Here is a 57,455-nt window from a genome sequence, read left to right as displayed (position 1 = left end):
TCCCGCCCAAAAAAGTTTTCTTAACGCCAGAGCGGTTGAGAGTCGCGTTGTCCGCATAGAGCGGGTGTTGCGAGCCGCAGATCTGGGACGGGGGTTGTCTTATGCAGAATATCAGAAATTTCTTGAGCGCTGCAGGCGTGGCGGCAGTCGCTGCGCTGGGCATGTCGACGGCAGCGCTCGCCGATGACGAAAACAAGTTCGGTTACTCAATCACGATCTCGGGCACGTCGGACTACGTCTTCCGCGGTCTTTCCTACACGAACTCCGATCCGGCGTTCCAGCCCTTCATCGAATTCACCTACGGCAAGCCTGACTTGACGTGGTACCTCGATTTCTGGGGTTCGAACATCGCCGATCCGTACGGCCCGTTCGAGCTGGATATGTATGCCGGTGTCCGCCCTGTCTTTGGGCCGCTCGCGTTCGATCTCGGCATCCTGTACTACACATACCCAAACAACTCGATTCCGGGTAAGAGCAACGGCGATTACATCGAGCTCAAGTTGGCGGCCACCTATACGACGCCAATCCCCAATTTGGTCGTCGGTGCAACCGGTTACTTCACGCCGGATCAGGGCATTAACTGGGGCCAGACTGAGACGATCGAAGGCAACGCCGCTTATACGCTGCCGACAGTCGCGTCGTTTACACCGGTTGTCAGTGGCGTCGTTGGCTACACTCAGGGTGACGACGGCTTCTCTCCCTACGGCGGCAACACCGATAGCTATGTGTACTGGAACGCGGGCTTGAAGCTGACAGTAGACAAGTACTTCATGGACTTCCGCTACTGGGATACGAACCTCAGCAAAGCTGATACCGCCGGCGCTGTGCAGCCTTTCGACACCGTCGACTCGCGCTTCGTCTTCACGGCTGGTGTGAACCTCCCGTAATCACGTAAGTACAGACAGACCCATAATCCCGTCGCAGATGACCGGAGCCTTCCTCAGGGCTCCGGTTCACTTTTGTGGCGGGATTTCTCATTGTGCGGACGATAGTTTTCACCAAGCGATTTGCGTATCGAGCTTGAGAATTGCTGCAACTCAGCTCAGAAATTGACGATTGGGTTCTGGCATCGTGCGGCTTCTCCAGTGCTTACATCGGTCGTTGTTCTCGTTCTTCTGACCATTGTCGTCGCCGCGACGATCGTCGTGCCGCGGCTTGTGCCGCATCATATCCGCCTCGCCGACAATCCTGACCGGCCCCGCTCGTTCGGGCGCGACATGGCTTGGCTCGCCGTTCGGACGGAAGACACCACGGCTGTCGCCGCCGCGCTCGGACTTTCCAGGCTGCGGGCCGCCAATTGGAGTTCCGGCGTCGGGGCGATCTACGACCGGGAAATTTCGAATTCGCTGGTCTTCATCGCGCCGCCCGTAAAGGGCTGGACTCTGGTTGCCGCCGAGTCGCTGCCGATTCCCGCCGGCTCGGCGTTCATAGACAAGATGACGCCGCTCATGCGCCATCTGGCGATTGAGTTTCCCGCCGTCCAGTACTTCGCATCCTTCCCGATCATCGATTTCTACGCTTGGACGCGGTTCGAGCGTGGGCGCCGCTCCAGAGCATTCGCAGTCGGCGACGACGGTGTGATCTGGAACGCCGGTAAGCCTTCTCCGGAAGAGCGGCAACTGGGCTTGTCCCTCATCGAAATCCGAGGCATCCGCGAACGTCACGGAGACCTGGGCGGGGAACTGCAACTCTATCCGACAGAGGAGCACGTCTTTGCCATTGCGGGCGGTTGGAGCGTCAATCCGATGGCGATTGAAATGCTGCGAGCGCCTTTCGGAGTTGGCTGGATTGCGGATGCTCCGCGCTCATGGCGTCCGGAGAGAATCCGGAAAGTCGCCTGACACACCCACTGACGGTGTATCGCCGCAACTCGTCGTGCTTGCCGCCAAGAAAGGTTTCACCTACGCGCGCCATCCAGCAATGACGTTCATTGCGGGCCGGGGAGGTGATCGGCGCCGCGGGAATTCGTGTACGGTAACGTCGGTAGCTGCACCGGCTGCTCGTTCAGCTGGTTTCGCGCCGTCGAACGCGACGGCGGCACGAACACCTGATTGGCGCTGCAGAGATTACGCCGGTTTTCGTTCTGACCGCAGTTGCGTGGAGCGCCGTCCTTCGACAAGCAAAGCCGCACCTCCCGCAGCATGCCGCCCGCACCACCGCAAACGACGGTCATCATATCCGGCCCGAACTGTCGGTTGGCCTGAAGAAATGCGCGTTTGACGTCGGCGGCCGATACGATCTGGGACTCGAACGGGTTTTGGAACCGCTCCGGAATATTGATTCCGTCGAAAAGCCGATGCGCCAACGCGAAATACCCCCCCGGGTCCATTCCCGAGCATGTGCCGTGTGTCCGGTATTCGTGAATGACCAAGCCGCGGCTCGGCATGATGTCGAGCATGTTGTTGATGACAGTGTCAGGCACGAAAGGCCGCCGCGGTGTTCTGCAGTTTGACGGATAGCCGTTGTCGTATTGCGGCCAGAGACCATGCAACACGAAGGAATAGCGTCGGCCGTCGCGGCGATTGCACTGCGTGTCGTCGTCCTGGCCTTTGTCGGAGCAGTAGGTCGGGCTCCACGATAGCACCAGCGCGTAATAGTCGAATTGGCCTGGAACGTCTCGCTGTCCGCTTTGATCGTCGTTGGCGCTGCCGCCCCAGTTCCGATCGTCGTCGTTATATGCCTGCTTGTCCGGGCGGGAACTATTTCCTCCGCCGCCATTTGCGCGATTGGAATTTGCTGTTCCGATCGTGCCCGCACTCGACCCTGTGGTTCCGTTGCCACCGCTGACGGTGCTGCCCGGCAACGGCTGCAATGTCCGTTGCTCGCTCATAAAGTGGGCAACGTAGGCGCCGAGCGCGACGAACACCAAGATCGTCAGAAGAAGGTGAGGTCTGAGCATGTCTTCGTCTCGGGCTGCGGCCTTGGGAATGCAACGTACGCTGAACAGTCGTTTCGATCTAAGCCTGTGGCTTGGCGAGCGCCGCGAGGATGCGCGCCCAGCTGCGTGCGCCTTTCTCGAAGCTTCGAATATTGTACTTCTCATTGGGCGAGTGGATGCGATCGTCGTCCAATCCGAAGCCGACCATCAGGCTGTTCATGCCGAGCGCATCGCGGAACGATGACACGATGGGTATCGATGCGCCGCTTCCCATCAGGACGGTGGGCTTTCCCCATTCCTCTTCGAGCGCCTTCGCTGCAGCGCGCATCGAAGGATCGTTCGTATCGAACATGATCGCGCCGGAGCCATGATGGCCAAGCCAGGTGGCTTTGCAATCGGCGGGGATGAGCGTCGCGACGTAATCGCGAATGGATGCCATGACATGCTCGGGATCTTGGCCCGAAACCAGCCGGCACGTGATCTTGACCGACGCCTTCGCCGGAATCACCGTCTTCGATCCGATGCCCTGATAACCGCCCGTTACGCCGTTGAATTCGAGTGTCGGCCGCGACCATAGCTGTTCGATGACCGAGCGGCCCTTCTCGCCCGCTGGCGCCGACAGGCCGACCGAGCCAAGGAACGATTGCGCCCTGACCCCGAGCGATTGCCATTGCGCGAGTTGGTCGGCGGTCGGCTCTTGGACCCCGTCATAAAAGCCTGGAGCCGCGATTTTTCCGGTGTCGTCGTGCAGCGCCGCCATGACTTTCGCCAGCACGCGAATGGGGTTCGCGACGGGGCCACCGTAAATGCCGGAATGAAGGTCGCGCGTCGGCCCGGTAATGACGAGTTCGTCGCCCACGAGCCCACGCAGCATCGTCGTGATGGCGGGCGTGTCCTTGTCCCATTGCCCGGTATCGCACACCAGCACCAGATCGGCCTTGAGCTCGTCGCCATGAGACGCGAGGAACGCGGGAAGCGACGGCGAACCGCATTCTTCCTCGCCCTCGATCAACACCGAGACCGCGATGGGCAATTCGCCCGCGACTTTTTTCCAAGCGCGCGCCGCTTCGAAGAAGGTCATCAGCTGACCTTTGTTGTCTTCCGCACCCCGCGCCACGATGACTTCGCCGTTCGCCGGATCGTTCTCGATGCGCGGTTCGAACGGCGCGGTTTTCCAAAGGTCGAGGGGATCCGGCGGCTGCACGTCATAATGGCCGTAGAACAGGACATGCGGTAGGTTCGGGTCACGTTTGACGCGGTCGTGCGCCACCACCATGGGGTGACCGCTTGTTGGCACAACCTTAGCTTCCACGAAACCGATGTCTTTGAGTGTCGCCGCACACCACTCCGCCGCCTTCAGGCAACTTGCCTTATATTTCGGGTCAGTCGAGACGCTGTCGATGCGCAAAAGCTCGAATAAGCGGTCAAGTCCTGCTGGCTTCGATTGGCCCAGCGTATCGAGAACGGTTTCGAGCTTGCTCATCCTGGTAGACTTTCCGACTTGTTGCCAGCTTCGGCGGATCAGGCGGCGCTAGGAATGCCGAGCCTCATTTGCTATGGCACCTCTCCCTGATACCGATCACTCCTTGGCGGGAATGATGGGCAGCATGAAGACCGCATCGGAGGTCTGATGGCACAGCCGCACGCCGACGGCAAAAGGAAATGGGTTTACGCGTTCGTGCCCGGCAACGCCGAAGGCAGCGCGCAAATGTCCGAGCTTCTAGGCGGCAAGGGAGCCAATCTCGCCGAGATGGCGACGCTTGCCCTCCCGGTGCCGCCGGGTTTCACCATTACGACTGAGGTTTGCGAGGCCTTCTTTGCCGCAGGGCACAAGTTGCCCGAGGAACTGAAAGGCGAGGTGATGCAGGCCCTCGACGTCGTCGGCAACACGGTGTCGGCCAAGTTCGGCGACGAATCGCGGCCGCTGCTGGTCTCCGTAAGGTCCGGCTCGCGGGCGTCGATGCCCGGCATGATGGACACGATTCTGAACCTCGGTCTCAACGACAAGACGGTCGAGGGCCTTGCCGCGCTGACCGGCGATTCCCGCTTTGCCTTCGACAGCTACCGCCGCTTCATCCAGATGTACGGCGACGTCGTCCTCGGTGTCGATCACGGCGCGTTCGAGGATATTCTTGAGAATTTTAAGAACCTGAACGGATTTTCCGCCGACACCGACCTCGATGCGGAGGCCTGGCACGAAATCATCGCCGACTATAAGGCCGCAATCGAGCGCGAGCACGGCGCTCCGTTTCCGCAGGACACCAACGAACAGTTGTGGGGCGCGATCGCGGCCGTTTTCGACTCCTGGCATAACCCGCGCGCCGAGACATATCGCAGGCTCCATGACATCCCTGAAGACTGGGGCACCGCCGTCACCGTCCAGGCGATGGTCTTCGGCAACCTCGGAGACAACTCCGCGACGGGCGTTGCCTTCACGCGCAACCCGTCGACGGGCGAAAGGGAAATCTTCGGCGAATATCTTCCGAATGCGCAGGGCGAGGATGTCGTCGCCGGCATTCGTACGCCGCACGCGCTGACGAAGGATGGCGCGTCGGGAAGGCCCGAGACGTCGCTCGAAATCGCGTTGCCCGACGTCTTTGCTGCGTTGAAGCAGATCTTCGACCGTCTTGAACGCCACTATCGCGACATGCAGGACGTCGAATTTACCGTGCAGAACGGCAAGCTCTGGATCCTGCAGACGCGCTCCGGCAAGCGCACCACCGAAGCGGCGCTCCGTGTCGCGGTCGATCTGGCGGCGGAAGGGTTGATCTCGCAGGAGGAAGCCGTTCTGCGGGTCGAACCGGCGCAGCTCGATCAGTTGCTGCATCCCGCCATCGACCCAGCTGCCGAGCACGACCTGATCGCGAAAGGCTTGCCCGCGTCGCCGGGCGCCGCCTCCGGCGAGATCGTCTTTCATTCGGAAATGGCGGAAGCCCTGAAGGCCAAGGGCCGGGAGGTCATCCTTGTCCGCTCAGAGACGAGCCCGGAGGACGTTCACGGAATGCACGCGGCCGTCGGCGTTCTGACGGCCCGTGGCGGCATGACGAGCCATGCGGCGGTCGTCGCTCGCGGCATGGGACGGCCGTGCGTGTCGGGCGCGGGCACGCTTCGCATCGATGCCAATACGGGAACCATGCGTGCCGGCGCTCGCACCTTCAAATCCGGCGACATCATCTCGATCGACGGCAGCACCGGCCGAGTTTACGCGGGTAAGACCAAGATGCTGCCGCCGCAGCTTTCGGGCGCGTTCGCGACTGTCATGGAATGGGCGGACAAGACGCGCCGCATGAAGGTGCGTACCAACGCCGACACCCCCCGTGACGCCCGCCAGGCGCGATCCTTCGGCGCCGAAGGCATCGGCCTTTGCCGCACCGAGCATATGTTCTTCGAGGAAAAACGCATTCTCGCCGTCCGCGAGATGATCTGCGCCGAAGACGAGGAAGGCCGCCAGCAGGCGCTCGACAAGCTCTTGCCCGTTCAGCGCGCCGACTTCGAAGAGCTGTTCGAGATCATGGCCGGTTTGCCGGTGACGATCCGGCTTCTCGATCCACCTCTGCATGAATTCCTGCCGCACGAGGATCGCGAAGCGGCGCAAGTCGCGGCGGCGCTGGGCATGGACCTGATGCGCCTCAAAGCCCGCGTCGCCGAGCTTCAGGAATTCAATCCGATGCTCGGCTTCCGTGGTTGCCGCCTCGGGATCAAGTTTCCGGAAATCACGCGCATGCAGACTCGCGCCATCTTCGAAGCCGCGATCAATGCGCAAAAGAAAACCGGCGAAGCCGTGCATCCGGAAATCATGATTCCGTTCATCGCCTATCGCCGCGAGTTCGATCTGCTGCGCGACGTCATCGAGTCGACGGCGAAGACAATCGAAGCGGAAACGGGCGTCGTCATCGCTTATGATATCGGCGCCATGATCGAGCTGCCACGCTCAGCCCTGCGCGCTGCAGATATCGCAGCCGGACCCAAGGGCGCCGACTTCTTCTCGTTCGGCACCAACGACTTGACGCAGACGGTGTTGGGTCTATCGCGCGACGACGCCGCGCCGATCCTGTCGAACTACCTCGAGCACGAGGTGATCACGACCGATCCCTTCGTATCGATCGATCAGGCCGGTGTCGGAGAGTTGGTGAAGATCGGCGTCGAACGAGGACGCTCGGCCAAGCCGGGGTTAAAGACCGGAATATGCGGCGAACACGGCGGCGACCCGCGCTCGATCTTTTTCTTCGAAACCGTCGATCTCGATTACGTGTCGTGTTCGCCCTTTCGCGTGCCGATAGCGCGCTTGTCAGCGGCGCAAGCGGTCATCCGACGTAAGCGGCGGGAGCAGGCCGCGTCTTAAAGCGGCCCGTTTTCGTGACGGTCGATCTCGTCAAGCGTCGGCCGGCGCGGGCGCGGACCTTTGTTACGCGGCAGCAGCAGCAGCCACAGCACGACCGGCGGCACGAGAAAGCCCCATGCGATCCAATGGGACGTGTCGCGATTTTTGATGCTCGCGAAAATGCCGCCCAAAATCGAAGCCGTGATGGCGGTGACGCCCCAGAGCACGATCCATTGCATTGCGACGGACATTTCCCGATCCTCCCCAACCGCGCGAGAGATTCGCTTCTACCACGATCAGCCAGATGCGAGCCGACTATGGCGAATTCAAGCAGCGCCGCCCAAACTCTTTTTTGAAGGCGTCACGAAATCGAGCCCCAGATCGAGAACGGGCGCCGAATGGGTCAGCGCGCCGACCGAGATCAAATCAACGCCGGTCGCGGCGATTTCCTTGACGGTATCGAGGTTAACGCCACCCGAAGCTTCCGTTAGGCAGCGCCCGGCGACCATCGTCACGGCTTTGCGCAACTCCGCCGGATTCATGTTGTCGAGCAGCACGCAGTCGACTTTTTCCCGCATGACGACATCGAGCTGGCTGAGCGTATCGACCTCGACCTCGATTTTCGTCATGTGCCCGGCGGCGTCTCGCGCGGCCTTGACCGCCTCCGCAACCCCTCCGGCGGCGACGATGTGATTATCCTTGATGAGGATGGCGTCGAACAGCCCGAAACGATGATTGTGGCCGCCGCCGCAGCGCACCGCGTATTTCTCGAACACGCGTAGCCCCGGCGTCGTCTTGCGGGTATCGACGATTTTCGCCCGTGTGCCCGCGATCGCCTCGACGTAGCGCCGGGTTAGCGTCGCGATCCCGCACATCCGGCCCATGAAATTGAGAGCCACGCGCTCGGCCGTCAGAATGGCGCGGGCATTGCCGCTGATGCGCGCAATCGTATCGTCCGCCGTAATGCTTTGCCCCTCGTCGATAGTCACTTCGAAGACGCACTCGGGATCGAGTTCCCGGAATGCGGCTTCGGCAAGCGCGAGACCCGATACGACGCCTGGCTTTCGCGCCACCAGCAGCGCATCCGCGCGCACGTCGGCCCCGACCGTTGCGTTGGTCGTGATATCGCCGCTAAGCCCAAGGTCTTCGTCGAGCGCGCTGCGGACGGCCGAAAGCACGAGATTGTGTGAAAGCATCATGTGGAAAAATCTATCGTCGCTGTCATGAACCGACCGCGGTGAGCGGCCGTGCGGCCGAACGAAGCTTCGGCGGTTCCTCCAGCGCGTCGATATCCGCGAGCATAACGAATGACCGGTGCGCGAGTGCGGCGTTCGTGCGCGGATAGTCGGTGCGGTAATGACCGCCGCGGCTTTCCTTACGCAACAGCGCGGACGTTGCGATCAGTCGAGCCGCCAGCAGCATGTTCGAGAGCACGCGGTCATTGGCGCTGATTGCGGTCAGAGCCTTTAACTCAACGAGCGCGGCCTTCAGCCCTTTTCCTGAGCGTTGAACACCGACGTACTTCGTCATGATCGACCGCAGCGACGTCATCGCCTCCTGCCGCGATGCCGTATCGGCGGCTCGGCCGCTGCCGGGAATGCGATGCGGCACGACGAAGTGTCCGATGCGGTCGTGCGGGAGAAGCGCGCGAATGTCGTCTGCGGCGCGCGCGCCGAAAACAACGGCTTCAAGCAATGAATTCGACGCGAGGCGGTTGGCGCCGTGCAGGCCGGTCGATGCAACTTCGCCGACGGCCCAGAGCCCCGTGAGGCTGGTGCGACCGTGCTTGTCGGCGGCGATCCCACCCATGTGATAATGCTCGGCGGGCGCGACCGGGATCAAATCCTTCGACGGATCGATGCCCGCGCGCTGGCAATGTCCCCAGACCGTCGGAAATTCTTTTTCGAAGTGCGCTCCGATCGCCGCGCGGCAATCGAGATAGACCCGGCGACCGGCATTAATCTCATTGTAGACGCCACGCGCGACGACATCGCGAGGAGCAAGCTCGCCCCTGGGATCGATCGCCAGCATGAAGCGCTCGCCGTCTGAATTGATAAGCGTAGCGCCTTCGCCGCGCAGCGCTTCCGTCGCCAATGGCGCTGGGTCGATCCCGGCGTCGATGGCTGTCGGATGGAATTGCACGAACTCGAGATCGGCGATCACCGCGCCGGCGCGCGCCGCCATCGCCAGGGCTTCGCCCTTTGCGTAGGATGGGTTCGTCGTCAACGCGAACAACGCGCCAACGCCGCCCGTCGCGAGCACGACAGCCGATGCCGGAACGAACGCATAGCGGCCATTGCCGAGCGTCGTAGGGCGGATCAGCCGAACGCCTTCGACGCGGTCGTTCGCGACGATGAGATCGTCGGCCTCGTAGCCTTCGAGCACACGGATCGACGGTGTTGCGCGCACAGCCGCGATAAGCGCCTGCATGATGGCCGCGCCGGCTTTGTCGCCCGAAACGCGGACGACACGCTTTTCCGAATGCGCCGCTTCTTTCGAAAGCATGTAATGGCCTTCAAGGTCGCGATCGAACGGCACGCCGTATCCCAAGAGATCGCGAATGCGATCGGGGCCTTCCTCCGCCACGAGACGCGCGACGCCGGCATCGACGATGCCAGCGCCGGCTTCGATCGTATCCGCCGCGTGCTTCGCCGTGCTGTCGCCTTCGCCCACCGCCGCCGCGATGCCGCCCTGCGCCCACATGCTCGAAGCGCCTTCGCCGAGTGGCGCCGCGGCGATCACCGTCACCGGCAGCGGCGCGAGCTTCAGCGCCGTGAAGAGCCCCGCGAGTCCGGCGCCGATGATTGCGACATCGCCGGGTCCGGGTTCTCCAGTGAAACCTTTGAAGTCCGCTGTGGCGGGTAGCGTTTTCGATGCGGCCATGAGCTTGCCCTCCTGGGCGGAAGTGAACCCCAAGCGCTTAGTTCGTCAGATTGACCATGCGCTCGACGGCACGACGCGCACGCACGGCGACATCGGCGTCGACGGTCACCTCGTGACGCATATGCACGAGGCTGTCGTAGATGTTTTCCAGGCTGATGCGCTTCATGTGCGGGCAGAGATTGCACGGCCGGATGAACTCGACGTCGGGCGCTTCGACGGCAACGTTCGACGCCATCGAGCATTCCGTGACGAGCATCACCTTCAGAGGCTGCTTGTCCTTCACCCACTTGATCATGCCGGACGTCGATCCCGTGAAGTCTGCCGCTGCGATCACGTCGGGCGGGCATTCCGGATGCGCGATGATTTTAAGTCCCGGTTCATCGGCGCGCATACGTTCGAGTTCTTCGCCCGTGAAGCGCTCATGGACCTCGCACGCGCCTTTCCAGGCGATCACTTCGACTTTCGTCTGAGACTGCACCCACTTCGCGAGATACTGGTCTGGTATGCACAAAACGCGTGGCGCGCCGAGGCTTTCCACAACCTTCACGGCGTTGGCCGAGGTGCAGGTGATATCGCATTCGGCTTTCACCGCCGCCGAGGTGTTCACGTAGGTCACGATCGGCACGCCAGGAAACGCCTCGCGAAGCATGCGAACGTCTTCCGGCGTGATCGATGACGCGAGCGAGCAACCCGCGCGCATATCAGGTATGAGAACGGTTTTTTCTGGGGAAAGCAGCTTCGAGGTTTCCGCCATGAAGTGCACGCCAGCCTGAACGATAACCTTGGCGTCGGTGCGTGCCGCTTCTTTCGCGAGTTGTAGCGAGTCGCCGCGGAAGTCCGAGACACAGTGGAAGATCTCGGGCGTCATGTAATTGTGCGCCAAGATGACGGCGTTGCGCTGCTCCTTGACCGCATTGATCGATTTGATCAGCGGCGCGTAGTGCGGCCACTCCATCGGTGTAATGACGTGCTGAACCCGCGCATAAAGCGGCGCCATCTCCTTTTCGAGGGCAGGAGACCACGAATAGGCAACAGGCGCCTTGCCGCCGGTTCGCGTTTCGGAACCACGAGCCAATGCTGAAACCGCAGAAACCATCGCCCTTGCCCTCCACATATGCTCCAAGAGAGCATATTTAGTTTGTGAAGCACGCCGGCAAACCCGCCGCACACGCCCCGTCTGGAATGCTCAATACGAGCACTCTAGTCCGCTTTAAAATAGTAGATTTGAGAACGAATTTCCAGGGCGGTGGTTCCGCCCCGGATATTTAAGGCCCGGATTTTAGACGCCAGGTATTAAACGAACGTCGTATCAGCTCCGGCTCGGCGGCGCGGAGACCCTGACGCCAGGAGCAGGCCGCTCAAGAAGCACCTCGCGGCGGAACCGGAAAAGCTTGGCCGGTCGGCCGCCAGTGCGCGTTTTCACGTCTCCAGTCGGCTCTACGAGGCCCGCGCCTTCGACGAGTCGACGGAAGTTCTGTTTGTGAAGGTGCGGGCCGAGAATGGCTTCCACGGTCTTCTGCAGCTCGTACAGCGTGAATTCGTCCGGCATCAGCTCGAATACGACCGGGCGATATTTGATCTTGGCGCGCGTCCGGCTGATCGCGGTTGCTAGGATCCGCCGATGATCCGCCTGCATCGGAAGGCCGAGCTTCGGCCGGTCGGTCCATTCCCGCGCTGCCGGGCGCCCGTCCCGCGCAGCCTCTTCTGCGAGGCCGGCTTCGTAGAGCAGTTCGAACCGCTCGAGAACTTTTTCTTCGTCCCAGGCGGTGCCGTCCAGGCCGAAGCAAATGCGGGCGCGATCGGCACGCGCAGTGGGTGTCTGCGCGGCTGACGTCGACGCAGACTTCTCCGCCCAAGCTTTCAGGCGTGGCTCGATATCCCGCGCAATGATCTCGGGCCGTCCGCGGCGCCAGTCTTCCCATGGGAAATACTGATACCAGCTACGCCAAAGGCCATTTGTCAGCCCATGGTGTCCAACAGCCGTTGTGAGGGCGAGATAACCGATCGAAACGACATGCGGCGCCGCATCGTCCGCATCCGCCTGTCGGCCACGATCGGCAAACGTATAGAGCTGCTCGGCATAACCGAGTTCTAGACCCGTTTGGTCTTGAACCCATGATCTCAGGCCGCCTTCGAGCGTGCGATGCTCGCGCGGATTGAACGGCCCGTATGGCAACATATCGGTAGCACCGATGCTGTCAGGCTCACCCCGGACGACCAGCGCTACCGGTTCGTTATCGGATACGGCGACGATCGCCGCGTTGAGGCCAATACCGACGGAAGGCTCGTGATCTTGCTCATCATCAGGAGCTCGCTGAGACTTGTCGGGCGTCGGCTTTCTCCGGCCAGAAAGTTCCATGTTCATCTGTATCTTCCCCGTGCTCCCCATGAGGCGAGCTAGTCGTCGATCATGGCGATTTTCAGATAGGCCTGCGAAACGAAAACCGTGAAACAGCCCCAAAAACGCCAGATTGTCAGTGCGGCAACAATTCCGCGAACTTGGCAAGGAAGCGTGTTTGGGCATCAGTCGCCGATACGGCTTTCAATACGTTCAGGCCGCCATGAAGTTCCGATGGTAAATTCGGAATTCCAAAAAAAAGTTCGGCCTCAGACCGTTCGAAGCCCGCAAGACGAGTTGCTTCGTAGTACGCCGCGATCGTATCGGCTTGTTTAATCGCAGCCGCCGCCTCAAGGCTTAGATCCGGAATTTCGAACCGTATATAGATCGCTTGGAGGAGGTTGAGTTCGAACGATTTATAGTCCAGCCCGATCGCCGTTTTGAAAGGGCTTATGAGATCGCCGATGACGTATTCGGGCGCATCGTGCAGAAGCGCCGCAAGCAGCTCCTTCGAAGAAAACCCCGGCACTAGCGCATGAGCGATATCCGTTACGACGAGACTGTGTTGCGCGACGGAAAAGGCATGCGCGCCTTTTGTCTGGCCGTTCCACCGCGCGACGCGCGCCAGCCCATGCGCGATGTCTTCGATCTCGATGTCTTTTGGATCGGGAGAAAGGAGATCGAGCCGTCGGCCGGAGAGCATTCGCTGCCAAGCCCTCGGCGGATTGCGCGACGACGTCATAGCCCGGCGATCTTCAATTTCTTCTGAAGCTTCGCGCACGGAGCATGGCGAAAGCACGTGACGAGGTGGTCGTTGACCATGCCCGTCGATTGCATGAAGGCATAGAGCGTCGTCGATCCGACAAAGCGGAAGCCATCGGCCTTGAGCGTCTTGCTCATCTTCTTGGAGATGTCGCTCTCGGCCTGAATCTCCTTCGATGATGTTATCTCGTTGATGATAGGGCGACCATCAACAAAGCCCCATAAATACTGCGAAAACGGCATGCGTTCGGAAATCGCGAGAAAAGTCTTCGCGTTCGAGATTGAAGCTTCGATTTTTGCGCGATTGCGAATGATGCCTTCGTTTTTCATCAGGCGTTCGATGTCTCGCGCCGTGTAGCGCGCAATACGCTCGGCATCAAAGTTATGGAACGCCGCGCGGAAATTCTCACGCTTGCGCAAAATGGTGATCCACGACAGGCCGGCTTGAAATCCTTCCAGCGTCAGCTTCTCGAAGAGCGCGCGCTCGTCGGTCATCGGCACGCCCCACTCTTCGTCGTGGTAGTGGATGTAGTCGGCATCGGCGCCGGTCCAGGTGCAGCGTTTTATCTCTTTCGATTTCATCATCATGATGTCTAAAGCGCGGTTGAAGTTCGTGCCGCCGCGGAGGCGCGATATCGCCCGACCGCGACGTCGTCCGGCGTGACGATGACGCCGCCTGCGGTCAACGGCTGATCCTTATTCTCGGCTTCGATAACACGGTCGAGCCGAAGCATAGCGATGGCATCTGTTCCATCCACAGTACCGATCCGCCCGACCGGGATGTCGCCGAGAAGAATATCGGTATGAGGGGAGAGCGGAGCGCTGCCGGAAACCTTAACGGCGCGCTTGCGGACGACAGTCTTGTTTTGCATCCGCGCGACGACTTCCTGCCCGACGTAACAGCCTTTGGTGAAGGAAACGCCATTTAGCAAATCGAAATCGGCTTCATGCGGATAGGCGTCGCCGAATTCGTAATCTTTGCCGCCTTCCGGAATACCGGATTGAACGCGAAGCGCATCGTAGTCGCGGCGCGAATCGCCACCCTGTTCGCCCCCGCCGGGCGTCGCCGCGATCTCGTCACTATTGGACAAAAGTCTTAGGCCGATTGTCGGGTGCCGCGGGTCTTTGAACGAAATGCCGCGCCCGTCGACGAGCTTTTTCGAATCAGTCCCCCACGCTGCGTAGACGTTGAAAGATTCGGTAACGTCCGTGATCGCGACATCGGCGCGGAGCTTGTACAGCGACAGCCGCTTGGCGAGATCCCCGGCCTTGGCGCGGGCCACGTCGAGCAGGTATCCGTCGTTGTGCCGCACGACGAAGAAGTCGAACAGGATCTTTCCCTGCGGCGAGAGGAGGCCGGTGTGGCGCGCTTCGCCCTCCGCAAGGTCTTCGAGATCGTTGGTTACGAGACCCTGCAACAGCTTTTCGCCGTCGGCGCCCGTCACGCTGACGACGCCGCGGTCGGCAAGTCGCGCTATCTTTGCGGCAGACATTGGCTCACGCCTCGGTTGCAAACGGGGAGAGAGTTACGTATGCGGGGTTCCTCTCGATAGCAAGACCGGGGAGTTCCACGAAATGGCTGAGACGTTCGACCTCGTGATTCGCGGTGCGACCGTCGTCAACCATGACGGTGAGGCGGTCCGCGATATTGCCGTCTCCGCCGGGCGAATTGCTGCGATCGGCGACCTTCGGGCCGCGTCCGCACCCGAGATCATCGAAGCGGACGGCCTCCACGTTTTACCTGGCGTCATCGACACGCAGGTTCACTTCCGCGAGCCCGGCCTCGAACACAAGGAAGATCTGGCGACCGGAAGTCGCGCCGCCGTCGCTGGGGGTGTAACGGCGGTTTTCGAGATGCCGAACACCAAGCCGCTGACGACCAGCGCCGAAGCCCTGGCAGACAAGGTCCGCCGCGCGCGTCATCGCATGTTCTGCGACTTTGCATTTTTCGTCGGCGGCACCCGCGACAACATCGCCGACATTCCGCACTTCGAGAAACTCGAAGGCTCGGCGGGCATGAAAGTCTTCATGGGCTCCTCGACCGGCGATCTCCTCGTCGATGACGGCGTTTCGCTCGACAAGATCATTGCCAAGATTTCGCGCCGCGCCTCGTTTCACGCCGAGGACGAAGCGCGTTTGAAGGCGCGAATGCATTTGCGCCGCAAGGGCGATCCGTCATCGCATCCCGAGTGGCGCGACCCCGAAGCGGCGCTGATCGCAACGAAGAAACTCGTCGGCCTTGCCGAGAAGCACGGCAAGCGCGTCCATGTGCTGCACGTCTCGACTGCGGATGAGATGGAATTCGTCCGGGACCATAAGAATTACGCGACAGTTGAAGTCACGCCTCATCATCTGACGCTCGAAGGGCCGGAATGCTACGAGCGTCTCGGCGCCTATGTTCAGATGAACCCGCCCGTTCGTGACGCGCGCCATCGTGCGGCGATCTGGGCCGCGTTGGAATCCGGCGTCGTCGATGTTCTCGGCTCCGATCACGCGCCGCATACCCGTGAGGAGAAAGACCACGTCTATCCCGACACCCATTCCGGCATGACCGGCGTGCAGACGCTGGTGCCGATCATGCTCGATCATGTCAACGCCGGACGCTTGTCATTGCAGCGCTTCGTTGACCTCACGAGCCACGGACCCCAACGCCTGTTCGGCATTCGTGGCAAAGGCCGCATCGCTGTCGGCTACGACGCCGATCTTACCGTGGTTGACTTGAAGCGCACCGAGACGATCACCGATCGCTGGATCGAGAGCCGTGCTGCCTGGACGCCCTACGACGGCGTGAAAGTGAAGGGGTGGCCGGTCGGGACGTTCGTCCGCGGCCGGAAAGTGATGTGGGAGGGCGAGATCATCGCCCCCGCTGGCGGGGAGCCCGTCGGTTTCCTCGAAGGCTACCCCGGCTGAAGTCTCAGCCGTCGCGATCCGCCATGCGCGACAGGTTTGGCGGCAGCCGCTTCAACACGTAGACGGTGGTGCCGACATCCACGAGGCCCGCGAGATGCGTGACGTTGCCGTTGGTCATGCGGATGCAGCCCGACGATGACGCCGTGCCGATCGACGACGCCTCATTCGTCCCATGGATCCGATAGAGCGTGTTGCCGAGATAAAGCGCCATCGCGCCGAGCGGGTTTCGAACGCCGCCGGACATCCGCACGGGAAGGCCAGGCTTACGGGCGCGCATTTCCGCTGGCGGGATCCAATCGGGCCACGCAACTTTCCTTGAGATTTTTTCGGTGCCGGACCAGGCGAAGCCCTGCTTGCCGACGGCAATCGGATACCGGTACGCCGTCGTCGATGAGAGCACGTAGTAGAGTTGACGGCCCGCGGTATCGATAACGATCGAACCGGCGCCATAGCCGCTGCGGAATGACACTTTCGGCGGAGCCTTCGCCGAGATGTGCGGCTGGCCGCCGCCGGTCAGGGTCTGCTTGTTGTCCGCGCGCTCGTCGTCGTCCTTGTCGTCGCGCTTTTTTTGCGGGCTGCCCCAATCCCATCCCATGCCGAACAGCGCCGCGTCGTCGGTCTGCGCCGTTGGGTGCTCCTTATGATTGAATTTCTTCGGCGCGACGTAGCCATACGTTTCGTCTGCGGGATGAAAGGCGTAAGCCGGAGCGGCAATGCTGCAACTCAAAATAACGGCCGCAAGAAGCGACAAATTCTTCATTGAACTAACCCTCGCTCTTCAAGTGAAGTATGATGAGCGGGATACAGTCAAGCTGCGGGGCTGACCACCCCACTGCGGCAATTGGCGGATATGCAAGTCGAACGTCACCGAAAAAGTGAGGACTTTCAATTCCCCTTCTTGAACATCGTCCATGTTCCGTCTGCAGCGATCACCAGACGCCACCACAGCCAGCGCTTCTTTTCCCGCATTTCCGCTGCCTGCGCCGGAGTGACGAGGCGATAGAGATCGACCTGCTCGGATGGCGTCAACTTGTCGAGCGAGCGCATCGAGAGATAGGGCCAGACGTAGATCAGATTGTTCTCGATGTCGTTGCCGAGTGGCAGGGCGACAGGCGGCATTTCCAGAATTGCGACCATGGCCGCGAGCGTATCTCGCCCTTGCGGATCTTCCGATCGGTCCTTCAACGCCTTGATCGGGTCCGAGCGGGGCGAAACGCCGAGATCTGGAACGGCGCCGCTGACATCGAACGCCGAATTCAAATCCTCGATGTTGCCCGAACGCGCCGCGCTTAGAATCGCGTCGCGAAGATCCGCGACGTGTGCGGGTAGCTTCGGGCCGTCGGCAGCTTCGGCGGCGCGCGCCCGCGAGACATGGACAAGCGCGGAAGCCGCCAGTACGACTAGGATCAGATGTGCTGTTTTTATCAAGGACACGGGCTGGACCAACTGTTGATGTCTTTTCCACGTCACTCGGGAAGTCGCCTGGGGAACCGCTCGCCGTTGCTGTTGCGCCTTTCGGCGATCCATGTCGTCGTGGACGATGTGTGCGAGCCGCGCCCCACCGGCGACATCCATGTCCCACATCGAGCATTTTTCCCTTGCTGAGTTACATCCCCAATCCACTCATCATTCCAATCGGCCTCGTGGTGGGGATGCTCATTGCGGCCCCGGTTGGCCCTGTCAATGTTCTATGCATTCAACGCGCCATTGAGCGCGGATTTTGGGGCGGCGTCGCGGCGGGCATTGGCTCGGTGGCGGGCGATGCTCTGATCGCCCTTTGTGCCGGCCTGGGTGTCGGCACGGTCTCGGGCGTGGTCGAGACCCATCGCGCATTCATTCAGGTCATCGGCGGCATCGCACTGGTCGGGTTTGGATTGCGCCTCTATTTCAGCGCCCCGCGGCTAAAGCTCGAAGCCGATGGTTCAACGGCCCGCCTCAAGGATTTCGTCTGGGACATTCCACAGACGTTCTTCCTGACGATCACCAATCCCGGCGCCGTTCTCGGACTTTTCGCGGTCTTCGGTGGCGTCAGCACCTTCGTCGAGGTGCATTCGACGATCGACGTGCTTCTTCTGGTTGCCGCGATTGCCGGCGGCAGCATGCTGTGGTGGGTCGCCCTCTCGAACTTGATCGGGCGCTACCGGCATCGCATCGACCTGCGCGTGCTCAACATCATCAACCGGATCGCGGGCAGTCTGCTCGCGATCTTCGGTTTTGTTTTGATCGCCGAAGTGATCTGGAAGGCCGGGCATTTCTGACAAGCGTCGAACAGCGAAGGTGCCGAAGTCGCTTCCGATTGCACCTACCCGTTATTGGTCGCGGCGCGTCAGCGTGAATTCCCCTTCGTTGACGCGCTTTTCCAGCCCCCGCGTCAGGTGAATGACGGCATCTTCCCCATAGATCGCGACGAGGTCCGTGAGCGCGGTGAACAGGGCCGCATAGGCCATCTGTTGCGGCTCGACGCCGGTATCGACGCCCTCGTCCCAGGCAGCGAGGATAAGATCGAGCGCCTTTAGCGTCGGATTTTTAGTATCGATATCCTCGAAACACTCCATGCCGTCTACGATCCTTCCCTCAACTCTCAACCGCCGAACATGGGCGGCCCCCCCTTCATTGTCACCTAGCATGGCCTTTTGCGATAGGTCGTAGCTGCCACTATTCACAGTAAACTGGGAAGAAACGATATTTAGCTCGGTAAACAGCGGTTGCTCCGAGGATCGAGCCACACGCTTCAGTTCGGGAATGCTTTGAGCATGCTGTCCGAGAGATCGGAACCTTCAGAAAGGAACCGGGTGATCGCCGTTTGCGCGGACGGACTACAGGTATTGTAAGTACGGCTGTAGCTCCGATACCCCTGGTTGAATGCACGCGTGAGTTTCGCCCGGCGAAGCGCGGTCGAGCCCTCCGCATCCATGAGTTCGCGCATTCTCTCCCGCCAGTATTGGCCCTCGTTGGCGCTGCAAAGCTCGCGGAGGTAGTGGATGGCGCCGAGAATTTCCGACAGGCGCAGCAGTCGGTCATCGTAGGGCTTGCTGTCGGACGCCGCGCTTGCCGAGCCGCACGCCGTCCCCAATGCCAGGGTAAGCACAAGAAGTCGTTGGCAAACCTTGTGGCGGTGACGTCTCACATTTCCGTCCTGCGCATTGAGTGTCGTTTCGCCGAGCACATCCTGGCGGCGAATCCGCCAACGCTTATATTCCGGATTCATTCGGCATCAAAAGGACAGGCCTGGGGTGTGTTCGCGGTATAGTCTGACATCTCCACCGGAAGCGGTGCGTGACCTCTTCGATACGCCGGGCGTCGATGCTTTCCCGCCCCGCTACAACATCGCGCCGTCGCAGCCCGTTTTGATTGCGAGAAGCGACATCAAGGGCCGCCCCGAGCTTCAACTCGTGCGCTGGGGGCTTATTCCGTCTTGGGTGCGCGATCCCACGGTGCTGCGCTCGCCGTTGATCAACGCCCGCGCCGAGACGGCAGCCGAGAAACCGGCGTTTCGCGGTGCTCTGCGGCACCGGCGCTGTCTCATTCCGGCAACCGGATTCTACGAATGGACCGGCAAGCGTTCAGCCCGGACGCCGCATCTCATTACTTTGAAAAACCGAGAACTTTTTGCGCTTGCTGGCCTCTGGGAAGGGTGGCTCGGCGCCGACGGCAGCGAGATCGAGACGATGGCGATCCTGACGACCGCGCCAAACGCCGAAATGGCCCGTCTCCACGACCGCATGCCGCTGATCCTCGACCCGGAAAACTTTGAGCGTTGGCTCGATTGCCGCTCGGGAACGGCCGAGCACGTGCTCAATCTCCTGAAACCCTCCGCCGACGGCCGCCTGACCGTCACAGCCGTCAGTTCCCGCCTCAACGATGCCCGCGCCGAAGGGCCGGACCTCCACGAGCCGGCGTCGTCAGGCCTCCTGCTGTAGTCCCTTATTGTTTCGCAGTGGCGGCATTGGTCACCTCTGCCGCACGCTACCAAGGAAATATAGCGAAGGCGTCCTTGCGACTCGCAGACGAAATGAATCGGGGCTAACCTAAATGCCAACTTAAAAGTCAAGACCTTGCCGATATCGGCGTGTAAATAGCTGAGGGGTGGCTGCGGTTCTTTGGCTTGCGGGAGTCGGTGCCCGACGGGGCGCCGCGGAGAAGAGGGGAGACGGTTACATGGCGTACCACGGCGAGGATCTTGATCTCAGGACACCGCAAACCTGGGCCTCCGCGCCGGCCGACGTGATCCCTCCGGGTGAAACGGCTTTTGCGAACGGCAAGCGTGGAACCTTTGTTACAGGCCCTGTGCTCGTCGACGAGACGGTGCTCGCCTGTTTCAACCAAGCTTACGACATCGCATCCGCCCATCGTGCCGGCGAAGTTCGCGTCGAGCATCTTCTCAATGCCATGACGCGTCTCGATGCGGCCGCCGCCGCGCTCGAAATGCATGCTGTCCGCGTCATCGCCCTGAAGCGCGAGACGGCGACGATCATCGCCGGCGACATTCCCGCCGTCCCCGGCAATGGAGCGGTTTCTCCGCGCCGCTCCGAAGAACTCGCTGACGTTCTGAAATTCGCGACCGCATTCGCCGCCCGCCGCAACGCAGCGGTGACGATCGACGACATCCTTCAAGTGCTGTTCGATCACAGGCAGGATTTCACCGCCTCCGAACTGCTTCTGCGTTTCGCCTCCCGCGTCGCCGAGCCATTGCCGCCCTTGACCCGCGCCGAACCGCGTTACGCCCCCGCCGCCGCACCACGCTATTCCGTCGACTATGCGCGGCCGGCGTATCGAACCGAATACCTCAATACCCCGACCGACTCCCTGCAGAATTCACGTATCGAAGCTCTTGAGCAGTCGGTGCGCGCGCTCGGTCACGATCTCTCGAATGAACGTCACGCGATTGCCGGCATCGTGCGCGACTTGGCGCGCGATACCGTCGCCCACCAGGACGATCAGGGCCGAACGCATTCAATTTTGATCGATCGACTTGGCTCGCTTGAATCAGCGTTCCGCGACGGCGGTGTTCCAAGCTCCGGCGAGCCGTCGGCGCTCATCGCCAAGCTTGGAGATATCGAGGCCGGGCTCGAACTTCGCCTCCAGGAGATGTCTCAGTCGTGGTTGGTGCTCTCCGCTCGCCTGCAGGAACTTGAAGCATCGATACGGGAACGACCTGTTCCAATGGAAGGCGGCGCCGCGCTCGACGATATCCGGCAAGCCGTCGATCTGAAGCCGATCGCCGATCGCCTGGACGTTATCGAAGAGGCGGTGCTTGGCGGCGATCAACGCGGATTTGTCGAACTCGGCGATCGTCTGGCGCGCCTTGAAGACGGCATCGGCCTTGTGCTGGCGTCCCCGGCCGGTGACGGCCGTCGCGACGACACCATCGGCGGCTTCGACAAGATCGAAGGCTTATCGGGAAGCCTTGATGGCCTCTCCGGCAAGTTCGACACGCATTATGGTTCGCTGTCCGAGTTGGTCATTAATCTTGCGGAACGCGTGAGCGGCGCCGAGCGTGCCATAACCGCCGAGATCGAAACCGCAGCCGCGAAGCATCAGGCCTACACGCAAGACCTCACCGAAGTCCACGAGGCGCTCCTCAAGGTCAATCAGAACCAGCACACGCTCGCCGGTTCGATGGATCAGGCGCGCACGGATTCGGCGAACGATGTCGCCTCGATCATCAACCGTCTCGCCGCTCTCGATCGCGACACCGCGCTCCCCGCCGAGACGCTCGGCGCGCTTAACACCCACATGGATGCGATGAACCGCTTCATCATTGAGCGTTATCACCGCCGCCACCGCTTCATGTATTGGCTGTTCGGCACCGACGACTGGATGAGTGCCAGTTGGCCGTCGACCCGCGCCACGATCGAGACGGATCAGCATCGCCTCAAGGTCGTCGGGCAAACGGAAAGCTGACGGCCGCATTTCGTCCCAATTCGGCACACGCGTTCACCATTCGTCGAGGAAATGTCTTGAGCGCCACTCCGCGTCCGTGCTTACTCTTAACAGAGTGTAAACGCGCGTGGTGTTGGGGGCGGGGATGTTGCGTCGGTACCTGATTGTCAATGGAACTTCGACGGCGTTGCTTTACGGCGCCATCTACGCAGCGCTTCCGTCATCGCTCCACCTTCTCGAAACGGTCCGCGAAACGTTCGACGGCTACGTGATGCAAAGCCCTATCCTGGGACCGATCATCAATAAGGTCGTTCTCGTGGTCAGCTGCTTTTAAGTCGCGCATCGCCGGATTACGCAGCGTCACAACTGATCCCGTGGAGCCGCCGCTCTACGCAACCGGTCGTTGATCGCCTCGCCCAATCCGTTTGGCGGAATGGGCGTCGCCGCAATCGACATCGCGCCGGAAGCATCCAATGCGCGAAGCGCCGCAAAAAGATTTGCCGCCGCTTCGACCAGATCCCCACTCTCGCTAAGATTGATGAAGGCGTGCGCAGGCCGCTGGGGGATCGCTCCAAACGCGAGGATCGCTTCATCCGGCTGCCAGTCGTAAGCGTTGAGGCGCAAATGCGCGCGCGGCGCGTAGTGGCTTGCAAGCTGCCCCGGTGAGGTGAGGCGTTTGCCGGTTTCCTCATGTCGCGCCAGCCGCCCGCCGATCACCTCTTCGATCGCTTCCGCCGTCACCGCGCCGGGCCGCAGCAATACCGGAACGTCGCCGACGAGACTTACGACCGTCGACTCGAGGCCGAGAAAAGTCTGCCCGCCGTCGAGAATGAGAGCAGCTTTGTCGCCGATATCTTCTCCGACATGCTCGGCCCGTGTCGCGCTGACATGCCCCGAGCGGTTGGCCGACGGCGCCGCGAGAGGGCGATGCGCTTCCGCGAGAAGAGCCCGTGCAACGGGATGGTCCGGCGACCGCAGTGCAATGGTCGTAAGACCCGCCGAAACGAGATCGCTCACATCGGACGTTGCAACACGTGACACGACGAGCGTCAGCGGTCCCGGCCAGAATGCTTCCGTCAACTGCCGGGCAATCGGTGAAAACACGCCGATGATGAGCGCCTGCTCCAATCCCAGCACATGCACGATGAGCGGATTGAATGTCGGCCGTCCTTTGGCGTCAAAGATGCGCGCGACAGCCTCACCGTTCGTCGCGTCGGCGCCGAGCCCGTAAACCGTTTCGGTCGGAAATGCGACGAGCGCACCCGCCCGGATCATCTGTCCGGCTTCGGCAATCCATTCCTTGTTGGCGGGAACGATCCGGCCCTTCATTTTGTGCGCCACCTGGTTTGCTTGTGCTTCCGTTCGGCTTAGTGTCCAGATGCGAAAAAGAGAGACACCGAGAGACGATCCATGACCTATCAGGCTCCAATAGACGATATTGTCTTTGCCCTTGAGACGGTGGCGGGCCTCGATGACATAGGCGCTCGCGGGCTTTATCCGGGTCTCGACCCTGAAACGATTGTCGCGGTGATTCAGGAGGCAGGTAACTTCGGCGCCGAGGTCCTAGCACCTTTGAACGCAATAGGCGACCGAGTTGGTTCCAGGCTCTTTGACGGAAAAGTGACAACGCCTCCGGGCTTCCGCGAGGCCTATCAGGCCTTCGTTGCCGGCGGCTGGAGCACGCTGCCATGCTCTGAGGCTTACGGTGGCCAGGGGCTTCCCGAAATTGCAGCGACCCCCGTCGGCGAAATCTGGAATGCCGCGAACGTCTCGTTCGGCCTTTGCCCGTTGCTGACACAAGGCGCCATTCACGCCATCGAGGCGGGCGGCAGCGAGGCACTGAAGGCGAAATATCTCCCGAAAATGGTCGCCGGTGAGTGGACCGGCACGATGAACCTGACGGAGCCGCACGCCGGTTCCGATCTCAGCCCGCTTTCGACGCGAGCCGAGCCGCATGGCGACGGCACCTATTGCATCACAGGTACAAAGATTTTTATCACCTGGGGTGAGCATGAGATGGCGGAGAACATCATCCATCTCGTCCTCGCCCGGCTACCCGGCGCGCCACCGGGGACGCGCGGCATCTCGCTGTTTCTCGTTCCGAAATTTCTCGTCGGCGACGATGGTTCGCTCGGCGACCGCAATGATGTCGTCTGCGCCGGTGTCGAACACAAGCTCGGCATCATGGCGAGCCCGACGTGTGTGATGAAATTCGGCGAGAAAGGCGGGGCCATCGGCTATCTCGTCGGCGAAGAAAATCGTGGCCTCGCGACCATGTTCGTGATGATGAACGCAGCGCGCCTCGGTGTGGGTGCACAAGGCGTCGGCGTTGCCGAGCGTGCGACGCAGCACGCCGTCGCTTATGCCAAAGACCGTCGCCAGGGCAAGAGCTTCGCGGCCGGTAAAGGCGCTGCCGGCATGAGCCCCATCATCGAGCATGCGGACGTGCGCCGCATGCTTCTGACGATGAAGGCGCTCACTCAAGCCGCACGTATGATCTGTTATGCGACCGCGAAAGAACTCGACGTCGCCCACCGCGCCACCGACGACAAAGAGCGCAAGGCCGCGCGCGATCGCGCTGCCCTGCTGACGCCGCTCGCGAAAGCGTTCTCGACCGACATCGCCAATGAGGTTGCTTCCCTCGGTGTCCAGGTGCATGGCGGCATGGGCTTCGTCGAAGAAACGGGTGCCGCACAGTTCCTGCGCGATGCCCGCATTCTGCCGATCTATGAAGGCACTAACGGGATACAGGCGATCGATCTCGTTACGCGAAAGCTGACGCTCGACGGCGGTGCTCCCGTGACAAGCTTCTTCGCCGAACTCGGCGCCATCATCGCGGACGTGCGTGCCGCAAGACGCAGCGAATTCGGCCACTCCGCCGAGCGCTTGATGGAAGGCCTGAGCGCCCTGCAAACCGCAACATTATGGATGGCGCAGGTGCTGCCCGGCAATTCGGAAAAGGCGCTCGCGTCCGCCACGCCGTATCTGCGGCTGATGAGCCTCGTGGCCGGTGCCACGTATCTCGCGAAAGGCGCGCTGACGAAGGATGCGGCGTCGCCTCATGTCGCCATTGCCAGGTTTTTTGCGGAAAATCTTTTGACGGAAGCGCGAGGTCTGTCCGATGCCATACAATACGGTGCGGATGCCGTGCTGGTCGATGCCCATGGAGCGGCGTTTGCATGACGTCTGAAATTGCAATCTGGCGCGATGGCCCAATTCAAGTTCTCCGCATCGCGCGGCGCGAAAAGAAAAATGCACTGACCGGCGCGATGTACCGTGCCTTGGTGGACGCCATCGAGGCGGGCGACGCCGACGATACGATCGGCGCGCATATCATCACCGGATCGGACGGTGTGTTCACCGCCGGTAACGACATCGGTGATTTTCTCAGCACCGCGCGCGGCACCGGCGATCTCGGCAAGGATGTGCTGAGGTTCATCCGTCTGCTGCCCGTCATCAAGAAGCCGTTGATCGCGGCGGTCGACGGCAATGCGATCGGCATCGGCACGACGATGCTTTTTCATTGCGATCTCGTTTATGCTGCCCCCGACGCGACATTCGCGACGCCGTTCCTCGATCTTGGCGTTGTTCCGGAAGCTGCATCCAGCCTGCTGATGCCGCGGCGCATGGGGTATGCGCGCGCCTTCGCGATGCTCGCGCTCGGCGATCCGCTTTCCGCCGATGACGCGGTCGCTGCCGGGTTCGTGAATGCCATTGTTCCCGCCAGCGACATCGAGGCAACTGCAATCGCGGCCGCGAAGCGGCTGGCGAGCAAGCCGCCGGAAGCTTTGGCGATCGCCCGCCGGATGATGCGCGGCGACCCTGCCGAAATTCTTTCGCGCACGGACGAGGAAGTCGCGGCCTTCCGCGCACGCCTCCGTTCACCGGAAGCCATCGAAGCTTTCACCGCATTTTTCGAGAAGCGCCCGCCGAATTTCCGCAAATCCGCCTAGCTCGTAGGCTCATTCGAAGGCGAACGGCGAGAGGGGAAAGCGGTCGTGCATGGAATGGGGCGGACACAGCTGGCAAGTGCGCTCATCCTGGCGCTCGCCGTGTGGAGCGCTGGCGAGAATTCCGCGCGCGCCGGCTGGTTCACGTCCCTCGTGCGCGAGACGGCGGAAGTCGGCAGCGAAGCGGCCGGACGCGCCGGTCGATCCGTTGAACTCGCCCCGCTGAAATCCGCGGCCAGCTACCTCGATAACCTCAACACCGCTCCGAAGGACGCGCTCGCGGCCCACGCCACGCTTGAGGGTCATTGGCAATTCGTCAATCGCGAGGGCCAGACCTTCACCGTCGGAACGCCCGACGAAATGAAGCGCGTTCTTCCGACGCTCATGCCCGATGCGTCCGCGACCGGCGACAAAAGAATGACGCTCTATCTCTCGGAGGACAGCGTCTTTGCTAACAAGGCGGCGCTGACTGAACTTCCTAGCGACGCGAACTTGAACGTCGTCATCGACAAAGTGGCCTATCCCATCGCTCGATCGGGGAAGGGGGCGGACATTGTCGTGAAAGCCAAACTCACCCCAAATCTCACGATGGAACTGCGCGATCAGGCGGCGTTCGAGGAAACGGCTTTTCTGCTGAGCCGTCCGCTCAACAAATCGAATATCCGCACCGTAGCATTCGACACCGGGGCAACGGCGTCCATGTCATCGGCACCGAAGCTCGATTCCGTCACGAAGGTGCCCCTTGTCGATCAACTCGATCCCGCACAGATTGGCACTGGCCTTCGCCCGCTGCGCGGCCAGACCGTGCTCGTGACGGGACGAGTGGAGGGCGGCAATCTGATCGTCGCGCCCGCAAGCGGCGGCGAAATGGGCGTGCCGATCGATCGCATTCTCGCCGCGGCCCGCGATAACGACGTCAATCTCGTCATTCTGCAGTCCGACTCGAGCCGCCAGGCCGGGGGCCGAAATTGGCTCTGGCAGAAAATCAAGATCGGCGGCCTCGACGCCGCGACCGACACGGCGACGTTTGGCGATTTTCTCGATGCGCTGGCCGACCGGCGCGGCGGCTTTCTTTTGAACGCCAACAGTGACGGCGCCAGCCGAGTGCGCATCGCCGCTATTCCGGATGTCGGCAGCGCCGGACTGTCGAACGACACTTCGAACGTCATCGTGGAATTGGTTAGCCACGTGACCGGCGAGGTCGTGACGAATGCCGTCAGCATCGAAGCGCGCGATCGTAATACTCAGACTGAGAGAGACATCCGTCTCATCCCGTGGTTACCGGCGAGCGTGCAAATCATTTATCTCGCCGGGGTCGTGTGCGGCATTGCAGGGCTGGCAACCGCCAGAAAATGGTGGTCGGCGTTGTTGCGTGCCGTCGGCCTTCGCAAGTCAACGGCAACGCCCCGCATTCACTGGCGGATAGCCTCCGGGACAATCTTTGTTTTGGTCTTCCTCCCGGTCGTCGGTTTTCTCGCCTTTACCGTCCAGGCCATTCACCAGTTGATCCTGCTCGTCCTCGCGCCTTTCCGGTGGATCAGGCGCCGGGTCCTGCTGAAGCAGGTCTAGACACCCCTTACCTTATCGCTGCCAAGCGATTAGTCTGCTCTCGTCGTTGACTTGGAATGAGAGCAGTGGAATGGCGGCACTCAAGGGCAAGACCCTTTTCATAACGGGCGCCAGTCGCGGAATAGGATTGGCCATCGCCAAGCGGGCTGCCCAAGACGGCGCCAACATCGCGATTGCCGCCAAGACCGTCGATCCCAATCCCAAGCTCGAAGGCACCATTCATTCCGCCGCCAAGGAGATCGAGGCCGCAGGCGGAAGCGCCCTCGCAGTTGAATGCGATGTCCGCGTCGAGGAAGACGTCCAACGCGCCGTCGAGCAAACGGTGGCGCGCTTCGGCGGCATCGACATTTGCGTCAACAATGCCAGCGCGCTCTCACTCACGCCCATCGAGAAGACAGATCTCAAGCGCTTCGATTTGATGTTCGCGGTCAACACGCGCGGCACGTTTTTAGCTTCGAAGGCCTGCTTGCCATACCTCAAGCGCGCCGAAAATCCGCATATCTTGATGCTATCGCCGCCGCTCGATATGCATGCCAAGTGGTTTTCCGGTCATGTCGCATATTCGATTGCGAAATACGGCATGAGCCTTTGCGTGCTGGGCCTAGCCGACGAGTTGAAGAAGGACGGCGTCGCCGTCAACGCGCTCTGGCCACGGACAACCATCGCGACGGCCGCCGTAAAGAACATTCTTGGCGGCGATAAGCTCATGCGCATGAGCCGGACGCCGGATATCGTCGCCGCCGCGGCCCACCTCGTCTTTAACCAACCCGCGAAATCCTTCACCGGCCACTTCCTGATCGACGATACCTTCCTTCATGAAACCGGTGGCATTCAAGATTTCGAGATTTACCGGGTGGATAAGTCGATGCCTCTCGCACCCGATTTCTTCGTTCCATCCGAAAGCAAGCCGCCGCCCGGCGTTCAAATCGCGCGCCTGTCGGAATTGTCCCCATGATGCCCGGGAGCCGTGCGCGGAATAAATGACGACCGTCCTGATCACGCATCCAGCTTTTCTCAATCACGATACCGGTGAGCACCATCCTGAGCGGCCGGACCGGATGCGTGCCATCGACAAGGCGCTGTCCGCCGATACGTTTGCCGAACTCTTTCATCGCGAGGCGCCCCTTCGCGACGACGACAAAACCTACATCGAGCTGACGCACGGGCCGCAGCATCTCGCGAATGTCACGGCCGCCATCGAGAACATGGCGAGCGGCCATAGGCAGGTGGACTCCGATACCGTCGCCTCGCCCGGGTCATGGGAGGCGGCGCGGCGCGGCGTCGGCGCGGGCCTCGATGCCGTCGATCTTGTCATGACCGGCAAAGTCACGAATGCGTTCTGTCAGGTTCGCCCGCCCGGACATCACGCAGAGAGCAATCGCGCGATGGGTTTTTGCTTTTTCAACAACATCGCGATCGCCGCCCATTATGCTCGCGAGAAGTATGGCGCCGAACGAGTCGCCGTCGTCGACTTCGACGTTCACCACGGCAACGGCACGCAGGAAATTTTCTGGTCCGACAAGGATCTATTCTACGGCTCCACGCATCAGATGCCGCTCTATCCCGGCACCGGTGCATTGCGGGAAACCGGTGTCGGCAATATATTCAATGCACCGCTGCGGTCGGGCGACGGGCGCGAGCCGTTCGAGGAAGCTTTCCGCCAACGTATCTTAGCGCCTCTGCATAACTTTAGCCCGGATGTGGTGTTGATCTCGGCGGGTTTCGACGCACATCACCGGGACCCGCTCGCCGGGCTCGAACTTGTGGAGGATGATTTTCAATGGGCGACGGAAGCCCTGGCGGATGTCGCGCGCCGCCACTCAAAAGGACGAATCGTGTCGATGCTTGAGGGCGGTTACGATTTGAAGGGGCTTGCCCTCTCAGCCGCCGCCCACGTAAAGGCATTGCTCGACGCGGACGCCTGAGCGGCAATCCTTATAATCCGCCGTGTGTGCCACAAAAGCAGGACGACATGAACACCACCAAAGCACCAGCGGCGAAAAATCTTGCCGACATCAAGGACATGACCTTCGAACGCGCCCTGAAGGAGCTTGAGGTTATCGTCGGAAAGCTCGAACGCGGTGACGTCGAGCTTGAGGAAAGCATTGAAATTTATGAGCGCGGCGAAGCGCTACGCAATCATTGCGACAGGCTGCTGAAGGCTGCCGAAGCCAAGGTCGAAAAATTGACACTGGGGGCCGACGGCGCGCCGTCCGGAACCGCCCCGCTCGACAAAAACGGCGACACGCCGTTTTAGCGCGGTCCGGCCTCAAGCTTCTGCGTCAAATGGCATTTTTCATATCGCTGCGGCACGCGGGCGCATTACATCTCGTCCGCCGCAGCGCTCTTTGGGGATCGAAGATCGCTGTCATGCATGCTAGCGTGGCGGCTTGGAGCGCTCGTACTCCACGCGTTCCCGTCATCTGATGATCGCCCTATCAAGGTTTCACAGTGAGCAAGACACCGTTACTCGATAAAATTGCGACGCCGCACGATCTGCGTCAGTTGTCGGAAGATCAGTTGCCGCAAGTGGCCGCCGAGCTTCGCGACGAGATGATCGACGCTGTCTCCGTTACAGGCGGCCACTTGGGTGCGGGCCTCGGCGTGATCGAGCTGACGGTCGCCCTGCATCACATATTCAACACGCCCGACGACCGCCTGATCTGGGACGTCGGCCATCAGGCCTACCCCCACAAGATCCTGACCGGCCGCCGTGATCGCATTCGCACGCTGCGTCAGCCCGGCGGGCTCGCGGGATTCACCAACCGCGAGGAGAGTTCATACGATCCCTTTGGCGCCGGCCATTCGTCGACCTCGATTTCCGCTGCCCTCGGCATGGCTGTCGCGCGCGATCTCGCCGACAAGTCGAACAACGTCATCGCCGTCATCGGCGACGGCGCGATGAGCGCTGGCATGGCCTACGAGGCGATCAACAATGCGGGCGCTCGCAACGAACGCCTGATCGTCGTCCTCAACGACAACGATATGTCGATTGCGCCGCCGACCGGTGCGCTCTCCGCTTATCTCGCACGCGTGACGTCAAGCGGAACCTACGTGCATCTCCGCGACTACGCCAAGCAACTCGCCAAGATGCTACCGAAAGCCTGGGAGCGGCGTGCCGCGCGCGTCGAGGAATATACCCGTCATCTGTGGCAGGGTGGAGCATGGTTCGAGGAACTCGGCTTCTATTACGTCGGGCCAATCGACGGGCACAGCTTCGAGCAGCTGATGCCGGTTCTGAAGAATGTCCGCGATCTGCAGCAGGGCCCGATTCTCGTCCACGTCGTAACTCAGAAAGGCAAGGGCTACGCGCCAGCCGAAGCCGCCGACGACAAGTATCACGGCGTCAACAAGTTCAACGTCGTTACCGGTGCGCAGGTCAAGCCGAAGCCCAACGCCCCGAGTTACACGAAAGTGTTCGCCGACAGCCTCATCGCCGAGGCCCGGAAGGATAAGCGCATCGTCGCGATCACGGCGGCGATGCCCTCGGGCACGGGACTTGATTACTTCGGCAAGGAATTTCCCGATCGCACCTTCGACGTCGGCATCGCCGAGCAGCACGCGGTGACGTTCGCGGCAGGTCTCGCGACCGAGGGATACAAGCCGTTTGCCGCGATCTACTCGACGTTCCTGCAACGCGCCTACGACCAGGTCGTGCATGACGTTGCCATCCAAAAGCTGCCCGTACGCTTCGCGATCGACCGCGCCGGTCTCGTCGGTGCCGACGGCGCGACGCACGCCGGATCGTTCGACATCGCCTACCTCGCTTGCCTGCCTAATTTCGTCATCATGGCCGCCGCCGACGAAGCCGAACTCGTCCACATGGTCGCGACGCAAGCGCAAATCGACGACCGCCCGAGCGCGTTGCGCTATCCGCGAGGCGAAGGCGTCGGCATCGAAATGCCGGCAGAAGGCATTCCGCTCGAAATCGGCAAGGGACGCATCGTCCGCGAAGGTTCGAAGGTCGCGCTGTTATCGCTCGGCACACGACTCGCGGAATGCCTGAAGGCCGCCGACCAACTCGCGAGCTTCGGCCTCTCGACCACCGTTGCCGACGCACGCTTCGCAAAGCCGGTCGACGAAGCGCTCATTCGCGATCTCGCTGCCAACCACGAAGTGCTGGTAACGGTCGAGGAAGGCTCAGTTGGCGGCTTCGGCAGCCGCGTCCTGCAGTTCCTCTCGAACGAGGGCCTTCTCGATCGTGGTCTCCGCGTGCGGGTCAAAGTCCTTCCCGACGTCTTCATCGACCAGGGCAAGCCGGAAGTGATGTATGAGACGGCCGGGCTCAACGCCTCGGGGATCGTCGAGACGGTCTTCACTGCCCTTGGCCGCGCAGACGTGCTAAGCGAGCGCGCGTGATACACGCGAAATCAACGGCTTGATCATGCGCCTCGATCAGACGCTTGTGACACGCGGCTTGGCGCCGTCTCGAGCCCGCGCGCAGGATTTGATTAAGCGCGGCTTCGTCTCGGTCGGCGGAGCAGTTTGCGATAAGCCCTCGTTCAACGTGAAGGATGATCGGGTGGTCTCAGTCGCCACCGAAGCGCCCGGTTACGTCTCGCGCGGCGCGGAGAAACTCGCCGCCGCCCTCGATCGCTTTGGCTTCGAAGCCTCAAGCCGCGTCGCCCTCGATATTGGCGCTTCGACGGGTGGCTTTACCGAGATTCTACTGGAACAGGGCGCGAGCCGCGTTTACGCCGTCGACGTCGGCACCGCCCAGCTCCACCCACGACTGAAAGACGATTCCCGCGTCGTCTCGCTCGAGAACGTCGACGCTCGCGCGTTGACGGCCAACGAAATCCCCGATGCCATCTCGGCAATTGTCGTCGATGTCAGTTTCATCTCGGTCACGAAAGTGTTGGACAGCATCTTGAAATTCGCAGCCCCCGGTTGCTGGATCGTCATTCTGGTAAAGCCGCAATTCGAAGTCGGCCGCGATAACGTTGGAAGCGGCGGCATCGTGCGGGACGAAGCCGCCCGTCAAGGCGCCCTCGACACCGTCCGGGATTGGGTTGGCAGCCAGCCCGGATGGACGGTCATCGGCGAAATGCCGTCGCCTATTCTTGGCGGCTCCGGTAATTCTGAATTTCTGCTCGGAGCGCATTACAATGTCTGACGTGCGCGAGCTTTCCATCATCCGCCTCGGCGCTCAGGGCGACGGCGTCGCCGATATCGATGGACGAAACATTTTCGTGCCGTTTGCGCTGCCGGGTGAACGCATCGCCGCCGAGATCGAGGGCGAACGCGGTCACCTGCTGCGCGTTCTTGAACCAAGCCCGGAACGCGTTGCGCCCGTCTGCAAGCACTTTCGCAGATGCGGCGGCTGCAGCGTCCAGCACCTGGCGCCCGATGCCTACGCCGCTTGGAAGCGGGGGCTGGTTATCGATGCCTTCAAGGCGCGCGGTCTCGAACCCGATGTCGGTCCGCTGCAAAGGCTCGCTGGGAAGCGCCGCCGCGCCGCGCTCAAGGCGGTGCGGTCGGAAGCCGGGATAGAACTCGGCTTTCATGAAGCCGCCTCGCACGATCTCATCGCGATAGAGGAATGCCCGGTTCTTGAGCCGAAGATCGTCGCGGCGCTGCCCGCTGTCGGCAAGCTAATCGCCCCACTTCTCTCAAGACGCGGCGAAGCGCGCGTGACGATCACGCTCACGAAATCCGGTCTCGATGTCGATGTGGAAGGCACGGAGCGAAAGTTGACGGCGCAAATTCGGACCGCTCTCGCGTCAGAAGCAAGCGCCCTCGGCCTCGCCCGTCTCGTCATCGGCGGCGAAAGCGTCGTCGAAACGCTGCAACCGTTCCTGACCTTTGGCGACGTGGACGTGATTCTTCCCCCTGCCGTTTTCGTGCAGGCCGTCGAAGCCGCAGAAACCGAGATCGCGCAACGGATCGTTGCCGCTCTCGGCAAAGCCAAGAAAGTCGCGGATCTCTTCTGTGGCTTGGGCGCCTTCACGTTTCCGATGGCGGCTCGCGCCCGTGTCTCGGCATTCGACGGTAGCCAGGTGGCGGTGACGGCGCTTGCGAACGCCGCGAAAAAAGCATCCGGGCTGAAGCCGATCACCGCCGTCGTCCGGGATCTTTTCCGGGACCCGCTGTCGGCGCTCGAACTCAATGAGCATGACGTCGTCGTCTTCGATCCGCCGCGCGCCGGAGCCGAAGCGCAATCGCAGCGATTGGCGAAATCGAAGGTCAAGACAGTCGTGGCCGTATCCTGCAATCCGGCGACGCTCGCGCGCGATGCCCGTCACCTGATCGACGGCGGCTACAAAATCGAGTCCGTCACGCTCGTCGATCAGTTCATCTATTCGGCGCACGTCGAAGTCGTCGCAGTCTTCCGCCGCTAGAGCGTTTTCGAGCGAAGTGGCTACCGGTTCGCGTGAAGAAAACGCGTCAAAACAAAAAACTAGAGCTCCGTTCCGATTCAATCGGGACGGAAAATGCTCTAGCCGCCGCCGAGGACGCGATCGACGAAGGCGGGTACGATTTCCGTCGCCCGGCCATAGATCGCTTCATCGAATAAGGTCGCGCCCTCCGACGGTTCGAGATTGAGCTCGACCGTGTGCGCGCCGTGTTCGCGCGCTTCGGTGACGAAGCCCGCCGCTGGATAGACGTGCCCGCTTGTGCCAATCGATACGAACAGATCCGTTTCGCCGAGCAGGGCCGTGATCCGCCCCATCTGATACGGCATTTCGCCGAACCAAACGACATCGGGCCGCATACCGCCCGGAAGTCCGCAAAACGGACAAGAGGAGTCGACGAAAAGATCGTCGTGCCACGGAAAGCGGTGCTTGCAGAAGGTGCAGAGCGCCTTGAACAGCTCGCCGTGCATGTGGATCAGCGACTTCGATCCGGCAGCTTCATGCAACGCGTCGATGTTCTGCGTGACGATCGTCACGCCGCCGTGCTCCGCTTCGAGCCGGGCCAGCGCCAAGTGCGCGGCATTGGGCTTGATGCTCTGATGTGCGCGCCGGCGCGTATTATAGAAATCAAGAACGAGCCCCGGATCGCGTTGATAACCTTCGGGCGTCGCGACATCCCGCCAGTCGTATTTCGACCAGATGCCGTCGGGATCGCGAAACGTCGGAACGCCGCTTTCGGCGGATAAGCCCGCTCCTGTCAGAACGACGATCTTATCGAACTGCGCGATTACCGGACCCTCGGAATTTATGCGCCGATCTGGCCTCGGTGCCGCAGGAAGTGATCTGCAAGCACGATGGCCATCATCGCTTCGCCAACCGGTACGGCGCGAATTCCGACGCACGGATCGTGCCGGCCCTTCGTGATGATTTCGGTTTCGTGGCCTAGGCGGTCGATCGTCCGGCGCGGCGCCAAAATCGATGACGTCGGCTTGACCGCGAACCGGCAGACGACGGGCTGCCCCGTCGAGATGCCGCCCAGAATGCCGCCCGCATGGTTCGACAGGAAATCCGGTGCGCCGTCGTTGCCGATGCGGATTTCATCGGCGTTCTGCTCGCCCGTCAACTCCGCCGACGCCATGCCGTCGCCGATCTCGACGCCCTTGACTGCGTTGATGGACATCATCGCGCTCGCGAGGTCCTGATCGAGTTTGCCGTAGATCGGCGCGCCCCAGCCCGCAGGCACGCCTTCCGCCACGACCTCGATGATCGCGCCGACGGATGAGCCGGCCTTGCGAACTTTGTCGAGATAGTCCGCCCAATGATCGGCGGCCTGCTTGTCGGGCGAAAAGAACGGATTATTCCCGACCTCGTCCCAATCCCAGTTGCCACGATCGATCTTGATCTGGCCGATCTGGACCAACGCGCCGCGAATTCTAACGCCAGGGATGACCTTTCGCGCGACGGCGCCCGCTGCAACTCGCGACGCCGTTTCTCGCGCCGACGAGCGTCCCCCGCCGCGATAATCGCGAATCCCGTACTTCGCGTCGTAGGTGAAATCGGCGTGTCCCGGACGAAATTTATCTTTGATCTCGCCGTAGTCCTTGGACCGCTGATCGGTATTTTCGATTTCGAGCGCGATCGGGGTTCCCGTCGTCACCTGCTTGCCGGAGGCATCGGCAAATACGCCTGACAGGATTTTGACGGCATCGGCTTCCTGGCGTTGGGTCGTGAAACGCGACTGGCCCGGCTTCCGCTGATCGAGATAGGCTTGAATCTCGGCGGCTTCGAGCGCGATGCCGGGTGGACAGCCGTCAACGACGGCGCCGATGGCCGGGCCATGGCTTTCGCCCCAGGTCGTTACGCGGAAAAGATGGCCGAAGGTGTTGTGAGACATTGCCTGAATATGTGGAGTAAGGCCCGATGAGCGCTTCGATGGCTCTGCAACGATTGTTGCTGGGCTGCGTCACCGCCTTTTTTAGGTGTCCGAGGGGAAGGCGGCAAGAGCGCATCGAAGACAAACCCGCGTGACAACATCGGGCGACGCAGATTAACTCGCATGAGTACCGCGTTCGTCAGCAGTTTCGTCGCTCCAGCGATGGGACGAGGCAGGCACAAGTCCGTATTTGACCGGCAACTCGGCCGAACCCGCACCCGCTGCCCGAAAGCAGCCCGCGGTGTTTCGAAGGATCGCACGTTGAAGGCGGTACGGAACGGTCGCTCCATCGAACGGCCGCGGTGCGAGCCAAGTCTCATTTGTCCGGAACAGCTTAGCTGTCGGCTAATAAAAAGACCGTTCTTCCCGGATTGAGCCCCGGGTCGAGGGGGCTTTCAGTATGCACTCCTTATCGAGTGCCGAAGAGTCGGAGAGCCGCATCTCCGGCTCTTTTGCTTTTGCGGCGTCTCAGCGCGGCTTAAAGCCACTGCATCCGCCCCTCAGCGAGCTTCAGGATTTTATCCTGGGGAACTTCGAGGAATGGCACGAAACGCCGATCTATTCCAAGCAAGGCTCCGCGCGCGACCCGGCTGACGCCGCCGTGACTGACGGCGATGGTGTTCGCGGTCAGGCCGCTGAGCCAACGCGATGTCCGGACTTCAAGATCGTGATAGCTTTCGCCGTCGCGCGGACGCCAGCCGTAGGGATCGGCAGATTTGGCCGCGACGCCGGCGGGATCCTTCGCTGGCAGCTCGGCGGCAAGCTCGCCTTCCCAATGGCCGTAGCTCAGTTCGGCGATCTCTGGCGCGATGCGAAAATCGTCCGGATCGAGCCCGAGTTCCGTCCGGATGAGCCGCATGGTCTCAATGGCGCGCAGCAGCGGGCTAGCTACGAAGTCGAAGCCGGCGATTGACGGCGTAAGGGCTTTCAGAAAATCCCCGTGACGCCGCGCCTGTGCCCGTCCCGTATCGTTCAACGGAATGTCGCGCTGCCCCTGGTAGCGCGATTCCCGATTCCAGTCGGTTTCGCCGTGGCGGATGAAATAGAGGATGAGTCCTGGCTTCAGGGAGACAGTCGCTGCCGTCTCGCCGCTCAAGCGTCGTCGCTCTTGACGACGGAGATATCCGGCGCGTCTTCGTTCTTCATGCCCTGGACATGATAACCGCTGTCGACATGATGGATCTCGCCCGTAACGCCACGCGAAAGGTCGGACAAGAGATAGAGGCCGGCGTTGCCGACGTCTTCGATCGTCACGTTGCGCCGGAGCGCCGAATTGTATTCGTTCCACTTGAGAATGTAGCGGAAGTCCGCGATTCCCGCCGCCGCGAGCGTCTTGATCGGGCCAGCCGAGATCGCATTGACGCGAATGCCGTCGCGGCCAAGGTCGGACGCGAGATAGCGCACGCTCGCTTCGAGGGCCGCCTTGGCGACGCCCATGACGTTATAATGCGGCATCACCTTTTCGGCGCCGTAGTAGCTCAGCGTCACGAGAGAGCCGCCGTTGGGCATCAGCTTCTCGGCGCGTTGGGCCAGCGCCGTGAACGAGAAACAGGAAATCAGCAAGCTCTGAGTGAAGTTCTTTTCGGTCGTGTCGACGTAGCGTCCGTCGAGTTCGTTTTTGTCCGAAAAGGCAATGGCATGAACGAGGAAATCGAGACTGCCCCACGTCTTCTCCAGCGCCGCAAAGACGCTGTCCATCGAGGCCGCGTCGGTCACGTCGCAATGCAGCACGGATTTCGCGCCAAGCTCCGCGGCCAGCGGCTCAACCCGCTTCTTGAGCGCATCCCCCTGATAGGTGAGGGCAATTTCCGCCCCTTGCGCCGCGCAGGCCTTCGCGATGCCCCAGGCGATCGATCGGTTATTCGCGACGCCCATGATCAGGCCCCGCTTGCCGGCCATCAAGGTGCCTGGGGAGACGGACATGTTCGCTTGAGGCCCCGCCATGGGCGCTATTTCCTTAATTATTCCAATTTGGGATTGGTGAGTTCGGCCGCATCCTACACAAATGCCCCTCCCGGTCCAGATGCCCGGAAGGGCACAGTGCGCGGCCATTGGCCCGAGGGCAACACTTAAGGACAAAGCCCGTGATCGGCCGTCCTTTCTGGCCCTGAGTGCGCGTGCGGCCTAATGCGCGGCCATTTCGACCGTTTGTCCGGAAACCTTGGGCCGTTCGGAACCGGCAATGCGGCCATCATCGATGGTGATGATACGATCCGCGTACTGCAAAGTCCGGTGGTCGTGGGTCACCGCCAGAACAGCGCGCCGGGTATCCTGGGCAACGGTCGCGAGCAGCTCCATGACCGCCATGCCGTTCTTGGCGTCGAGCGCCGCCGTCGGCTCGTCCGCCAGAATGACCGAGGGCGAGCCCGCCAGCGCCCGTGCAATCGAAACGCGCTGCTTCTCACCGCCCGACATTTTCGACGGCATGGCGTTGAGGCGATGGCTAAGCCCTACGGCTTCGAGCGCATCGATCGCTTGGTCTCGCGCGTCGGGCCCATTGAGATCCCGGAGATCGAGCGCCAGCATTACGTTCTCGACCGCCGATAAGGTCGGAACGAGATTGTAGGACTGGAACACGAAGCCGACGTGCTTGCGCCGGAGCTTGGCAAGCTGCTCTTTATTCATGTTCTGCGTGTGCATCCCGGAAATCGACAGCTTGCCCTGTGTCGGCGACAGGATGCAGCCAAGGACCGACAGAAGCGTCGTCTTTCCGGAACCTGAAGGACCCATCATCAACGTCAACTCACCAGTATGGAGTTGAAGATCGATGCCTTTCAGAACTTTGTTCTCGTTCGGCGCCGTCCCGAGCATCTTTACGATGCCCTCGGCTTCGACGATGACTTTGCTGTTGCTCGGCTCGGTCATGTTAAGTCTCCCTGGAATTCGGTTAGCGGCTGAACACGACGGCCGGATCGATACGAACGACTTTTATGATGGCGCTGATGGCGGCGAAAATGCACATGCCGATCGTTATCGCGAACAGTTGCGCAGCAAGTGGCGCCGTCATGATGATTGTGAGTTTGGTATCCTGCGCGAAGTGAATGGCGGCCAACGCGAGAGCCATCCCCAGCACATAGCCGATCAGCCCAGAAAGCACGGCTTGGATGAGAATCACCTTGACGATGTAGCCGGCCCCGGCCCCGAGAGCACGCAACGTCGCGAACTCGTTGATATGGTCTTTGGTGCTCGAATAAAGAGTCTGGGCCACAATGACAATGCCGACGATCAGCCCCAGAAGTTTGCCCGCATCGAGCGCCGCACCGGCACCTGTCTGCTTCAGCCAGTAGTCCTGGCTGCGGGTCCGAAACTCGGCCTGCGTCAAAACTTCCGTATCCGGCAACCGCGTTGCGATATCCTTGCGCACGGTCTCGATGTCGGCGCCGGGAAGCAAGCTCACGCGCTGATAGGTAGCCTGTTCCTGATTGGCGCCTGATAACTGGCGGGCCTCGTCGAGCGACGTGAACACGAAGGGTAGCGTCGTGAAAGAACGCACCCGCTTCGTAATGGCCACGAGCTTCACGGCGGTGCCGTTGATTTCAGCATGGTCGTCGAGCTTGCTGACGCCAAGGTCGTTGAAATAGCTGCGGTCGATCGCAACGGTGTTTGGCGCGTCGAGCGCGCCGATGCTTCCGGCGATAATGTTCGTCGGCAACGCCTTCGGGCTGTTGGCTTCTGTACCGATCAGCAGAACGGTGGTTTCGCCACCGAGCGGCTTCCGCCACCGCGCGAATGATACGATCATGTCTTCCGAATCCGCGACGCCCGGTACCGACAGCGCCATGTAGCGCTCGCGGCCTGAGAGGAACGAGGGGTCGTCTAAACTTTTCGTTCCAAGCGGAACGACCCAAAGATCCGCGGGTGCCGCGTCAATGATGGTCGCGATCTTGTTCGCCGAACCGAGGTAGATGCCGGACTGAATGGCGACCAGCACCACCGAGAACAGGATGCCGACGATGGTGACGAAAAAGCTCAGCCGGTCATGGAAGAGATTGCGATAGGCGAGTTTGACGACCATCGGCAGATGCCGCCCGCGCGATCGCGGCGGCCGGGAAGGAGCCGTCCTCTGGCTCAAAAGCGCCGGTGCTGTTGCTGCAATTTCCATGACCTGGTCCCCTCCTTGAGGCGTTGGTCGAATATTCGACGATAACGTCCGGGTTGAAAGTTTCCCAGGGCACAAACCAGTCTTGGCCCTGGGCATTGGCGTTAGGCTTTATTCGCAGGGGACATCGACCAACTCGGCGATGGCCGGTGAATAGCGGCGGCAGACGTGCTTGGTTTCCGGCACGGCCGTTGTCGTTTCCGCATCCGCTTTCACGGCTGCGGGTTTATCGGCCGAAGCAATCTTGTCAGCGTTCACCGTGGCTTTCGTCTCGGTCGATGCGACGGGTGTCTTGGCGATCACGGTTGTCGTCGCCGGATCCGAGGTGAGCTTGTCGTCAGCCTTTACCGTCTTCACCACCGGCGTCGTGGGCTCCTTGACGGACGCCTCCGCAACCTCGGTCTGAACCGGTCGCTTCGCCTTGGCGACTTTGCGAACTGGAGCGTCGTCTTGATAGTCGCGGCGCACATAACGTGACCTCTCGGCGCGGCGATAATCGCCGCCGCCGTAATTCTCGTTCGAATGCGCGACGAACGACCCGAGCGGGAAGCCGAAGCCCAGGCGAACCGCGCCGGCATTGGCGGCGCTCGTCATCATCGTCGTGCCAGCCAGCAGCGCAGCAGTGAGAGCGAGGGTCATCTTGATCATCGTAGCCTCCAGGGCGTCGTTGTTTTGTTTCTTGCGCCGGTCTTCACCGGCCATGACGTGACAATGCCTTCGAGCGCCCTCCGAAGCTGTTCCTGCCGGAACACGACTTCGCTCTTTTAAATATCGGAAATATTGCAGCCATATCATCGGGTTAAAAGCGAAACGACCGGCCGCGTCAGCCATAGGATAGTCTTCCTAACGACGAGGATTAAGCGGCGAGCGGCAGCGTCATGTCTTCCTGAAGCTCGTTCGCCGGCATCGCCGTCATTGCGTCGAGCGCAAGCAACAGCCGCTGCGGGTTGAACCCAAACCGGACGTTCAACGGCCGCACCGCAGCCTCTCGCGCAATCGCCGCAAGCAGGCGGAAACCGCGTTCGAGAAACAATGCCTTGAGACGCCGGCTCGCGAAGACATCCAGAACGGCTCGGAAGCGGAGCGCCACTGCAAGGCGGGCCTGATTCGAACCTTGGAACTCGGTCCAGATCCGGTCCTCGATGACGCGGATTTCGTCCTCGTTCAAACCTCGGAGCAGCGCCAATCCCTGGCCGTTCTCGACCAAAAACTGCATGACCAAGCCAAATTCCGTTGCCTCGACCGCCGGCACATCCGCCAAGTTGAGATTGCTGTGCAAAGCACTGTCTCCCTGAATGCCGTTCAAATGCCGATGTTGCCGAAAGCCGCCCACGGTGAGCCCGCAAGCACGATGATGTCGCGCGCCTTCAGCTCCCCAAGTTCGAAATGAACTTCATGGCCTTCGAGGTCGTCGAGGCGGTTGCGGATCTGGCCGCCTTCAAACCGATAGCTCCGGCCGTCTTCCGCGCGAATGATGCCGACGCCGAGATCGCGTCGGAATTTCTTGATTTCTCCGTACATTTTTCTCTCCTCGCTTCATCGGTGTTGTTCGATGTTGGGATGATGCAGGAAGCCTGGACTTTCCGCTGTTCCGGGAGAGACAGGACGTTGAACGGATTGTTTTCTTGGACCGAGGGAACGAGCCGGGGAGGTCAAGCGCCTCGGAGCCGCGAGCGCAAAAAAGTCGGCGGGGAGGCGTGCCGTTCGGGACCGCATTCCCGTTCGGCACGATCCTCCCCGCCTTCGGGATCGGCTGCGGCTCCACTAAGGAGGAAGCGAGCCGCCGCAGATCTTTCCAGAGACTTTTAGGGTTGTGATGCCAGCATCACGCGCCGGGCTTTTCCCGAGGGGGAGATATCCTTCCCCCTCACTTGAAAAAAGCGTCGGCCCTCATGCCGGGGAGGAGCGGCGGATTGCCCTGAAGATCGACCGTGACCTCCAGCACTTCGACATCTGTCGGGCGGCGCGCACCGCGCAGCGAGAACTGTGGAGATGTCAGCGTCGGCGCAAGCTCGGCAACGGTGCCGTCGAATTCCTTGCCGGGATATGCGTTGCTCTTCACCGTCACCTTGTCGCCAACCTTGATCTTCGCGACGTCCATCTCATCGACCTCGGCCTTAAGACGCACGACCGACATATCGCCGAGCACGACGAGCGACTGCTCCGGAGACGGCGAAACCATCTCGCCGGCCTTCGCGGGCAGCTGCAGAACGGTGCCGGCGACAGGCGCACGAATGCGCGTTTTCTCCAGTAAAGCCTCGGCAACCGCAACGTCGGAACGAGCCGCCTGAAGCGCCGATTCCAAACGGTTGGGAGCAGGCACGTCGGCCTTCGACTGCGCTGTTGCGTAAGCGGCGCGCGCTTTCTGAAGCTTCGATTTGGATTTTGCGAGGTCGACACGCGCATCGGCGACGCGATCAGCGCTGCCGTTGCCCTGGCGCTCGGCCTGCAACTCGAATTCCAGTCCGAACCGTGCATTCGTCAACGCCCGTTCGGATGAAAAGACGTTGTCCTCGGCGGTACGTAAATCGTCGCGCGCCTTGTCGAGAGGCTGCGCATCACGCTCGCGTTTGCGCGACGCGGCTTCCGTTTCAGCGGCTTGCAGCCGTGCGCGAGCCTCGTCGTCGTCGAGCCGGATCAGAAGCTCGCCCTCCTCGACCTTATCGTTGAGTTTCACGTTCACTTCGGCGATGCGGCCGAGGAGCTGCGCGCCGATGCGGACTAGACCCGTCTTCGGTTCGATGCGGCCGGGGGCTGCGGCCACCCAGTCGATCTTCGGCGCTGCGTCTTCGGCGTTGATCACGTCGTCGTTGCCCGACTTCGAGTCGAGCAGATCGCTGCGTGAAATCGCGATGGCGCCAAAGGCACCGACCCCGACGGCAACGAGAAGAAAAAAGGCTTTCGCCAGAAAGCCGCCCCGTCGCGGCTGATAATTGTCATCAGTGCTCATGTCGCTATCCTCCTTAAAGATGCATTCGCCGGCAGGAGCAGAGGCTCGCACCAACATCACGAGCAACGGTAGGGATCTTAAGCGGACTTCGCTGTTTCGGTCGGAACAGGATCGAATTGTGATGAAGAATGACGATCACACAACTGAGGAATTTGCGAAACCGCCTGAACAACCGAGCCAAAAAGAAAAAGCTCCGGGAGGTTCCGGAGCTTTTGTATATCGAGCCCGCAATGGGCAATTCTGAACGATGTACTGAAATCGCCTTACTGGCACATCTCGCGAAGCGTCCAGCCGACGATCCGGCAGCTCTCGGTGCCGTTGGCATTCGTTACGCATTTACGGTTCGGCAGACGCTGATAATCGCAGTAGTAGTTGTTCGAGTACCCGGAATAGCCGTGCATCGGCTTTGCGAACTGATAGTCCTGCACGAAGAATTCCTTTGCACTGCCACCGGCGTTCGCGGCTGACGTGCCAAGTGCAAGTGCGCCAGCCACCAGGGCGAAAACTGCGGCGATCGAAAATGTGCTGCTGAATGTCGTCATGTTGAAGTCCTCCTTTGAATGAGCGTTCGCGCTCGTGTCATTCGATGGAGGGTAATCTGGACGTTGGCGTTGCCGGGCGCTGTTCCGGCAGGAACATGCATGCCGAGCTTTCGATCTTGAACATGCCAAGCCCAAGATTACTATATAACAATCCGCTATAAACGTCGTCGCGAATGCGACTGGAACGGGCATGAGGTGAAAGTTGCGAAAGCTCTGGAATAAAAGCGTAAATATCTTCTCCATGCTGACTGCGGACAAAAGCACGGCGCCCAGCAATCCGGTTGCAGGTTCGGCCTACGACTTCGAGTTTAAGAGCATTGACGGCGCGCCAATGAAACTCTCGGACTGGCGCGGGCAGCCGCTGCTGATCGTCAATTCAGCCTCGCTGTGCGGCTTCACGAAGCAATATGCCGGGCTGGAAGAGATTTGGCGGCGCTACGAGCGAGACGGTCTTGTGGTTATCGCGGTGCCATCGAACGATTTTGGCGAGCAGGAACCTTCGCCCGACGGCGAGATCCAGACGTTCTGCCAAGGCGTCTTCGGGGTGACGTTCCCACTGGCGTCCAAGCACCCTGTCGTGGGCGAGAATGCCCATCCATTTTACAAATGGGCTGCGGACGCCATGGGGCCGACCGGCGTACCGACATGGAATTTCCACAAGTATCTCGTCGGCCGGGACGGCCAGCTTGTTAGGTCGTTCACGACGAAATTATCGCCGACCTCGCCCGAGATGATTTCGTGGATCGAGAAGACGCTGGCGGAGGCGGCTCCGGCCGCAGCTTAGGCTCGGACTCGCCCAGTATATCGACCAAGGCGCGCGGCGTTGCGCGCGCCTTTTGCGTTCTTGGTCTTACCGCGCCGGTCCCGTCTCGATGGGAAGCCCGTTCTCCTGTCCCCACTCCGCCCAGCTTCCGTCGTAGACGGCGGCATTGGTCTGGCCAACCACGGCAAGAGCCAGTGCCAGCATCGACGCGGTCACCCCGGATCCGCAGGTCGTAACGACAGGCTTCGTCACGTCGACGCCGATGTCGGCAAAAAGCTTGTTGATCTCGTCCGGAGATTTATAGGTGCCGTCCGGATTGAGAAGCATTTGCGACGGCAGGCTTTTCGAGCCCGGGATATGTCCCTTCCTAAGGCCGGGACGTGGCTCCGCGGCCTTGCCTTCGAAGCGCGCGGCCGGGCGGGCATCGACGATCTGCACGCCATTCTTCTTGAGAAGAGCTTTCATGTCTTCGAGATCGCGCAGGATCTCCGTGTTCTGCAGCGGTGAATAATGCCGCTCCGACCGCTTCGGAGGAGACCCGTCTTCCAGCGGCCGTCCTTCCGCCTTCCACTTGCGCAGGCCGCCGTTCAGCACCGCCACGTCCCGATGCCCCATCGCCCGGAACGTCCACCACACCCGCGCCGCCGAGAAGATGCCGGTCGTGTCGTAGACGACGATGCGGGCGCCGTCGCCGATGCCCATTTTCTTCATCCGCGACGCGAATTTCACCGTCGATGGTAGCATATGGGGCAGGGAAGACTTCTCATCGGAGAAATCGTCGATATCGAAAAACAGCGCGCCGGGAATATGCTCGGCGAGATATTCCTTTTTCGCATCCCGTTGCTCGGTCGGCAGATGCCAACTGCCATCGAGGATGATCAAATCTGGCGAGGAAAGGTGGTCGGCGAGCCAATCCGTCTCGACGATCCAGTTCTTGGCGGTATCAGGCAAGGAAATTCCCACAGGTTAATCGGACAAGGCTTTGATACGGGCTCAGAGCACATAGGCAAAACTTGCCCGCCTCGCAAGTTCGAGCGCCCAAATTCCGCCCGCAACCCGGTTTGCGAACCCGACGCGAGGCATCGCCGTCCCGGCGTTCGTTTACGCGTTGTTTTCGACCGGACTTTTCAGTATGACACGCGCTCCTCGTTGGGCCGCGGCGGTGCCGCACGCTTGTCGGGGCTGGTCGGAAAAGCGAAATCGCGCAGAAGCGATCTCGTCGACGAATGCGGGCGTGGCGGAACTGGTAGACGCACTGGATTTAGGTTCCAGCGGCGAAAGTCGTGGGGGTTCAAATCCCTCCGCCCGCACCAGTCCTTTGAGATAACATCCTGAAAGCATGAGGGTTATCGGATGAACGCTGGGCCGCAGGCTGCGGTCCTTGCGAATTTCTTAAGGCGCCTCTAAAGGGTCGGTCAGGCACGCAAAGCGAAGCTTTTTCTCATGATTCGTCGCGGCGCCGATCTCGGCCCCACAAGCTCGAAAATGGACGGGTGATGTCTCCAAAATGGCTCGTCGCCGGGGGCGGAATATCAGGATTGGCCGCAGCTCAGTGCTTGCAGGCCAATGGTCGCGATTACCTCCTTCTCGAACGCTGCCCCGCCGTCGGCGGTTTGACGCGGACGACGCAGGTCGAGGATTTCTGCTTCGATTACACCGGCCACTTTCTGCACCTCCGCCGCTATCCGTCGCCCGCGCAAGTGCCTTTTGCCCATTTGAACGACGACGACTGGGAGACGGTCGAGCGCAAGTCGTACTTCTTCGCGGGTGGCCACCTGATTACGGCGCCGATCCAATACCATCTGGGCGAACTGCCCGAGGACCTCCGCGCCGAGTGCGAGAAATCTTACGACGAGCGTCCGAAGGTCGAAGGCGACGTCACCGGCTTCCGCGATTTCATCGTCTCGGGCTTCGGCCAGTCCGTCGCCGACCGCTTCCTGATCCCACAGAACGAAAAGACGATGGCGACGCCTCTCGACCGTCTGTCCATCGGCGCCGTGAAGCGCTTCTTTCCGCTGCCCGATGAAGACCGCATTCGAGCCGGCTTCGCCAACACCGGTGAGCGGTTTGCCGAATACAACACGACGTTCTGGTATCCCAAGCGTGGTAGCATTGATGTTCTGACGCGCGGTCTCGCGCATGGACTCAAAAGCGTTGCCACGACGGAAGAAATCGCAGCCATCGATCTCGATCGCCGCATCGTCACGACGAGCTCTGGAAGGAGCGTCGAATGGGAAAGGATGTTTCCGAGCATTCCCCTCAAAGCGCTGTGCATGCTGACGCGAGACACGCAGCTCACAAACGCCGCCGCGAAGCTGAGCCACAGCTCGACGATCAGCTTCAACTTCGGTGTGCGCGGAAAATTGCCGAGCGAACTGAAAGACGCGCACTGGGTCTACGTTCCCGATCGCGACATTCCGTTCTACCGTTTCGGCTGCTATTCCAATATCAGCGCCGCGATGTCTTCGCCGGGCATGAGCGCGGTCTATGTCGAGGTCGGCGTTCCGGGCGAGAGTATCGCTAGAGTCGATATCATCAGCAAGACGCAGCGAGATGTCGTCGCCGCGCTCGAAGCGCTGGGGTGGGTCAAAAGCGAGGACATCATTTGCGCCGTCACCCACGTTATTCGCTGCGCCTACGTTCACCACACACCCGAGCGCGATCGACTTGTGGACGAAATCCTGGCGCGGCTCAACGCGTTCGGAATTCACCCAATCGGCCGCTATGGGCTATGGGACTACGTAGGCATGGAAGACTCAATCAGCTCGGCGCTGACGACGGTCGAAGCCCAGCTCTGAGCCAGTTCTGAGGGAGATCAGCGTTTGAAATCTCTGATCGTGACCGCCGACGATTTTGGAATGACGGTGCCCGTCAACGAGGCCATTGAAGCCTCGCACAAGAACGGCATCCTGTCGGCGACGAGTTTGATGACCGGCGGCGAAGCCTTCGCCGATGCAGTGGATCGCGCCCGTGGGCTGCCTGCTCTTGGCGTCGGCCTCCACATACATTTGGTCGATAGCCGCCCTGTTTTGCCCCCCGAAAAAATTCCGGATCTCGTCGGTCCGGACGGGAGTTTCTCGAACAACCCCGAGCTTTTCGGCTTCAAACTTTTCTTCTCGCCCGAGATGCGCCGCCAAGCGGAAGCCGAGATCACGGCTCAGTTCGAGCGTTTCGAAACGACCGGCCTCATGATGGATCATGTTAACGGCCACCATCATTTCCACATGCATCCGGTGGTGACGGACGCGATCGCCAAGCTCGCGCCGAGATTCGGCTCTCCGCCGGTTCGCTTCCCTGTCGAACCGTTCGGGCCGTCGTTGCAAGCGGGAGGTGACAAACCCATCCGGCGCTTCTTCAATTGGGCATTCTATGCCGGATTGACGCACCGCATGCGCAACAAGCTGAAATCGGCAGGATTGTCGCTGAACGACCACGTCTTCGGCGTGACTGACACCGGCGGCATGACGGAAGCGCGCATTCTTGCGTATCTCGACCATCTGCCGGAAGGAATCACCGAGCTTTATGCCCATCCGGCGATGGGCGGCGATGGGCGGCCCCAATCTTATCCCTCATTTGAGGAATACCGCGGCCTGATAAGTCCAACCGTCCGGGCCAAAGTTGCGGCACTTGGGCTGCACCCGCTCACGTTCAAAGCTGCATTCGCGTCCTGAGGGGTCGAAAGCCGCCGCATTTGTGCTACGCCGATCCTGCCTAATCGCGGCCAGCCCGTGGCCGCCTCGACTTTCGCTTTGGAGACGCCTGCCGAATGCACTTGCCGATTGTGGTTCTCAATCCTTTCGTTATCGCCGGTATCCTCCTGGGTCTTGCGGCACTGGCCTATCTCGTGCTCGCACTCTACTTCACCTGGCGGTTCCGTGAGCGTCCCGTTCAGGCGCCGCAAGGGTTCAGGCCGCCGGTCTCGGTTTTGAAACCGGTGCATGGCGCTCAGCCCTTTCTTTACGATTGCCTCCGCACCTTCTGCGATCAGGACTGGCCCCAATACGAGATCATCTTCGGCGCACATTCCGAAAACGATCCTTCCGTCGCGGTCGTGAAACGGCTGATCGCTGAATTCCCGGATCGCGATCTGCGGCTCGTCGTCGATGCAAGTCTTGCTGGCCCCAATCCGAGGGCGTCGAACCTAGCCAACATCTACAAGGCCGCGCGCTACGACATCCTGCTCGTCGCGGACGCCGATCTGAAAGTCGACCGCAATTGCATCGCCTCGCTCGCGGCCCCCTTCGTCGATCCGAAAGTCGGCGCGGTCGCGTCGATCTATAAGGGGCTTCCCTACGGTGGCGCCGCCGCCGCCGATTTCGGCGCGATGAACATCAGCGATTGGTTCGCCCCGTCCGTTCTCGTCGACGTCGGCCTGCGCGGCATCGATTTCGTGTTTGCGATGGCGAGCGTACGCCGCGAAGCGCTCGACTCGTTCGGCGGCTTCGATCACCTCTCGCATTTCTTCCCCGATGATTTCGCGCTCGGCAACCTTGTCGCGCAGCGCGGCTACAAGGTGGAACTCTCGCCCTACTGCTGCGATACCATCGTCGCCGAGAAAAGCTTCTCTGAACTCTTCCGCCACGAGATTCTGTGGCAGCGAATGGAACGGTTCTGCCGCCCGAGCGATCACTTCATGTCGGTGATCACATGGCCGTTGCCGCTGATCCTCGCGCTGCTATTGCCGTGGCCGACCATCATCGGACTGGCAATCATTGCGGCTGAGATCGTCCTGCGGATCGCGCTGCATTATCAGGTTCGGCGTACCTTCAAGATGAATACACCCGCCCAGCCATGGCTCGTCCAGATCCGCGAATGCGTGTGCTTTTTCGCTTGGGCGTTCGGCCTTTTCGGCAACAGGGTAAAATGGGGTAGAAACATCTTCACCTACGAGGCATTTCGCAAGCTTATCGCTGACGGCCGAAACATCGGAGCCGCCAGCCACGAGCGTCTCGCCACGACGCTCGGAGAGAAATGATGATGAACGCCGAAGACATTTCATCGCGCATCAAGATCAGTCCGCGGACAGCGCTGTTCATCGCCGCGACCTGCGGCATCCTTCTTGCGATCTGCCTCGTCATCTATTTCGGCATTTCCGAGGTCTGGGACGCGCTCGCGACGGCAGGGTGGAGCGGCATGGCCGCGATCCTGTGCGCCTATCTCGTCTCGCTGCTGCTCTGCGCCTGGAGCTGGCGTGTTCTCCTCGTCGAGAAATACCCGCAAAATCGCATCATGTTGTTCCTATGGGCGCGCTGGATCCGTGACTGCGTCGGAAACCTGCTGGCGATTCCCGGAGCCGGCGAAGCGGCCAGCGCGCGAGAACTTGTCAAGAGCGGCGTAAAGCTCGACGTCGCCGCCGCGACGACGATCGTCGACATGACGACCGAGTTATTGAGCCAGTTGATCTACACCTTCATTGGATTGGTGCTTCTCTTCGCTTACCATCCGGATGAGCCTGCGGCTTGGTGGGCAGCGGGCGGTCTTTTGATCGCGACAGTCGCAGTTGTCGGATTTCTGATCGCCCAGAGGAACGGTCTGTTCCTTTTTCTGGAAACGCTACCCGAGAAGCTCGGCCTTACGCGCGCTTGGGAAGGGCAGTTGGACTCCGGCAGCATCCACACCGCAATCCAAAACATTTATCGCGAAAAGCGCGAGGTCGCAGCTTCTGCCGGATTGCACCTCCTGGGTTGGCTCGCAGGCGCCGCCGAAACGTGGCTGGCATTGTATTTCATGGGAAACCAACTCTCGGCTGGCGACGTGCTCTCTCTTGAAAGCCTTGTCTTCGCGTTGCGGACCGCGGCGTTCGTCGTTCCCTGGGCGGCAGGCGTACAGGAGGGCGGCTATATTGTCGTTGGCGCGTTGTTCGGCCTCGGCCCCGACGTCGCGCTCGCGCTGTCGCTGCTTAAGCGAGCCAAAGAGGTTATCGCCGGAGCGCCGGGCCTCCTTGCGTGGCATTTCGCGGAGGGCAAACGCTTCTGGAAGGGACGGCTTGCTGAGTCCCAGAAGTAACGATCGGACGCCTTCCGTCGTCGCGCGGCAACATCAAACCTTCATGCGAACGCCGTATCGAGTTAACCTAACCGCAAAATCGCAGCCCGGATGCCGCCATGAAACGTTTAGCCCTCGCGTGCCTGCTTGCCCTGACCGTTGCGGCGCCCTCCGCCGAGGCCAAGCGCACGCCGCGCTGCGACGGCAATTTCCAGTTCGTGAGGGGCGCATGGGTCTCGACGCCTTATTGCCGCGCCGATCAAATCGCCCGTGTCGCCCGCGAGGTGGGCATGCATACCACCGCAGAAGCGTTGCTCGCGCACCCCGCAGATGCTGAGGAAGTCTGCCGCTTCGTCGGTTCCGATTACAGGGTCCATCCCGCCTGCGAGGAGCTTTATTCCATCTTCCAGATCAACATCGGCCGCGGGTTGACGGTTGACTTTTAAGCGCCGAGCAGGGGATCGTTAAGATCGTGTGCGGTTTTTCGTTTCGCGATCCCTTTCGATCTTATCGAAAGTCGCTAGCATGATCGACAGCGCTCGATAGCTAGCCCCGAGGATCGATTGGAACTTTCAAAGGCCGCTCTTCTTCGCGATCTTCCCTCGGTCGATGCCGTGCTCAATAGCGGTGTCGCCACGTCGCTTTCGCAGCGCTTCGGCCGTGTGGTAACGACCGATGCGATCCGTGCAGTCCTTGCGGAAACGCGCGCGACGCTCAAAGCTGGAACCTCCACGATCCCGACGACGGAACAGATCGTCGCTTTTGCTCTTGCTCGCCTCGCCGCGAATGACCGCTCGACACTGCGTCCGCTCTTCAATTTGACCGGCACGGTGCTTCACACCAACCTCGGGCGTGCGCTTATTGCCGAAGCCGCAATCGAAGCCGCCGTCGAGGCCATGCGCGATCCCGTGTCGCTCGAATTCGACATCGCAACCGGCAAGCGCGGCGAACGCGACGATCATATTCGCGATCTGCTGCTTGAGTTGACGGGCGCCGAAGACGCGACCGTGGTCAACAACAACGCGGCCGCGGTCCTCCTCGCGCTCAACACGCTTGCGGGGGGCCGCGAAGCCATCGTCTCGCGCGGCGAGCTGATCGAGATCGGCGGCGCCTTTCGCATGCCGGACATCATGGCCCGCGCCGGCGCAAAGCTCGTCGAGGTCGGTACGACGAACCGCACGCACGCGAAAGACTATCGAGCAGCCCTCACCGCCGAGACCGGCGTCATCCTGAAAGTCCACACCTCGAATTTTCGCATTCTGGGTTTCACCAAGGAGGTCGAAGCCTCAGAGCTTGCCGAAATCGCCGCCGCCGCCAAGGTCCCGCTGATAAACGACCTCGGCTCCGGTTCTCTGATCGACCTCGCAGCCTTCGGAATGCAGCGCGAACCGACCGTCCGCGAAGCCGTGGCGGAAGGAGCGGGCATCGTGACCTTCTCCGGCGATAAGCTCCTCGGTGGCCCGCAGGCGGGCTTCATCGTCGGCAAGCGCGCGTTGATCGAAGCCATCAACCGCAATCCGATGAAGCGCGCGCTGCGCGTCGACAAGATCCGCCTCGCCGCGATCGAAGCGACTCTGAAGCTCTATCGCGATCCCGACCGCCTTGCGGAACGCTTGCCGACGTTGCGCCTGCTCGCGCGAACGCGTGCGGAGATCGAAGCCCAGGCGCTGCGCATTCTGCCGCGCGTTCAGTCGGCTGTCGGATCGGGCTTCACGGTCGAGCTTCGCGAATGCCGAAGCCAAATCGGTTCAGGCGCTCTGCCGCTCGACACCATCGAAAGCTGCGGCCTCGCCATTCGCTCGAACTCCGGCGGCGCCGCCCTCGAACGTCTCGCAGCCGCTTTACGTGCTCTCTCGCGGCCCGTTATTGGCCGCATAGAGGACGGGGCGATAATTCTTGATCTCAGATGCTTGACCGACGAAGCCGCGTTTCTATCTGTCCTAGCGACCCTCAATTTCAGTCTCCCGGCCTAATGTAAGCCGGACAAACGCAGCCGATAAAGCAAATGATCATCGGCACCGCCGGCCACATCGATCACGGCAAGACGGCGCTGGTCAAAGCCTTGACCGGTGTCGACGGTGATCGGCTGAAGGAAGAGAAGGCGCGCGGGATCACGATCGATCTCGGCTTCGCCTATATGCCGACGGCGAATGGTCGCATTATAGGCTTCATCGATGTGCCAGGCCACGAACGCTTCGTGCATACGATGTTCGCGGGCGCCAGCGGCATCGATCTCGCCCTTCTGGTCGTCGCGGCCGACGACGGCATCAAGCCGCAGACGGTCGAGCATCTCGCCATCCTCGATCTCCTGGGCGTCAAGTCGGGGCTGATCGTCGTTACGAAGGCCGATCTTGCGAGCCCCGGGCGCTTGGCCGAAGTCACTGCCGAAATCAAAGTAGCAACCGCGGGAACGGCGCTTGCCGACGTCGACATCATGCCACTTTCGGCCGTAACAGGGCACGGCATCGATGAATTGCGCAGCCGTCTCATCGCCGCCGCCGATGAGAGTCCCGCGCGCTCGTCCGAAGGCCGGTTCCGCCTCGCCGTCGATCGCGTCTTCACGCTATCTGGCGTCGGCGTCGTCGTAACGGGAACTGTTCTCTCGGGCTTCGTCGGCGTCGGCGCGCAGGTTCAGATCAGCCCGTCTGGACTATCGGCGCGCGTACGGTCGATCCACGCTCAGAACCGGCCGTCGGAGATCGGTTGGGCAGGCGACAGATGCGCTCTTAATCTCGCCGGTCCGGGCATTTCGAAGGATGCCATCAGCCGGGGCGACATTGTCCTCAGTCCCGCGCTGCACATGCCGACAGATCGTATCGACGCAGTGCTGCGCGTTTTGCCGACAGAGCCGAAACAGATCGGGCAATGGTTTCCGGTGCGTCTTCACCACGCCTCGGCCGAGGTCGGCGCGCGTGTCGTTCTCCTGGACGATAAAGCCCTTGAGCCCGGCGCAACGGCCGACGTGCAACTCGTTCTTGACGCGCCGATTGCGGCCGCCGCGACGGATCGCTTCGTCATTCGCGACGTCTCGGCGCAACGCACGATCGGCGGCGGAAAATTCATCGATCTGAGAGCGCCCGCCCGCAAGCGGCGAACGCCCGAGAGACGTGCGCAACGCGCCGCGCTGGCGCTCGACGAGCCTGATCGCGCATTCGCCGCGTTGCTCGACGCGCCGCCCTTCACGGCCGATCTTGCGGCCTTCGCGCGTGACCGCGCCCTGTCGGATGCCCAAACCGAACGACTCGCTTCAGATCTCGATCTCACCGTGATCGAAGCGAACGGCGCACAAGCGGCGATTTCATCCGATCGCTGGCGATCTTTCGTCGCGAGCCTCATCGAGCGCGTCACCCAATTTCATGCCGATAATCCCGATCTCCAAGGCATTGGTCGCGAGCAGCTTCGTCTCTTGCTTGAACCGCGCCTCGCCAAGCCGGTGTTCACGGCCGCGCTCCATAAGATCGCGGAGAAGGGCGAGATCGCGCTCGACGGCGCCTTCGTTCGATTAGCCTCGCATCAGGTGCGATTATCGCCGAGGGACGAAGACGCTTGGAAAATCATCGCGCATAGACTTGGCGGCGCGGAACGATACCGGCCGCCCCGCGTGCGCGACATCGCGGCCTCGACGAAAAGCCCTGAGCGCGATGTACGTAGGCTCATGAAGCTCGCGAGCCGCCTCGGCCGCGCGGACGAAGTGGCCAACGATCATTTCTTCCTGCGCAAGACGGTATCGGAGATGGTCGCCATTGCCGCCGACGTGGCGACGACGGCGAAAGGCGGTTGGTTCAACGCCGCCGACTTCCGCGACCGACTCGATAACGGCCGTAAAGTCGCGATTCAAATTCTCGAATTTCTCGACCGCAACGGCGTGACTCTCCGCAAGGGCGATCTGCGCCGCATGAACGAACATCGACTGGACTTGTTCGGAAGCCTCGTGCATCCGTCCGCGTTGGCCGATGGAGGAGAATCGTCCCCGGTGGGGCGTTCGGACTTCAAATCCGAGTGGGGCAGCGAGCCTGTCCTTGGTGGGTTCGACTCCCATTCTCCTCCGCCACCTCTCGCGAAGAAGAAACGCTCGTCCTAGCCGCCCCCATCTCGGCCGTCGTCTCTCAGACGATACGGACCTGCGGCCGCCCAGAAGTCACCGACCCGATGATGCGCGCCATCGGATACCCGGCGCTTTCGATCTGGCCGCGAATGCTCTCGGCCTCGTCCGCCGCGCAGGCAACGAGAAGTCCGCCCGACGTCTGTGGGTCGGTTAGCAAGGCTTTCTGCCATGGCGGAAGGTTATCCGCTAAAATGACGTCGTGTCCGTAGCTCTCCCAATTGCGCCCTGACGCGCCCGTCACGTATCCGGCTTTCGCCAGAGCCGCCGCGCGTGAGAGCAGTGGAATCTGATCGTAAGAAACGTCGATACTCACGCCGCTGCCGCGTGCGACTTCAAGCGCGTGACCCAGAACGCCGAAGCCGGTCACGTCCGTAATGGCGTGGACGGCACTGTTTTCGCCGAGTGTCTGTCCGATGCGATTGAGCAGCGTCGTCGACGCCATCATCTCGGCATAGGCCTCATTCGAAAGTTCCTGCTTCTTGAATGCCGCCGAATAAACGCCGACGCCGATGCCCTTCGTGAGGATGAGCTCGTCGCCCGCCTTGGCTCCCGCGTTCCGTCGCACGTTCTGAGGCTTGGCGAGCCCGATCACGGCAAGTCCATAGATCGGCTCCGGCGCGTCGATGGAATGCCCGCCAGCGATGGGGATGCCGGCCTCCGCGCAAACGGACGCGCCGCCTTCCAGAATCGCGCGAACGGATTCCACGGGAAGCTTGCCCAGCGGAATGCCAAGAATGGCCAGCGCCATGATCGGCTTTCCGCCCATGGCGTACACGTCCGAGATCGCATTCGCCGCGGCGATCCGGCCGAAATCGCGCGGATCATCGACCATCGGCATGAAAAAATCCGTGGTCGCGACAATGCATTGCGCGTCATCGATTTGCCATACGGCGGCGTCGTCGCCGGTCTCCGTACCAACGAGAAGCCCCGCGAACGGACCAGCAGCCGGTTGTTTGGAGAGAAGTTCCTGAAGCACCGACGGAGCAAGTTTGCAGCCGCAGCCGCCGCCATGCGCTAATTCAGTCAAGCGAATTGTAGGGCCCGACATGTCTCTTGCCTTGTCTCGAAGCGGAGTTTGAAAAAAGAGCCTGCGCGAAAAAGGCAGACCATCATATGAAGATATAGGTGGACACGCTGACCGTTGCGACGGCAGGTTTCCCGAAACGCATAGCTTTCGGAGAAGGTAATGAACGCCACGCGCCAAGCCGACATGACGCTGCGGTGGATTGTATTCCTGGCAATTCTGATCGTGGGCCTCTTCTACGTGAAGTGGTTTCCCTACTACAATAAATCGTTCGTCGCCGCCGCCAACCATTCGATCGGCAATTCCATTCTGATGGGAACCGCGGCCGCGCCTCCTGCACCGTCCTGGGATGCAGCACTGAATTACGCGCTCGCTTACGGCAAGGCGATTTGGCAGGCGATGGTCTTGGGTCTTTTGCTGGGCTCGGCTGTCCAGGCGCTGCTTCCCGCCGATTGGATCGCGCGCATGTTGGGCCGAACGGGTTTCGGCAGCGTCGCTACGGCGGGCTTACTTTCGGTTCCGAGCATGATGTGTACCTGCTGTGCGGCGCCTGTCGTCGTCGGCCTACGTGCGCGCGAGGCGTCGCCCGGTGCGGCAATCGCGTTTTGGCTCGGCAACACGGTCCTCAATCCGGCGACACTCATTTTCATGGGCTTCGTTCTCGGCTGGAATTGGGTCGGACTGCGCGTCGTCCTCGGCATCCTGATGGTGTTCGGCCTCGGTTATCTCGTCAACCTCATGGTCACGCCGAAGGAAGCCGAAGCCGCAGAAGCAAAGATCGCGGAGCTGACGGCCAAATCGAACGCCGACAGTTCGAATGCTTCGAACGCTTTCGTCCGCTGGATCGAGATCTTCACGCGCATGGCCCTGCGCCTCATCCCCGAATACATCGTTCTGGTTTTGCTGCTTGGGGCCGCCCGCGCGTGGCTCTTCCCGGAAATCGGACCGGCTGTCGGCAACGAGATCTGGTGGATCGTCGCCTTCGCCGTTGCCGGTATGCTGTTCGTCATTCCGACAGCTGGCGAAGTGCCGATCATCCAGGCCATGCTTGCGCTCGGCATGGGCGTCGGCCCGGCCGGCGCGCTGCTGATGACACTGCCGCCCGTTAGCCTCCCGTCGCTCGCGATGGTCGGCGGATCGTTCCGGCTGCAGACGCTTCTGTTCGTGGCGGCTGGTGTCGTCGTTTTCGGGATCGTGGGCGGCCTGCTCGCGGTCGCTCTGATTTAGCCGACGAGAAGCAGCGGATTGGGCGCGTGGCGCGCCCATCCGGCCTCGGCGACCATGATGTCGAGGCCAAGCGAGGCAAGGTCGTCGGCGTAGGGATCGACCTTGGTGTCCTTGGTCTGATACAGCATCTTCGCGTAGGTTTGGCAGTCGTCGCAGGTCTCGGCCTGGACGGCGCTGGATCCGCCTTCGACGCCCTTGAGCGAAAGGCCGCCCGAACTCTCGCATGTGATGCAGACGGCGCGTACGTGGGTCCAGGCCGTCGAGCAGAGAGAGCAATAGAGATACCGCGTGCCGGGCGTTCGGCCAGACGCCGTTATCACCCCGGAAACCGGCGATGATCCACAACACGGGCACAGTCCGCGCTGGAGAAGCAATCGCAGCGTGGAGGCGTCGAGCCTGCCTGCAAGGCGCGTGAAATAGACTTGCAAAGCTGCTGCAACATAGAGCGCGGGACCGGCTTCATCCGCACTCATCGAGCCGCGTAGGAAGCTGTCCGCCAGATCCTCGATCGTCTCGACCGAATATCCGCGCATGTCCGCGATGATGGCTGCGGCGGGCGCGGGAATATCCGCTTCACTGAGTTCGTCGAACAGCACCGACAAACCATCACGCCACGCTGAATTCCGATGATGCCCATCCGCCGCGATGGGAGGAATGCGCGCCGCGACCGATTGCTCGATCAACGAAGGCTCGATGGCGGGCATGGGCGGAAGCGTTGTCGCGGCCCTATGCTGCGCCTCCGAGAGACGCGACATGAAGCCGAGCCACTCGGCCATTGGGTGCCCGCTGGCAAGCGCCCGGAGACGGCCAGCCGTGCCGGAAAATCGCGTGGCCGGATCGGGCAGCAGCAGCGGCTCGGGCGCGGCGACGCCCCCTTGCGGACTACCAACCCATTTTCCGGTTGGCGCTGCGCCGCCCTGCTTCACGAGACAATCCTCACTTGTGCGTATGCCGATCGACGTTCGGCTTCGGACCAG

At 61.3% G+C, this 57,455-nt stretch carries 55 protein-coding genes, 2 tRNA genes and 1 pseudogene (1 of these 58 running past the window's edge); 28 read left to right on the top strand and 30 right to left on the bottom strand.

The window, feature by feature from the left end; all coding sequences use genetic code 11:
- The first annotated feature begins 101 nt into the window (after positions 1–101).
- Both WC811_RS06970 and WC811_RS06965 read left to right on the top strand, forming a co-directional pair.
- Positions 102–887 carry a TorF family putative porin gene (locus WC811_RS06970; RefSeq protein WP_372642391.1) on the top strand — a complete coding sequence of 262 codons (786 nt, stop codon included), beginning with the start codon at positions 102–104 and terminating at the stop codon, positions 885–887.
- Between the two features lie 198 nt (positions 888–1,085).
- Entirely contained in the window at positions 1,086–1,841 is a 756-nt protein-coding gene (locus WC811_RS06965; RefSeq protein ID WP_372642389.1) for a hypothetical protein, read from the top strand.
- An 86-nt stretch (positions 1,842–1,927) separates the two neighbouring features.
- Here the strand turns inward: WC811_RS06965 and WC811_RS06960 are convergent, their stop codons facing one another.
- A complete protein-coding gene (locus tag WC811_RS06960) occupies positions 1,928–2,899 on the bottom strand; it encodes a ribonuclease T (protein WP_372642387.1) in 972 nt (323 codons plus the stop codon).
- A 58-nt stretch (positions 2,900–2,957) separates the two neighbouring features.
- Positions 2,958–4,361 (bottom strand): M20/M25/M40 family metallo-hydrolase, encoded by a 1,404-nt coding sequence (locus tag WC811_RS06955; RefSeq protein WP_372642385.1) that lies wholly within the window; start codon positions 4,359–4,361, stop codon positions 2,958–2,960.
- A 147-nt stretch (positions 4,362–4,508) separates the two neighbouring features.
- Here WC811_RS06955 and ppdK point away from each other — a divergent pair, with 147 nt between their 5' ends.
- The gene (gene ppdK / locus WC811_RS06950) at positions 4,509–7,220 is read left to right on the top strand and encodes a pyruvate, phosphate dikinase (protein ID WP_372642383.1); all 2,712 of its coding nucleotides are present in this window, start codon (positions 4,509–4,511) and stop codon (positions 7,218–7,220) included.
- Here the strand turns inward: ppdK and WC811_RS06945 are convergent.
- From WC811_RS06945 to WC811_RS06910, 8 genes are all read right to left on the bottom strand, one after another.
- A complete protein-coding gene (locus tag WC811_RS06945; protein WP_372642381.1) occupies positions 7,217–7,450 on the bottom strand; it encodes a hypothetical protein in 234 nt (77 codons plus the stop codon). The two genes, ppdK and WC811_RS06945, sit on opposite strands and share 4 nt — an antisense overlap.
- A gap of 75 nt (positions 7,451–7,525) precedes the next feature.
- Positions 7,526–8,398, bottom strand: a complete 873-nt coding sequence (gene nadC, locus WC811_RS06940) for a carboxylating nicotinate-nucleotide diphosphorylase (RefSeq protein WP_372642379.1) — start codon at positions 8,396–8,398, stop codon at positions 7,526–7,528.
- A gap of 22 nt (positions 8,399–8,420) precedes the next feature.
- Entirely contained in the window at positions 8,421–10,082 is a 1,662-nt protein-coding gene (locus WC811_RS06935; RefSeq protein ID WP_372642377.1) for an L-aspartate oxidase, read from the bottom strand.
- A 37-nt stretch (positions 10,083–10,119) separates the two neighbouring features.
- Positions 10,120–11,178 (bottom strand): quinolinate synthase NadA, encoded by a 1,059-nt coding sequence (gene nadA, locus WC811_RS06930; protein ID WP_372642375.1) that lies wholly within the window; start codon positions 11,176–11,178, stop codon positions 10,120–10,122.
- 213 nt (positions 11,179–11,391) lie between these two features.
- Positions 11,392–12,447: an NAD regulator gene (locus WC811_RS06925; RefSeq protein ID WP_372642373.1), complete on the bottom strand. Its 1,056-nt coding sequence runs from the start codon at positions 12,445–12,447 to the stop codon at positions 11,392–11,394.
- Positions 12,448–12,556: 109 nt separating this feature from the next.
- Positions 12,557–13,162, bottom strand: a complete 606-nt coding sequence (locus tag WC811_RS06920; protein ID WP_372642371.1) for a YfbR-like 5'-deoxynucleotidase — start codon at positions 13,160–13,162, stop codon at positions 12,557–12,559.
- Entirely contained in the window at positions 13,159–13,764 is a 606-nt protein-coding gene (locus WC811_RS06915) for a DNA-3-methyladenine glycosylase I (protein WP_372643688.1), read from the bottom strand. The genes WC811_RS06920 and WC811_RS06915 overlap by 4 nt, the downstream gene beginning before the upstream one ends.
- An 11-nt stretch (positions 13,765–13,775) precedes the next feature.
- Entirely contained in the window at positions 13,776–14,675 is a 900-nt protein-coding gene (locus WC811_RS06910) for a folate-binding protein YgfZ (protein WP_372642369.1), read from the bottom strand.
- An 82-nt stretch (positions 14,676–14,757) separates the two neighbouring features.
- Here WC811_RS06910 and WC811_RS06905 point away from each other — a divergent pair, with 82 nt between their 5' ends.
- Positions 14,758–16,092 (top strand): dihydroorotase, encoded by a 1,335-nt coding sequence (locus WC811_RS06905; protein WP_372642367.1) that lies wholly within the window; start codon positions 14,758–14,760, stop codon positions 16,090–16,092.
- A gap of 4 nt (positions 16,093–16,096) precedes the next feature.
- Here WC811_RS06905 and WC811_RS06900 read toward each other — a convergent pair whose 3' ends face one another.
- Together WC811_RS06900 and WC811_RS06895 are read right to left on the bottom strand one after the other, a co-directional pair.
- Positions 16,097–16,852 carry a L,D-transpeptidase gene (locus tag WC811_RS06900; protein ID WP_372642365.1) on the bottom strand — a complete coding sequence of 252 codons (756 nt, stop codon included), beginning with the start codon at positions 16,850–16,852 and terminating at the stop codon, positions 16,097–16,099.
- Positions 16,853–16,977: 125 nt separating this feature from the next.
- Complete coding sequence (locus WC811_RS06895; RefSeq protein ID WP_372642363.1) at positions 16,978–17,676, bottom strand: hypothetical protein; 699 nt, start codon at positions 17,674–17,676, stop codon at positions 16,978–16,980.
- Between the two features lie 14 nt (positions 17,677–17,690).
- On the opposite strand from WC811_RS06895, the gene WC811_RS06890 reads away from it, so the two are divergent.
- Positions 17,691–18,350, top strand: coding sequence for a LysE family translocator (locus WC811_RS06890; RefSeq protein WP_372642361.1), 660 nt, complete (start codon positions 17,691–17,693; stop codon positions 18,348–18,350).
- Positions 18,351–18,401: 51 nt separating this feature from the next.
- Here WC811_RS06890 and WC811_RS06885 read toward each other — a convergent pair whose 3' ends face one another.
- A complete protein-coding gene (locus WC811_RS06885; protein ID WP_372642359.1) occupies positions 18,402–18,647 on the bottom strand; it encodes a hypothetical protein in 246 nt (81 codons plus the stop codon).
- Positions 18,648–18,823: 176 nt separating this feature from the next.
- The gene (locus tag WC811_RS06880) at positions 18,824–19,300 is read right to left on the bottom strand and encodes a TIGR02301 family protein (protein ID WP_372642357.1); all 477 of its coding nucleotides are present in this window, start codon (positions 19,298–19,300) and stop codon (positions 18,824–18,826) included.
- 25 nt (positions 19,301–19,325) lie between these two features.
- Between WC811_RS06880 and WC811_RS06875 the strand changes: the two genes are divergently transcribed.
- The 3 genes from WC811_RS06875 (at position 19,326) to WC811_RS06865 (ending at position 22,309) form a co-directional block, all read left to right on the top strand.
- A complete protein-coding gene (locus WC811_RS06875) occupies positions 19,326–20,012 on the top strand; it encodes an SOS response-associated peptidase (protein ID WP_372642355.1) in 687 nt (228 codons plus the stop codon).
- Positions 20,013–20,250: 238 nt separating this feature from the next.
- On the top strand, positions 20,251–21,996 hold the full coding sequence (locus WC811_RS06870) for a Clp protease (protein WP_372642353.1): 1,746 nt from the start codon (positions 20,251–20,253) through the stop codon (positions 21,994–21,996).
- 124 nt (positions 21,997–22,120) lie between these two features.
- A complete protein-coding gene (locus tag WC811_RS06865) occupies positions 22,121–22,309 on the top strand; it encodes a hypothetical protein (RefSeq protein WP_372642351.1) in 189 nt (62 codons plus the stop codon).
- A gap of 26 nt (positions 22,310–22,335) precedes the next feature.
- Here the strand turns inward: WC811_RS06865 and WC811_RS06860 are convergent, their stop codons facing one another.
- A complete protein-coding gene (locus tag WC811_RS06860) occupies positions 22,336–23,304 on the bottom strand; it encodes an L-threonylcarbamoyladenylate synthase (RefSeq protein WP_372642349.1) in 969 nt (322 codons plus the stop codon).
- Between the two features lie 81 nt (positions 23,305–23,385).
- On the opposite strand from WC811_RS06860, the gene WC811_RS06855 reads away from it, so the two are divergent.
- From WC811_RS06855 to WC811_RS06815, 9 genes are all read left to right on the top strand, one after another.
- Positions 23,386–25,158 carry an acyl-CoA dehydrogenase gene (locus tag WC811_RS06855; protein ID WP_372642347.1) on the top strand — a complete coding sequence of 591 codons (1,773 nt, stop codon included), beginning with the start codon at positions 23,386–23,388 and terminating at the stop codon, positions 25,156–25,158.
- Complete coding sequence (locus WC811_RS06850) at positions 25,155–25,928, top strand: crotonase/enoyl-CoA hydratase family protein (RefSeq protein WP_372642345.1); 774 nt, start codon at positions 25,155–25,157, stop codon at positions 25,926–25,928. The genes WC811_RS06855 and WC811_RS06850 overlap by 4 nt, the downstream gene beginning before the upstream one ends.
- A 54-nt stretch (positions 25,929–25,982) precedes the next feature.
- Positions 25,983–27,494, top strand: coding sequence for a hypothetical protein (locus tag WC811_RS06845; RefSeq protein WP_372642343.1), 1,512 nt, complete (start codon positions 25,983–25,985; stop codon positions 27,492–27,494).
- A 70-nt stretch (positions 27,495–27,564) separates the two neighbouring features.
- Positions 27,565–28,449: an SDR family oxidoreductase gene (locus WC811_RS06840; protein ID WP_372642341.1), complete on the top strand. Its 885-nt coding sequence runs from the start codon at positions 27,565–27,567 to the stop codon at positions 28,447–28,449.
- A gap of 25 nt (positions 28,450–28,474) precedes the next feature.
- A complete protein-coding gene (locus WC811_RS06835) occupies positions 28,475–29,419 on the top strand; it encodes a histone deacetylase family protein (protein ID WP_372642339.1) in 945 nt (314 codons plus the stop codon).
- 47 nt (positions 29,420–29,466) lie between these two features.
- The gene (locus WC811_RS06830) at positions 29,467–29,751 is read left to right on the top strand and encodes an exodeoxyribonuclease VII small subunit (RefSeq protein ID WP_372642337.1); all 285 of its coding nucleotides are present in this window, start codon (positions 29,467–29,469) and stop codon (positions 29,749–29,751) included.
- 194 nt (positions 29,752–29,945) lie between these two features.
- Entirely contained in the window at positions 29,946–31,853 is a 1,908-nt protein-coding gene (gene dxs, locus WC811_RS06825; protein ID WP_372642335.1) for a 1-deoxy-D-xylulose-5-phosphate synthase, read from the top strand.
- 25 nt (positions 31,854–31,878) lie between these two features.
- Entirely contained in the window at positions 31,879–32,610 is a 732-nt protein-coding gene (locus WC811_RS06820) for a TlyA family RNA methyltransferase (protein ID WP_372642333.1), read from the top strand.
- Positions 32,603–33,835, top strand: coding sequence for a class I SAM-dependent RNA methyltransferase (locus WC811_RS06815; protein ID WP_372642331.1), 1,233 nt, complete (start codon positions 32,603–32,605; stop codon positions 33,833–33,835). Before WC811_RS06820 ends, WC811_RS06815 begins: the two co-directional genes overlap by 8 nt.
- A 98-nt stretch (positions 33,836–33,933) precedes the next feature.
- On the opposite strand, the gene WC811_RS06810 is transcribed toward WC811_RS06815, so the two are convergent.
- The 11 genes from WC811_RS06810 to WC811_RS06760 form a co-directional block, all read right to left on the bottom strand.
- Complete coding sequence (locus tag WC811_RS06810) at positions 33,934–34,638, bottom strand: NAD-dependent deacylase (RefSeq protein WP_372643686.1); 705 nt, start codon at positions 34,636–34,638, stop codon at positions 33,934–33,936.
- A 17-nt stretch (positions 34,639–34,655) separates the two neighbouring features.
- Positions 34,656–35,744: a chorismate synthase gene (gene aroC / locus WC811_RS06805; protein WP_372642329.1), complete on the bottom strand. Its 1,089-nt coding sequence runs from the start codon at positions 35,742–35,744 to the stop codon at positions 34,656–34,658.
- 517 nt (positions 35,745–36,261) lie between these two features.
- Positions 36,262–36,879, bottom strand: a complete 618-nt coding sequence (locus WC811_RS06800) for a histidine phosphatase family protein (protein ID WP_372642327.1) — start codon at positions 36,877–36,879, stop codon at positions 36,262–36,264.
- Complete coding sequence (gene fabI, locus WC811_RS06795; protein WP_372642325.1) at positions 36,876–37,727, bottom strand: enoyl-ACP reductase FabI; 852 nt, start codon at positions 37,725–37,727, stop codon at positions 36,876–36,878. The genes WC811_RS06800 and fabI overlap by 4 nt, the downstream gene beginning before the upstream one ends.
- Before the next feature lie 180 nt (positions 37,728–37,907).
- A complete protein-coding gene (locus WC811_RS06790) occupies positions 37,908–38,648 on the bottom strand; it encodes an ABC transporter ATP-binding protein (RefSeq protein WP_372642323.1) in 741 nt (246 codons plus the stop codon).
- 22 nt (positions 38,649–38,670) lie between these two features.
- Positions 38,671–39,885 carry an ABC transporter permease gene (locus WC811_RS06785; RefSeq protein WP_372642321.1) on the bottom strand — a complete coding sequence of 405 codons (1,215 nt, stop codon included), beginning with the start codon at positions 39,883–39,885 and terminating at the stop codon, positions 38,671–38,673.
- A 108-nt stretch (positions 39,886–39,993) separates the two neighbouring features.
- Positions 39,994–40,530, bottom strand: a complete 537-nt coding sequence (locus WC811_RS06780; RefSeq protein WP_372642319.1) for a hypothetical protein — start codon at positions 40,528–40,530, stop codon at positions 39,994–39,996.
- 208 nt (positions 40,531–40,738) lie between these two features.
- Positions 40,739–41,161, bottom strand: a complete 423-nt coding sequence (locus WC811_RS06775) for a hypothetical protein (protein WP_372642317.1) — start codon at positions 41,159–41,161, stop codon at positions 40,739–40,741.
- A 23-nt stretch (positions 41,162–41,184) separates the two neighbouring features.
- Positions 41,185–41,403: a hypothetical protein gene (locus WC811_RS06770; protein ID WP_372642315.1), complete on the bottom strand. Its 219-nt coding sequence runs from the start codon at positions 41,401–41,403 to the stop codon at positions 41,185–41,187.
- Between the two features lie 346 nt (positions 41,404–41,749).
- Positions 41,750–42,832: an HlyD family secretion protein gene (locus WC811_RS06765; protein WP_372642313.1), complete on the bottom strand. Its 1,083-nt coding sequence runs from the start codon at positions 42,830–42,832 to the stop codon at positions 41,750–41,752.
- 263 nt (positions 42,833–43,095) lie between these two features.
- Positions 43,096–43,374, bottom strand: a complete 279-nt coding sequence (locus tag WC811_RS06760; RefSeq protein WP_372642311.1) for a hypothetical protein — start codon at positions 43,372–43,374, stop codon at positions 43,096–43,098.
- Positions 43,375–43,615: 241 nt separating this feature from the next.
- On the opposite strand from WC811_RS06760, the gene WC811_RS06755 reads away from it, so the two are divergent.
- Positions 43,616–44,158 (top strand): glutathione peroxidase, encoded by a 543-nt coding sequence (locus WC811_RS06755; RefSeq protein ID WP_372642309.1) that lies wholly within the window; start codon positions 43,616–43,618, stop codon positions 44,156–44,158.
- A gap of 66 nt (positions 44,159–44,224) precedes the next feature.
- Here WC811_RS06755 and sseA read toward each other — a convergent pair whose 3' ends face one another.
- A complete protein-coding gene (sseA, locus tag WC811_RS06750; RefSeq protein ID WP_372642307.1) occupies positions 44,225–45,088 on the bottom strand; it encodes a 3-mercaptopyruvate sulfurtransferase in 864 nt (287 codons plus the stop codon).
- A gap of 277 nt (positions 45,089–45,365) precedes the next feature.
- Between sseA and WC811_RS06745 the strand changes: the two genes are divergently transcribed.
- The 9 genes and pseudogenes from WC811_RS06745 (at position 45,366) to WC811_RS06705 (ending at position 54,173) form a co-directional block, all read left to right on the top strand.
- Positions 45,366–45,450 (top strand) — tRNA-Leu (locus WC811_RS06745).
- 183 nt (positions 45,451–45,633) lie between these two features.
- Positions 45,634–46,935 (top strand): NAD(P)/FAD-dependent oxidoreductase, encoded by a 1,302-nt coding sequence (locus WC811_RS06740; RefSeq protein ID WP_372642305.1) that lies wholly within the window; start codon positions 45,634–45,636, stop codon positions 46,933–46,935.
- Between the two features lie 24 nt (positions 46,936–46,959).
- Positions 46,960–47,808: a hopanoid biosynthesis-associated protein HpnK gene (hpnK, locus tag WC811_RS06735; RefSeq protein ID WP_372642303.1), complete on the top strand. Its 849-nt coding sequence runs from the start codon at positions 46,960–46,962 to the stop codon at positions 47,806–47,808.
- 95 nt (positions 47,809–47,903) lie between these two features.
- The gene (gene hpnI / locus WC811_RS06730) at positions 47,904–49,112 is read left to right on the top strand and encodes a bacteriohopanetetrol glucosamine biosynthesis glycosyltransferase HpnI (RefSeq protein ID WP_372642301.1); all 1,209 of its coding nucleotides are present in this window, start codon (positions 47,904–47,906) and stop codon (positions 49,110–49,112) included.
- Positions 49,113–49,114: 2 nt separating this feature from the next.
- Positions 49,115–50,143, top strand: a complete 1,029-nt coding sequence (locus tag WC811_RS06725; RefSeq protein ID WP_372642299.1) for a lysylphosphatidylglycerol synthase domain-containing protein — start codon at positions 49,115–49,117, stop codon at positions 50,141–50,143.
- Positions 50,144–50,241: 98 nt separating this feature from the next.
- Entirely contained in the window at positions 50,242–50,568 is a 327-nt protein-coding gene (locus tag WC811_RS06720; RefSeq protein ID WP_372642297.1) for a hypothetical protein, read from the top strand.
- A gap of 117 nt (positions 50,569–50,685) precedes the next feature.
- Positions 50,686–52,095 carry an L-seryl-tRNA(Sec) selenium transferase gene (selA, locus tag WC811_RS06715; RefSeq protein ID WP_372642295.1) on the top strand — a complete coding sequence of 470 codons (1,410 nt, stop codon included), beginning with the start codon at positions 50,686–50,688 and terminating at the stop codon, positions 52,093–52,095.
- A gap of 32 nt (positions 52,096–52,127) precedes the next feature.
- Positions 52,128–53,960, top strand: a pseudogene (selB, locus tag WC811_RS06710) (selenocysteine-specific translation elongation factor); the annotation flags it as partial.
- A gap of 117 nt (positions 53,961–54,077) precedes the next feature.
- Positions 54,078–54,173 (top strand) — tRNA-Sec (locus WC811_RS06705).
- Positions 54,174–54,228: 55 nt separating this feature from the next.
- On the opposite strand, the gene selD is transcribed toward WC811_RS06705, so the two are convergent.
- Positions 54,229–55,275, bottom strand: a complete 1,047-nt coding sequence (gene selD, locus WC811_RS06700; RefSeq protein WP_372642293.1) for a selenide, water dikinase SelD — start codon at positions 55,273–55,275, stop codon at positions 54,229–54,231.
- A gap of 138 nt (positions 55,276–55,413) precedes the next feature.
- Between selD and WC811_RS06695 the strand changes: the two genes are divergently transcribed.
- Complete coding sequence (locus tag WC811_RS06695; RefSeq protein ID WP_372642291.1) at positions 55,414–56,478, top strand: permease; 1,065 nt, start codon at positions 55,414–55,416, stop codon at positions 56,476–56,478.
- Here the strand turns inward: WC811_RS06695 and fdhE are convergent.
- A complete protein-coding gene (gene fdhE, locus WC811_RS06690; protein ID WP_372642289.1) occupies positions 56,475–57,404 on the bottom strand; it encodes a formate dehydrogenase accessory protein FdhE in 930 nt (309 codons plus the stop codon). The two genes, WC811_RS06695 and fdhE, sit on opposite strands and share 4 nt — an antisense overlap.
- A 10-nt stretch (positions 57,405–57,414) precedes the next feature.
- Positions 57,415–57,455: the end of a formate dehydrogenase subunit gamma gene (locus WC811_RS06685; RefSeq protein ID WP_372642287.1), read on the bottom strand. 631 nt of this gene lie beyond the right edge of the window; the window shows 41 of its 672 coding nt (coding positions 632–672); the start codon falls outside the window, past its right edge; its stop codon occupies positions 57,415–57,417.

It is taken from the genome of Hyphomicrobium sp. (assembly GCF_041659645.1).
In the GTDB taxonomy this organism is placed as follows: domain Bacteria; phylum Pseudomonadota; class Alphaproteobacteria; order Rhizobiales; family Hyphomicrobiaceae; genus Hyphomicrobium_B.
This window is presented reverse-complemented; position numbering and strand designations above follow the sequence as displayed.

Bases quoted from the DNA above. Each gene is read 5' to 3' on its own strand.
- WC811_RS06970 (WP_372642391.1), top strand. From the start codon at position 102: ATGCAGAATATCAGAAATTTCTTGAGCGCTGCAGGCGTGGCGGCAGTC.
- WC811_RS06960 (WP_372642387.1), bottom strand. From the start codon at position 2,899: ATGCTCAGACCTCACCTTCTTCTGACGATCTTGGTGTTCGTCGCGCTC.
- WC811_RS06955 (WP_372642385.1), bottom strand. From the start codon at position 4,361: ATGAGCAAGCTCGAAACCGTTCTCGATACGCTGGGCCAATCGAAGCCA.
- ppdK (WP_372642383.1), top strand. From the start codon at position 4,509: ATGGCACAGCCGCACGCCGACGGCAAAAGGAAATGGGTTTACGCGTTC.
- WC811_RS06945 (WP_372642381.1), bottom strand. From the start codon at position 7,450: ATGTCCGTCGCAATGCAATGGATCGTGCTCTGGGGCGTCACCGCCATC.
- nadC (WP_372642379.1), bottom strand. From the start codon at position 8,398: ATGATGCTTTCACACAATCTCGTGCTTTCGGCCGTCCGCAGCGCGCTC.
- WC811_RS06935 (WP_372642377.1), bottom strand. From the start codon at position 10,082: ATGGCCGCATCGAAAACGCTACCCGCCACAGCGGACTTCAAAGGTTTC.
- nadA (WP_372642375.1), bottom strand. From the start codon at position 11,178: ATGGTTTCTGCGGTTTCAGCATTGGCTCGTGGTTCCGAAACGCGAACC.
- WC811_RS06925 (WP_372642373.1), bottom strand. From the start codon at position 12,447: ATGAACATGGAACTTTCTGGCCGGAGAAAGCCGACGCCCGACAAGTCT.
- WC811_RS06920 (WP_372642371.1), bottom strand. From the start codon at position 13,162: ATGACGTCGTCGCGCAATCCGCCGAGGGCTTGGCAGCGAATGCTCTCC.
- WC811_RS06915 (WP_372643688.1), bottom strand. From the start codon at position 13,764: ATGAAATCGAAAGAGATAAAACGCTGCACCTGGACCGGCGCCGATGCC.
- WC811_RS06910 (WP_372642369.1), bottom strand. From the start codon at position 14,675: ATGTCTGCCGCAAAGATAGCGCGACTTGCCGACCGCGGCGTCGTCAGC.
- WC811_RS06905 (WP_372642367.1), top strand. From the start codon at position 14,758: ATGGCTGAGACGTTCGACCTCGTGATTCGCGGTGCGACCGTCGTCAAC.
- WC811_RS06900 (WP_372642365.1), bottom strand. From the start codon at position 16,852: ATGAAGAATTTGTCGCTTCTTGCGGCCGTTATTTTGAGTTGCAGCATT.
- WC811_RS06895 (WP_372642363.1), bottom strand. From the start codon at position 17,676: ATGTGGGACATGGATGTCGCCGGTGGGGCGCGGCTCGCACACATCGTC.
- WC811_RS06885 (WP_372642359.1), bottom strand. From the start codon at position 18,647: ATGGAGTGTTTCGAGGATATCGATACTAAAAATCCGACGCTAAAGGCG.
- WC811_RS06880 (WP_372642357.1), bottom strand. From the start codon at position 19,300: ATGAATCCGGAATATAAGCGTTGGCGGATTCGCCGCCAGGATGTGCTC.
- WC811_RS06870 (WP_372642353.1), top strand. From the start codon at position 20,251: ATGGCGTACCACGGCGAGGATCTTGATCTCAGGACACCGCAAACCTGG.
- WC811_RS06865 (WP_372642351.1), top strand. From the start codon at position 22,121: ATGTTGCGTCGGTACCTGATTGTCAATGGAACTTCGACGGCGTTGCTT.
- WC811_RS06860 (WP_372642349.1), bottom strand. From the start codon at position 23,304: ATGAAGGGCCGGATCGTTCCCGCCAACAAGGAATGGATTGCCGAAGCC.
- WC811_RS06855 (WP_372642347.1), top strand. From the start codon at position 23,386: ATGACCTATCAGGCTCCAATAGACGATATTGTCTTTGCCCTTGAGACG.
- WC811_RS06850 (WP_372642345.1), top strand. From the start codon at position 25,155: ATGACGTCTGAAATTGCAATCTGGCGCGATGGCCCAATTCAAGTTCTC.
- WC811_RS06845 (WP_372642343.1), top strand. From the start codon at position 25,983: ATGGGGCGGACACAGCTGGCAAGTGCGCTCATCCTGGCGCTCGCCGTG.
- WC811_RS06840 (WP_372642341.1), top strand. From the start codon at position 27,565: ATGGCGGCACTCAAGGGCAAGACCCTTTTCATAACGGGCGCCAGTCGC.
- WC811_RS06835 (WP_372642339.1), top strand. From the start codon at position 28,475: ATGACGACCGTCCTGATCACGCATCCAGCTTTTCTCAATCACGATACC.
- WC811_RS06830 (WP_372642337.1), top strand. From the start codon at position 29,467: ATGAACACCACCAAAGCACCAGCGGCGAAAAATCTTGCCGACATCAAG.
- WC811_RS06820 (WP_372642333.1), top strand. From the start codon at position 31,879: ATGCGCCTCGATCAGACGCTTGTGACACGCGGCTTGGCGCCGTCTCGA.
- WC811_RS06815 (WP_372642331.1), top strand. From the start codon at position 32,603: ATGTCTGACGTGCGCGAGCTTTCCATCATCCGCCTCGGCGCTCAGGGC.
- aroC (WP_372642329.1), bottom strand. From the start codon at position 35,744: ATGTCTCACAACACCTTCGGCCATCTTTTCCGCGTAACGACCTGGGGC.
- fabI (WP_372642325.1), bottom strand. From the start codon at position 37,727: ATGGCGGGGCCTCAAGCGAACATGTCCGTCTCCCCAGGCACCTTGATG.
- WC811_RS06790 (WP_372642323.1), bottom strand. From the start codon at position 38,648: ATGACCGAGCCGAGCAACAGCAAAGTCATCGTCGAAGCCGAGGGCATC.
- WC811_RS06785 (WP_372642321.1), bottom strand. From the start codon at position 39,885: ATGGAAATTGCAGCAACAGCACCGGCGCTTTTGAGCCAGAGGACGGCT.
- WC811_RS06780 (WP_372642319.1), bottom strand. From the start codon at position 40,530: ATGATCAAGATGACCCTCGCTCTCACTGCTGCGCTGCTGGCTGGCACG.
- WC811_RS06770 (WP_372642315.1), bottom strand. From the start codon at position 41,403: ATGTACGGAGAAATCAAGAAATTCCGACGCGATCTCGGCGTCGGCATC.
- WC811_RS06765 (WP_372642313.1), bottom strand. From the start codon at position 42,832: ATGAGCACTGATGACAATTATCAGCCGCGACGGGGCGGCTTTCTGGCG.
- WC811_RS06760 (WP_372642311.1), bottom strand. From the start codon at position 43,374: ATGACGACATTCAGCAGCACATTTTCGATCGCCGCAGTTTTCGCCCTG.
- WC811_RS06755 (WP_372642309.1), top strand. From the start codon at position 43,616: ATGCTGACTGCGGACAAAAGCACGGCGCCCAGCAATCCGGTTGCAGGT.
- WC811_RS06740 (WP_372642305.1), top strand. From the start codon at position 45,634: ATGTCTCCAAAATGGCTCGTCGCCGGGGGCGGAATATCAGGATTGGCC.
- hpnI (WP_372642301.1), top strand. From the start codon at position 47,904: ATGCACTTGCCGATTGTGGTTCTCAATCCTTTCGTTATCGCCGGTATC.
- WC811_RS06725 (WP_372642299.1), top strand. From the start codon at position 49,115: ATGAACGCCGAAGACATTTCATCGCGCATCAAGATCAGTCCGCGGACA.
- WC811_RS06720 (WP_372642297.1), top strand. From the start codon at position 50,242: ATGAAACGTTTAGCCCTCGCGTGCCTGCTTGCCCTGACCGTTGCGGCG.
- selD (WP_372642293.1), bottom strand. From the start codon at position 55,275: ATGTCGGGCCCTACAATTCGCTTGACTGAATTAGCGCATGGCGGCGGC.
- WC811_RS06695 (WP_372642291.1), top strand. From the start codon at position 55,414: ATGAACGCCACGCGCCAAGCCGACATGACGCTGCGGTGGATTGTATTC.